60 protein-coding genes (2 of these 60 running past the window's edge) are annotated in these 55,406 nt (G+C 64.1%); 16 read left to right on the top strand and 44 right to left on the bottom strand.

All coding sequences use genetic code 11. The features are described from left to right. The 7 genes from panB to ACTIGC_RS09260 form a co-directional block, all read right to left on the bottom strand. On the bottom strand, positions 1-65 hold the beginning of the coding sequence (gene panB / locus ACTIGC_RS09290) for a 3-methyl-2-oxobutanoate hydroxymethyltransferase (protein WP_439634129.1). 763 nt of this gene lie to the left of the window's left edge; the window shows 65 of its 828 coding nt (coding positions 1-65); the start codon lies at positions 63-65; its stop codon lies beyond the left edge, outside the window. A gap of 67 nt (positions 66-132) precedes the next feature. Beyond that, positions 133-471 (bottom strand): hypothetical protein, encoded by a 339-nt coding sequence (locus ACTIGC_RS09285; protein WP_439634128.1) that lies wholly within the window; start codon positions 469-471, stop codon positions 133-135. Beyond that, positions 468-1,010, bottom strand: a complete 543-nt coding sequence (locus ACTIGC_RS09280) for an RNA polymerase sigma factor (protein ID WP_439634127.1) — start codon at positions 1,008-1,010, stop codon at positions 468-470. Before ACTIGC_RS09280 ends, ACTIGC_RS09285 begins: the two co-directional genes overlap by 4 nt. Before the next feature lie 27 nt (positions 1,011-1,037). Next, a complete protein-coding gene (locus tag ACTIGC_RS09275; RefSeq protein ID WP_439634126.1) occupies positions 1,038-1,442 on the bottom strand; it encodes a DUF6249 domain-containing protein in 405 nt (134 codons plus the stop codon). A gap of 44 nt (positions 1,443-1,486) precedes the next feature. Further along, positions 1,487-2,071 carry an NnrU family protein gene (locus ACTIGC_RS09270; RefSeq protein ID WP_439634125.1) on the bottom strand — a complete coding sequence of 195 codons (585 nt, stop codon included), beginning with the start codon at positions 2,069-2,071 and terminating at the stop codon, positions 1,487-1,489. Between the two features lie 70 nt (positions 2,072-2,141). Further along, positions 2,142-2,699, bottom strand: coding sequence for an HAAS signaling domain-containing protein (locus ACTIGC_RS09265; protein ID WP_439634124.1), 558 nt, complete (start codon positions 2,697-2,699; stop codon positions 2,142-2,144). After that, positions 2,696-3,025: a PadR family transcriptional regulator gene (locus ACTIGC_RS09260; RefSeq protein ID WP_127565730.1), complete on the bottom strand. Its 330-nt coding sequence runs from the start codon at positions 3,023-3,025 to the stop codon at positions 2,696-2,698. The genes ACTIGC_RS09265 and ACTIGC_RS09260 overlap by 4 nt, the downstream gene beginning before the upstream one ends. Before the next feature lie 199 nt (positions 3,026-3,224). Here ACTIGC_RS09260 and ACTIGC_RS09255 point away from each other — a divergent pair, with 199 nt between their 5' ends. The 4 genes from ACTIGC_RS09255 to ACTIGC_RS09240 all read left to right on the top strand — a co-directional run bounded on the left by ACTIGC_RS09255 (position 3,225) and on the right by ACTIGC_RS09240 (position 5,436). Further along, on the top strand, positions 3,225-3,653 hold the full coding sequence (locus ACTIGC_RS09255) for a hypothetical protein (RefSeq protein WP_439634123.1): 429 nt from the start codon (positions 3,225-3,227) through the stop codon (positions 3,651-3,653). Then, positions 3,646-3,858 (top strand): helix-turn-helix transcriptional regulator, encoded by a 213-nt coding sequence (locus ACTIGC_RS09250; protein WP_127565728.1) that lies wholly within the window; start codon positions 3,646-3,648, stop codon positions 3,856-3,858. Before ACTIGC_RS09255 ends, ACTIGC_RS09250 begins: the two co-directional genes overlap by 8 nt. A 280-nt stretch (positions 3,859-4,138) precedes the next feature. Further along, on the top strand, positions 4,139-4,456 hold the full coding sequence (locus ACTIGC_RS09245) for a metalloregulator ArsR/SmtB family transcription factor (protein WP_439634122.1): 318 nt from the start codon (positions 4,139-4,141) through the stop codon (positions 4,454-4,456). After that, entirely contained in the window at positions 4,453-5,436 is a 984-nt protein-coding gene (locus tag ACTIGC_RS09240) for an acyl-CoA desaturase (protein WP_439634121.1), read from the top strand. The genes ACTIGC_RS09245 and ACTIGC_RS09240 overlap by 4 nt, the downstream gene beginning before the upstream one ends. A 14-nt stretch (positions 5,437-5,450) precedes the next feature. Here ACTIGC_RS09240 and ACTIGC_RS09235 read toward each other — a convergent pair whose 3' ends face one another. From ACTIGC_RS09235 to ACTIGC_RS09140, 20 genes are all read right to left on the bottom strand, one after another. Continuing rightward, complete coding sequence (locus tag ACTIGC_RS09235; protein ID WP_439634120.1) at positions 5,451-7,373, bottom strand: AsmA family protein; 1,923 nt, start codon at positions 7,371-7,373, stop codon at positions 5,451-5,453. An 85-nt stretch (positions 7,374-7,458) separates the two neighbouring features. Continuing rightward, positions 7,459-7,662, bottom strand: a complete 204-nt coding sequence (locus ACTIGC_RS09230) for a SlyX family protein (protein WP_439634119.1) — start codon at positions 7,660-7,662, stop codon at positions 7,459-7,461. 62 nt (positions 7,663-7,724) lie between these two features. Beyond that, complete coding sequence (gene gspN / locus ACTIGC_RS09225) at positions 7,725-8,468, bottom strand: type II secretion system protein N (protein ID WP_439634118.1); 744 nt, start codon at positions 8,466-8,468, stop codon at positions 7,725-7,727. Further along, entirely contained in the window at positions 8,465-8,956 is a 492-nt protein-coding gene (gene gspM / locus ACTIGC_RS09220) for a type II secretion system protein GspM (protein WP_439634117.1), read from the bottom strand. The genes gspN and gspM overlap by 4 nt, the downstream gene beginning before the upstream one ends. Further along, positions 8,953-10,173 (bottom strand): type II secretion system protein GspL, encoded by a 1,221-nt coding sequence (gene gspL, locus ACTIGC_RS09215; protein ID WP_439634116.1) that lies wholly within the window; start codon positions 10,171-10,173, stop codon positions 8,953-8,955. The genes gspM and gspL overlap by 4 nt, the downstream gene beginning before the upstream one ends. Next, a complete protein-coding gene (gene gspK, locus ACTIGC_RS09210) occupies positions 10,170-11,156 on the bottom strand; it encodes a type II secretion system minor pseudopilin GspK (RefSeq protein ID WP_439634115.1) in 987 nt (328 codons plus the stop codon). Before gspK ends, gspL begins: the two co-directional genes overlap by 4 nt. Further along, positions 11,153-11,794, bottom strand: a complete 642-nt coding sequence (gene gspJ / locus ACTIGC_RS09205) for a type II secretion system minor pseudopilin GspJ (RefSeq protein ID WP_439634114.1) — start codon at positions 11,792-11,794, stop codon at positions 11,153-11,155. Before gspJ ends, gspK begins: the two co-directional genes overlap by 4 nt. Next, the gene (gene gspI / locus ACTIGC_RS09200) at positions 11,791-12,159 is read right to left on the bottom strand and encodes a type II secretion system minor pseudopilin GspI (protein ID WP_439634113.1); all 369 of its coding nucleotides are present in this window, start codon (positions 12,157-12,159) and stop codon (positions 11,791-11,793) included. Before gspI ends, gspJ begins: the two co-directional genes overlap by 4 nt. Then, a complete protein-coding gene (locus tag ACTIGC_RS09195) occupies positions 12,149-12,655 on the bottom strand; it encodes a GspH/FimT family protein (protein WP_439634112.1) in 507 nt (168 codons plus the stop codon). Before ACTIGC_RS09195 ends, gspI begins: the two co-directional genes overlap by 11 nt. Then, positions 12,652-13,098: a type II secretion system major pseudopilin GspG gene (gene gspG / locus ACTIGC_RS09190; protein ID WP_439634111.1), complete on the bottom strand. Its 447-nt coding sequence runs from the start codon at positions 13,096-13,098 to the stop codon at positions 12,652-12,654. Before gspG ends, ACTIGC_RS09195 begins: the two co-directional genes overlap by 4 nt. 18 nt (positions 13,099-13,116) lie before the next feature. Continuing rightward, positions 13,117-14,349, bottom strand: coding sequence for a type II secretion system inner membrane protein GspF (gspF, locus tag ACTIGC_RS09185; protein WP_439634110.1), 1,233 nt, complete (start codon positions 14,347-14,349; stop codon positions 13,117-13,119). After that, the gene (gene gspE, locus ACTIGC_RS09180) at positions 14,336-15,811 is read right to left on the bottom strand and encodes a type II secretion system ATPase GspE (protein ID WP_439634109.1); all 1,476 of its coding nucleotides are present in this window, start codon (positions 15,809-15,811) and stop codon (positions 14,336-14,338) included. Before gspE ends, gspF begins: the two co-directional genes overlap by 14 nt. A gap of 8 nt (positions 15,812-15,819) precedes the next feature. Then, the gene (gspD, locus tag ACTIGC_RS09175) at positions 15,820-17,748 is read right to left on the bottom strand and encodes a type II secretion system secretin GspD (protein ID WP_439634108.1); all 1,929 of its coding nucleotides are present in this window, start codon (positions 17,746-17,748) and stop codon (positions 15,820-15,822) included. Further along, on the bottom strand, positions 17,745-18,566 hold the full coding sequence (locus tag ACTIGC_RS09170; protein WP_439634107.1) for a type II secretion system protein N: 822 nt from the start codon (positions 18,564-18,566) through the stop codon (positions 17,745-17,747). Before ACTIGC_RS09170 ends, gspD begins: the two co-directional genes overlap by 4 nt. A 154-nt stretch (positions 18,567-18,720) precedes the next feature. Then, complete coding sequence (locus tag ACTIGC_RS09165; RefSeq protein ID WP_439634106.1) at positions 18,721-21,303, bottom strand: TonB-dependent receptor domain-containing protein; 2,583 nt, start codon at positions 21,301-21,303, stop codon at positions 18,721-18,723. A gap of 79 nt (positions 21,304-21,382) precedes the next feature. Next, positions 21,383-24,151 (bottom strand): hypothetical protein, encoded by a 2,769-nt coding sequence (locus ACTIGC_RS09160; RefSeq protein WP_439634105.1) that lies wholly within the window; start codon positions 24,149-24,151, stop codon positions 21,383-21,385. A 208-nt stretch (positions 24,152-24,359) separates the two neighbouring features. Then, positions 24,360-24,905, bottom strand: a complete 546-nt coding sequence (locus tag ACTIGC_RS09155) for a DUF1700 domain-containing protein (protein WP_439634104.1) — start codon at positions 24,903-24,905, stop codon at positions 24,360-24,362. Further along, positions 24,868-25,299, bottom strand: coding sequence for a PadR family transcriptional regulator (locus ACTIGC_RS09150; protein ID WP_439634103.1), 432 nt, complete (start codon positions 25,297-25,299; stop codon positions 24,868-24,870). The genes ACTIGC_RS09155 and ACTIGC_RS09150 overlap by 38 nt, the downstream gene beginning before the upstream one ends. A 13-nt stretch (positions 25,300-25,312) precedes the next feature. Beyond that, positions 25,313-25,786, bottom strand: coding sequence for a prepilin peptidase (locus ACTIGC_RS09145; RefSeq protein WP_439634102.1), 474 nt, complete (start codon positions 25,784-25,786; stop codon positions 25,313-25,315). A gap of 99 nt (positions 25,787-25,885) precedes the next feature. Beyond that, entirely contained in the window at positions 25,886-27,076 is a 1,191-nt protein-coding gene (locus ACTIGC_RS09140; RefSeq protein ID WP_439634101.1) for an acyl-CoA dehydrogenase, read from the bottom strand. A 140-nt stretch (positions 27,077-27,216) separates the two neighbouring features. Here ACTIGC_RS09140 and ACTIGC_RS09135 point away from each other — a divergent pair, with 140 nt between their 5' ends. Genes ACTIGC_RS09135 through ACTIGC_RS09115 form a run of 5 tightly spaced genes read left to right on the top strand, consistent with a single transcriptional unit; the run spans position 27,217 to position 31,714 of the window. Then, a complete protein-coding gene (locus tag ACTIGC_RS09135) occupies positions 27,217-28,494 on the top strand; it encodes a 3-isopropylmalate dehydratase large subunit (protein WP_439634100.1) in 1,278 nt (425 codons plus the stop codon). Further along, positions 28,491-28,988, top strand: a complete 498-nt coding sequence (locus ACTIGC_RS09130; protein ID WP_439634099.1) for a 3-isopropylmalate dehydratase — start codon at positions 28,491-28,493, stop codon at positions 28,986-28,988. Before ACTIGC_RS09135 ends, ACTIGC_RS09130 begins: the two co-directional genes overlap by 4 nt. Then, on the top strand, positions 28,985-29,848 hold the full coding sequence (locus tag ACTIGC_RS09125) for an isocitrate lyase/PEP mutase family protein (RefSeq protein ID WP_439634098.1): 864 nt from the start codon (positions 28,985-28,987) through the stop codon (positions 29,846-29,848). Before ACTIGC_RS09130 ends, ACTIGC_RS09125 begins: the two co-directional genes overlap by 4 nt. 17 nt (positions 29,849-29,865) lie before the next feature. After that, the gene (locus ACTIGC_RS09120) at positions 29,866-30,816 is read left to right on the top strand and encodes a polysaccharide deacetylase family protein (protein WP_439634097.1); all 951 of its coding nucleotides are present in this window, start codon (positions 29,866-29,868) and stop codon (positions 30,814-30,816) included. Continuing rightward, positions 30,800-31,714, top strand: a complete 915-nt coding sequence (locus ACTIGC_RS09115) for a polysaccharide deacetylase family protein (protein ID WP_439634096.1) — start codon at positions 30,800-30,802, stop codon at positions 31,712-31,714. Before ACTIGC_RS09120 ends, ACTIGC_RS09115 begins: the two co-directional genes overlap by 17 nt. On the opposite strand, the gene ACTIGC_RS09110 is transcribed toward ACTIGC_RS09115, so the two are convergent. Then, positions 31,711-32,376, bottom strand: a complete 666-nt coding sequence (locus ACTIGC_RS09110) for an isochorismatase family protein (protein ID WP_439634182.1) — start codon at positions 32,374-32,376, stop codon at positions 31,711-31,713. The two genes, ACTIGC_RS09115 and ACTIGC_RS09110, sit on opposite strands and share 4 nt — an antisense overlap. A 224-nt stretch (positions 32,377-32,600) precedes the next feature. Between ACTIGC_RS09110 and ACTIGC_RS09105 the strand changes: the two genes are divergently transcribed. Both ACTIGC_RS09105 and ACTIGC_RS09100 read left to right on the top strand, forming a co-directional pair. Beyond that, positions 32,601-33,419 (top strand): GntR family transcriptional regulator, encoded by an 819-nt coding sequence (locus ACTIGC_RS09105; RefSeq protein ID WP_170175450.1) that lies wholly within the window; start codon positions 32,601-32,603, stop codon positions 33,417-33,419. A gap of 4 nt (positions 33,420-33,423) precedes the next feature. After that, the gene (locus ACTIGC_RS09100) at positions 33,424-34,119 is read left to right on the top strand and encodes an SDR family oxidoreductase (protein WP_439634095.1); all 696 of its coding nucleotides are present in this window, start codon (positions 33,424-33,426) and stop codon (positions 34,117-34,119) included. Between the two features lies 1 nt (position 34,120). Here the strand turns inward: ACTIGC_RS09100 and ACTIGC_RS09095 are convergent, their stop codons facing one another. Then, entirely contained in the window at positions 34,121-35,635 is a 1,515-nt protein-coding gene (locus tag ACTIGC_RS09095; protein ID WP_439634094.1) for an aldehyde dehydrogenase, read from the bottom strand. Positions 35,636-35,859: 224 nt separating this feature from the next. Between ACTIGC_RS09095 and ACTIGC_RS09090 the strand changes: the two genes are divergently transcribed. Then, a complete protein-coding gene (locus ACTIGC_RS09090; protein WP_439634093.1) occupies positions 35,860-37,059 on the top strand; it encodes an FAD-dependent oxidoreductase in 1,200 nt (399 codons plus the stop codon). Between the two features lie 7 nt (positions 37,060-37,066). Here ACTIGC_RS09090 and ACTIGC_RS09085 read toward each other — a convergent pair whose 3' ends face one another. Both ACTIGC_RS09085 and ACTIGC_RS09080 read right to left on the bottom strand, forming a co-directional pair. Beyond that, positions 37,067-37,354 carry a hypothetical protein gene (locus ACTIGC_RS09085; protein WP_127565699.1) on the bottom strand — a complete coding sequence of 96 codons (288 nt, stop codon included), beginning with the start codon at positions 37,352-37,354 and terminating at the stop codon, positions 37,067-37,069. Positions 37,355-37,393: 39 nt separating this feature from the next. Then, positions 37,394-38,131 (bottom strand): hypothetical protein, encoded by a 738-nt coding sequence (locus tag ACTIGC_RS09080; RefSeq protein ID WP_439634092.1) that lies wholly within the window; start codon positions 38,129-38,131, stop codon positions 37,394-37,396. A gap of 184 nt (positions 38,132-38,315) precedes the next feature. Between ACTIGC_RS09080 and ACTIGC_RS09075 the strand changes: the two genes are divergently transcribed. Beyond that, complete coding sequence (locus tag ACTIGC_RS09075) at positions 38,316-39,473, top strand: class I SAM-dependent methyltransferase (RefSeq protein WP_439634091.1); 1,158 nt, start codon at positions 38,316-38,318, stop codon at positions 39,471-39,473. A gap of 26 nt (positions 39,474-39,499) precedes the next feature. Continuing rightward, positions 39,500-40,861 (top strand): MFS transporter, encoded by a 1,362-nt coding sequence (locus ACTIGC_RS09070; RefSeq protein WP_439634090.1) that lies wholly within the window; start codon positions 39,500-39,502, stop codon positions 40,859-40,861. Here the strand turns inward: ACTIGC_RS09070 and ACTIGC_RS09065 are convergent. From ACTIGC_RS09065 to ACTIGC_RS09020, 10 genes are all read right to left on the bottom strand, one after another. After that, positions 40,849-42,372, bottom strand: a complete 1,524-nt coding sequence (locus ACTIGC_RS09065) for an ABC transporter substrate-binding protein (protein ID WP_439634089.1) — start codon at positions 42,370-42,372, stop codon at positions 40,849-40,851. The genes ACTIGC_RS09070 and ACTIGC_RS09065 overlap by 13 nt on opposite strands. Then, positions 42,369-43,256 (bottom strand): ABC transporter ATP-binding protein, encoded by an 888-nt coding sequence (locus tag ACTIGC_RS09060; protein WP_439634088.1) that lies wholly within the window; start codon positions 43,254-43,256, stop codon positions 42,369-42,371. Before ACTIGC_RS09060 ends, ACTIGC_RS09065 begins: the two co-directional genes overlap by 4 nt. Then, entirely contained in the window at positions 43,253-44,050 is a 798-nt protein-coding gene (locus ACTIGC_RS09055; RefSeq protein WP_439634087.1) for an ABC transporter ATP-binding protein, read from the bottom strand. The genes ACTIGC_RS09060 and ACTIGC_RS09055 overlap by 4 nt, the downstream gene beginning before the upstream one ends. Next, positions 44,047-44,859, bottom strand: a complete 813-nt coding sequence (locus ACTIGC_RS09050) for an ABC transporter permease (RefSeq protein WP_439634086.1) — start codon at positions 44,857-44,859, stop codon at positions 44,047-44,049. The genes ACTIGC_RS09055 and ACTIGC_RS09050 overlap by 4 nt, the downstream gene beginning before the upstream one ends. Beyond that, a complete protein-coding gene (locus ACTIGC_RS09045; RefSeq protein WP_439634085.1) occupies positions 44,859-45,782 on the bottom strand; it encodes an ABC transporter permease in 924 nt (307 codons plus the stop codon). The genes ACTIGC_RS09050 and ACTIGC_RS09045 overlap by 1 nt, the downstream gene beginning before the upstream one ends. A 123-nt stretch (positions 45,783-45,905) precedes the next feature. Further along, complete coding sequence (locus ACTIGC_RS09040) at positions 45,906-48,080, bottom strand: TonB-dependent receptor (protein ID WP_439634084.1); 2,175 nt, start codon at positions 48,078-48,080, stop codon at positions 45,906-45,908. 206 nt (positions 48,081-48,286) lie between these two features. Then, positions 48,287-49,069, bottom strand: a complete 783-nt coding sequence (locus tag ACTIGC_RS09035; protein WP_439634083.1) for a GntR family transcriptional regulator — start codon at positions 49,067-49,069, stop codon at positions 48,287-48,289. Between the two features lie 72 nt (positions 49,070-49,141). Next, on the bottom strand, positions 49,142-50,704 hold the full coding sequence (gene guaA, locus ACTIGC_RS09030; RefSeq protein WP_439634082.1) for a glutamine-hydrolyzing GMP synthase: 1,563 nt from the start codon (positions 50,702-50,704) through the stop codon (positions 49,142-49,144). Continuing rightward, positions 50,694-51,056 (bottom strand): DUF5615 family PIN-like protein, encoded by a 363-nt coding sequence (locus ACTIGC_RS09025; protein ID WP_439634081.1) that lies wholly within the window; start codon positions 51,054-51,056, stop codon positions 50,694-50,696. Before ACTIGC_RS09025 ends, guaA begins: the two co-directional genes overlap by 11 nt. After that, positions 51,043-51,273: a DUF433 domain-containing protein gene (locus ACTIGC_RS09020; RefSeq protein ID WP_439634080.1), complete on the bottom strand. Its 231-nt coding sequence runs from the start codon at positions 51,271-51,273 to the stop codon at positions 51,043-51,045. The genes ACTIGC_RS09025 and ACTIGC_RS09020 overlap by 14 nt, the downstream gene beginning before the upstream one ends. A 113-nt stretch (positions 51,274-51,386) precedes the next feature. Between ACTIGC_RS09020 and ACTIGC_RS09015 the strand changes: the two genes are divergently transcribed. Both ACTIGC_RS09015 and ACTIGC_RS09010 read left to right on the top strand, forming a co-directional pair. Beyond that, entirely contained in the window at positions 51,387-52,025 is a 639-nt protein-coding gene (locus tag ACTIGC_RS09015) for an SRPBCC family protein (protein WP_439634079.1), read from the top strand. Positions 52,026-52,030: 5 nt separating this feature from the next. After that, positions 52,031-52,360, top strand: a complete 330-nt coding sequence (locus ACTIGC_RS09010) for an ArsR/SmtB family transcription factor (RefSeq protein ID WP_439634078.1) — start codon at positions 52,031-52,033, stop codon at positions 52,358-52,360. A gap of 1 nt (position 52,361) precedes the next feature. Here the strand turns inward: ACTIGC_RS09010 and ACTIGC_RS09005 are convergent, their stop codons facing one another. The 3 genes from ACTIGC_RS09005 to ACTIGC_RS08995 form a co-directional block, all read right to left on the bottom strand. Next, positions 52,362-53,675 (bottom strand): RsmB/NOP family class I SAM-dependent RNA methyltransferase, encoded by a 1,314-nt coding sequence (locus ACTIGC_RS09005; protein ID WP_439634077.1) that lies wholly within the window; start codon positions 53,673-53,675, stop codon positions 52,362-52,364. Then, entirely contained in the window at positions 53,675-55,165 is a 1,491-nt protein-coding gene (guaB, locus tag ACTIGC_RS09000; RefSeq protein WP_439634076.1) for an IMP dehydrogenase, read from the bottom strand. Before guaB ends, ACTIGC_RS09005 begins: the two co-directional genes overlap by 1 nt. Before the next feature lie 78 nt (positions 55,166-55,243). Beyond that, positions 55,244-55,406, bottom strand: partial view of a DUF2254 domain-containing protein gene (locus tag ACTIGC_RS08995; RefSeq protein WP_439634075.1) — the 3' end only. It continues 1,067 nt past the right edge of the window; only the last 163 of its 1,230 coding nucleotides appear in the window; the start codon falls outside the window, past its right edge; the stop codon is at positions 55,244-55,246.

Raw genomic sequence — 55,406 nt, 5'->3', positions numbered from 1 at the left:
CCCTTGCGCGCCCGGATGTCCGGCACACCAATGCGTTTTACGGGGGCAGGGTTCTGGGCCGACATGAGCTACTCCGTGCTTGGCAGGTGCCGGCACGCTAACCCAAGTTCGCAATAGCACAAATTGGCCGCCTCACAAGGTCAGGTTCCCGCGCCGGAAAAGCACCAGCGTCGCAGCCCCCAGCCCCACCGCAACAATGCCCATGGCAAGAGCCTGTGCGCCCATCGTGTCAATAGCCGCAACGCCCAGACCCGCCGCAATCCTGTCCATCGCGAATACAAGTTCGGGCAGCTGCAAGCTGGTCACCAGCACGCCAAGCATGCCGGCCAGCACCAGAATCACCGGCCGCAGCCAGCCGGTGCGCGGCAGGGCAGCAACGACACTCGCCGTAAAGGCGTCGTCAGGCAGCGGCGACATGGCCTCGAACCGGCCAAGCAGCTCCTGCTCGAAGAGGTCATCTGATCGGGTCATGCCGCACTCTCCTGTCTGTCAAACCAGTCCTTCAGCCGGGCACGGCCCCGGCTGACATGGGATTTTACCGTCCCCAGCGGCAGGCCGGTAATAGTTGCGGCGTCCGCATGGCTCAGCCCTGCCGCGTAGCAAAGCACAACGCAGTCGCGCTCGTCATCGCCCAGCACGGCCAGTGCGCGGTCAAGATCCAGCCGGGCGCCCGGCTGCCCTGCAGATACCGATGAGGGTTCAGGCTCGCGCGCTGCTGTGTCCAGCAAACGCTGGTGCGATTTCTGCTTGCGCAGCCCCATCAGGAAACGGCTATAGGCGATCTGGCACAACCAGGACCTGAAACTGCCCTGACCGCGATAGGTGTCGATACGCCGCCATGCTTGGACGAAGGTTTCCTGGGCCAGATCATCGGCATCCGGCGCGCCCCCGGTCAGGCGGGCCAGCAATCCGCGCACCACGCTTTGATGGCGCGAGACCAGTGCGCCAAAAGCGCGCCGGTCCGAGCCTGCTACCACACGCGCGACGAGCGCTTCGTCTGTCTCAGACATGACGCCTTACCCGAGGCCCTGGGCCCCTCAATCGCCTGACCTGTCCGGCCGTCTCTTCTGAAACAGGCCGAAACCGGCCAGAACCAGACCGATAAAGCCGGGGATGGCTGCTACACCAGCGAACACGAAAGCAAGTGTTGGCTCCCCAGCCTGCGTCGGGATCGTCTGGCCAAACATATAGCCCATCACGACCAGGCCAGCTGCGACCGCGATGAGGATCATGCCAGATTTGAGGTCGTTGCCCTCACCCTGCTTTTTCGGCGCGCCCAGCGCCTTGATGGCATCCGAGTCGAGCGTTTTGCCCTGACGCAGCGCCTCTCGCACGGTCTCATGCAGATTAAAGCGATTGATGACCGCAGCACCCACCGCGATCAGCACAACCATCACACCTGCCATAAAAAATGCGATGGGTATCAGGATATCTTCGTCCATCTTCGTCTCCTGTTGGCGCCCGGCTGCCGGGCACTGAATGAAGACTAGATGCCTGGCGCGTAGGGATCGGATGCAAACTCGACGACAGCGACGCCAAATAAATCCATGTGGAACCAGGCCAGCAGGCCCGAGGCGATGAGGCCGATCACAATGGCCACCGCATCAGCAGCCCATTTGCCCTCGGTGGCAAAGCTGCCACCGAGGGCATAGGCGCTGATGAGGGTCAGTAGCGCCCAGACCGCAAAACTGCCGAACAGGATGAAGCTGGCGATCTCACCATTGGCAACAAGGTGCGCCACGGCCCAGAACAGTACGCCCAGTGTCATCGGGTGGCGCAGCGCCGAGCGAATATGGCCGGGAAGATAAGCCGACACGATCAGGATAATGCTGACCGGCACCAGAACCAGAGCGAGGGTGCGGGTCCATTCGGGCGGCGCCCAGACTGCCGTCGACGGGTGGGCAAGTATGTGGCCGTACACGATGAGGGCGAGGCCAATGGCACTGACCAGCGAGTAGACAATCGAATACGCGCCCTGGCCCATTGCCGCGATCATCGGCCCGCGCAACCCTACGAGGCGGACGGAGTGAATTCCCAGAAACAGTGCCAGTCCGACAATCAGGAATTCCATCAGCCCGCTCCCAGCGACGTGAATCGTCTCGGTGCAACCCTAAGGCAAAGCGCGCGGAACCGGCAGAGGCTTATCGTGTACCGGAAACAGGTGAAGTCCGGGATGAGGCTTTCATGTAACGGCCCGCCTCGCGGAGAGCCGCCCGGGCGGACACATAGCTGAGCAGAGCTGTTGCCAGGGCCGCCGCGAGAGATGCCAGGGACAGCCAGGCGCCTGCAAGCTCCTGCGCCCTCGACGTCATGCCGGCAAGGCCGAAATAGACCGCGCCAGAGGCCGGGTTGACCCAGATTCCGAAGGCCGGCACCAGAATGTCGATGATGGCCACCGCCACAAAGAGAACGGCAAGCAGGCCCATCACCACACTGCCAAGAAAACTGCCCGCTGCCGTCCACACGCTGCGCTCTTCGGCACTGGCGCCAGCGGGCTCTTCCAGAAACTGGCAGGCATAGGACTCGGGCGGCCCGAACGCCGCCAGCGTCGCTTCCAGGCGTCCTGCCTGCGCGCTTGCTTCGAGATGGGTGCAGGCCTCCTGAACGATATCGCTCCGGTCGTCCTCCGGCATTGATTTCAGCGCGGCGCGCAATGCGGCTGCGTAGGCTGTTATATCTTGCTGCTGGTTGCCCATCATGCCCTCACGATCAGATTAAGCTGCGTCTGGAATTCGCTCCAGAACCCGGCCATGCCATCAACCGCCTCCCGGCCCGCCTTGGTCAGCGAATAATATTTGCGCGGAGGCGCGTTGTCATTGACTTCCCACCGGGCCTGCAGACGCCCGTCTGACTGAAGCCTGCGCAGCAGCGGATAAACCGTGCCCTCCGACAGGCCGACGCTGTCTGCCCCGGTCAGGCGCGCGACAAGCTCCACGCCATACAGTTCCCCGTCACGCAGGGCGGACAATACAGCAAATTCCGCCGCTCCCTTGCGCATCTGGGATTTCCAGGAATCGAGATTCATCGTTTGCCGTGCTGGTTTCCGGAGCGCCCTGCCTGTCCGTATCTAGCTGGCAATTCCACGTAATTGCAACGTTCACGCACAAGCCAGCCCTGCGCAAAGCCCACGCCCGATTGAAGGCAGTAATTTTTCACTTGATGTTCTATATTTTTAACATCATGTTCGCGACGGATTACATATTTGGCCGCTTTGGAGGTTGAAAATGAGCGAGCGCGAACAGTTTTCATGGGTATGGTTGGGGGCTTTGACCCTGTTTTACGGCGGCTATTTCGTCGTGATCACGGTTCTCGAAGCGGCGGGGGAGGTAGGCCTGTTCACCCGCCTCGGCCTTTTGACAGCGGCGGCGGCAGCATCCGGACTGGCGCTTGGTATCAACGCCCTGGTGGCACGCAGCCGGCGTGAGCCCGGCGAAGAGACAAGGCCGGACGAGCGCGACCGCGCGATCCGCAGCCATGCCCGCTCTGTGGCCTATGGCGTGCTGCTGACGGGAATGATCCTCGTCGGGTGTGTGATGCCATTCGGCGCGACGGAATGGGAAATTGTCCAAGCCACGATATTCGTGATCGTCATTGCAGAGATCGTCAGCTGCAGCGTGGTGGTGGCCAGCTATCGGAGGGGCTGGCGTGTCTGAGCCAAAGCTGACCAATCAGGTGAAGACGCTACGCTTCCTCGCCGGGGAGATGACGCAGTCGGACCTCGGCAAGCGCGTCGGCGTCACCCGCCAGACCATCGCAGCCATCGAGGCAGGCAAGTACTCGCCAACGCTGGAGACCGCCTACCGGATTGCCGACGTGTTCGGCAAATCCATTGAAGACGTATTCCCCTGGGAGCGGTAGCGCCGCGCTAATCAGGCCGTCCGAACGCGGCTCGATCTGGGAGCCTGTCTTCACGAACTCCTTGTCGTCGCGGGCAAGGGTGGGCGGCAGCCAGTCGGTAAAGGCGGGCTGCGTTCACGCGGGGCGCGCCTCCGGGCATTTTCCACATCGCCGCAGCCTAGCGCCGGGCCCTGCCCCCGCAGGCCTCAGATTTGTGACGGGTGGCCCGGGGGTCGTCACAGCGATCACGACCCACGATTTCTTCTTGCACTTTCATACTTTCCTATTTAGGAAATTACGCATGGAAAAGGCATTCAAGGCACTCGCGTCCAATCCGCGCCGACGGATTCTCAACCATCTTGCCGGTGGCCCGATGACGGTCGGCGAGATCGCCGCCAAGTTCGACATGACGCTGCCCTCGATCTCCAAGCATATTTCGGTGCTCCATGATGCGGGGCTCCTGCACCGCCAGAAACGCGGGCAGGAGGTCATCTATTCGATCGCGGCCGATAGCCTTGCCAACAATCTTTATGCCTTCCTCACCCCCTTTTGCCCTGAAGCGCGGGCGCTGGCTGCGGAACGCAAGCTCACCCCACCCGACGAGGAGGAAGTGCAATGAGCGTTGTTCAGGGAGAAGCCGCCAGCGGGGCCTTCAAGGTCAATTCCCTGTCCGGCCTTGAAGAGGCAGATGCCGGGAGCGGACGGCTGGTATGGGACTGGCCCCGCTCGATCTGGAATATGTCCTTCATCGCGGGCGCGCTTATCCTTGGCCCGCTCTTCTTCACGTGGAGCGGATTTGCGGTCTTCCTGATCCTCTCCGGTTTCACCCTGTGTGTCGGTCATTCGGTCGGCTTTCACCGCCGTCTCATCCACCACACTTTCGACTGCCCCAAATGGCTCGAACGCGTGATGGTCTATGTAGGCGTTCTGGTTGGCATGGGCGGTCCCCTGTGGACAGTCGGCCTGCACGACATTCGCGACTGGGCGCAGCGTCAGGAGAACTGCCACTGGTTCCTGCGCCACGGGAAACCCGCTCTGCTGGACGGGTTCTACTATCTCAACTTCCGGCTGGTCTTTGACAAGCCGCCGAAATTCGACGCCGGGCCCGGCATCAGCGACGACCCCTTCTACGTGTTCCTTGAGAAGACATGGATGCTCCACCAGATCCCGGTTGCGCTGATCCTGTTCGCGCTTGGCGGCTGGTCATGGGTGGTGTGGGGCGTAATCGTGCGGGTGGCGGTCTGCTTCACCATGCACTGGTATATCGCCCATGTTGCCCATCGCCGCGGCCATCAGGACTGGCATGTCGAAGATGCCGCCGTGCAGGGTTACAACATTGCGTGGCTGGCGATCCCGACCATGGGCGAAAGCTGGCACTGCAACCACCATGCCTTCCCGGCCTCGGCCCGGCACGGTCTTTATCCGGGGCAGATCGACTGGGGCTATGACTTCATTCGTGTGCTGGCATGGCTGGGTCTGGCGAAGAACATCCAGCTGCCCGCCAACCTGCCGCCCCGCTCTGCCATCACGCCACTCACAGACCGGGCGTTAAGCATCGCTGCACCCGGACAGGCTGAGCTTTCCGGCAAGAAGGGTTGATCACGGCTCCGCTCTCACTCACCCTCCGCCGCCTCCGTTTGCCCCAGCAGGCGTTCGCACACGCCGCCATCCACCGTGTCGATCTGGACCGTGCCCAGCACAGCGGCGAGCGGGGTGAGGAAAATACCAAGAGCGACCGTGGCTGCGCCGCGCAGATAGGTCTCGTCGTCGGGCGCAATTTCCGGATCGCGGAAGCGGCCGCCAATATTGATCGGCCCGCCCAGCGAGCCGATATTCGGGCTGGTATCGCGGGCCTGCACCCTCAGATCAAAGCGCTCGCGCCGGAAATCGAACCGGCCTTCGCCATGGATCTGGCTGTCGGGGGTGGCCACGAGCAGCGTTTCGGCCTCGCCTATGCCGTCGGTGACAGCGATGTCGGCCACGCCGCAAGAGGTCGCCACCGTCTCGTCGCTGGCAAAGATGTAGTTGAGCAGGTCGAGCCCGATCAGCTCCAGCGTGCGCCGCGAGATGGAGCCCTCGTCCAGTAATGCCCGGATGCGGCCATTTGAGGTGGCCATGGCGCGGCGGATGCTGTCGCCGGTCCCGACGAGGCTTATATCACCGGAGAACGTGCCCTCAATCCGGTCATTGGGGATGAAGTCTTCCAGACGGATGCCCGAGAATGTGCCATCGGCGGAGGTTATGGTGTCTTCCCCGCGCGCATTGACCTCCACCCGCGTGACAAGGCGGCCGCCGCGGAAACCGAACTCCAGCGGCTCGAAGAGCAGCACCCTGTCGTCAAGCGTGATGATTGTGGAGACTTCCGTCAGGGCCTGGCCTGCGCCGGTCACCTCGCGCCCCTCAAACACCAGCCGCCCGTCCACGCCGGAAATCCGCTCCACAGCCAGCGGCGCGCGTGGAAAGATGCGGCCTTCATCGCGCAGGGCACGCGCCTGCGCTCTCGCCAATTCGCTTTCGCTCATATCGTCGGGATCAATGGCCGGCGCGCCGATAAGCATGCCGATATCGTTGAAATCCAGCGAATCCGAGCTCAGTTCGGCGTCTACAAAGGGCCGATCCCTGCCGGTGTCGTAGTCAAGCTGGCCGGAGAGATCGCTATCGCCCACCACGCCCTCGATATTACGCGCCTGCCAGACATCATCCACGCGGGCCAGATCGAGGCTGAGATCATAGGGCGAGGTGTCGGGCGCCGGGATGCCGGTGAAGTCATAAATCTCGCGCAAATTCTGCCCGCGCAGTACCAGCGCGCCCGCAACCTCGCGGAAGCTGCCGCGCGCGCCCAGCCGTCCGTCAAATAGAAAGCGGGTCTCGCCGCCTTCGATATCGAGGCGGAAGGCAAAGCTCTGATCGGGATCGCGCAGGCGCATCACCCCGTCACCCTCGCCGGTGAAACTCAGCGGACGGCCCCGCATTTCGCCTTCGCCGGAGATCGCGGTGCGGTCTGCGCCTTCCTGGTCCTCGGCGACAACCGAGTCGAGATTCGCGGTAAAGGACACCTCTCGCGCCGCGTTGCGGTAGACCACCTGGCTTTCAACGAGATGCAGTGCGCCGACGATGGGGATGCGGCCCTGCCCGTCCTCGCGGCCAAAACCCCAGTTATTGTGGCCCTCCTCGTCCACGCTGAGGCGCAATTCCATGCCCCTGATCCACGCTTCACGCAAATTCACCCGGCCGCGCAAGAGATCAAGTACCGCCACGTCCGCGACTGCACGCTCCAGCGTGATGAAATACTCATCACCGGTCCAGTCCTCGTTGGAAACGGTAACACTGTCGAAGCGGACGCGGGGCACGAAGTTCCACCGCCAGCTGACCGCCAGTGGCTCGTTGATCGTCACCTGCCGGTCGAGCGCGCGCGACACGCGGGTCTCGACCGGGCCGCGCAGCCAGTCCCACCCCGCCAGCTGGATCACAAGGACCAGCGCAAGGCACGCCGCTAAGACAAGGGCCACAAGGCCGACAAGGATGCGCACGAACATGACGGAACCGGAAAAGCGGACACGTCTAAACTAAGCGCACGAGGCGGCGCGCGGTTCCCTGCAGCGTCAGATGAAGGTGTGGTGCTCAGTAATGCGGCGGCTTTTCAGACGCGGCGGCGGGCAGGCCCGCCTCCAGCTCCGCAATCCGGCTGTCAGAGCGGTGAAGCTGGGCTTTCAGCCGTTCGATGTCCTTCTGCTGCAGCGCCAGTGCCTCGGACAGATCGTCAATGGCCTGTTGCTGCTGGGCTATGTGAATCTCAAGGGTGTCAAGGCGGGTGGTGTCGGTCATGAGGCAGCTCGCTTGTCTTCACACTGGCCGGATTTGCGGAGTGACGGGCCGTCAGCGGCAGGTCAGCGCGCATCCCAGCCGGTCTGGCCTTCGCTGCGCAAGGCGTCACCGCTGCCATCAAACCCGATAGAGCGCAAGACCATTGCCATTGTGCCGGTACGCGGCTCGGCATTCAGCGACCAGCTCGCCGCCTCTGGTCCGAACCGAACATGGCCGTCAATGCGGACATCTGCCGTTTCGCCGGCAAACCGAATGGCGGGCAGGCTGCCCGCACACTCCAGACTGCCATCGAGAACCGGCAAGCTGCCTGCGCCGCCTGTATCAAGGGACAGCAGCCCGCCAAAGCGGACGCCGCCGGAGGCCGTCTCGCAGCCACGCGGCCCGAAACGGGCCTGGACATCGGAAAACACCAGAGGTTCGCCAAGCGCCGCCCGGCCAGGCCCGGCAAGGGGAACAAGGCCAGCAGGCAAAACGCGTCCGGACAGGCCGTGCAGCTCAACGCCGCCATCGCCAAATACAACGCGCCCGTCGCCGCGCCCGCGCGGGTCTGAAATCCGCACCTGCAGGGCCGGGCGGCCTTGTAGCAGCGAGACCGCGTCCAGCGCGCCCTCCACGTGTGCCAGATGCACGGAGCGGACCTGCACCGCGTGCCATTGCCCGCTCCAGATCGTGCCGGTTATCTGGGCTGCCTGAACGCCGCGAGGCTGGAGAAGCAGCGCATGAAAGACGCTGGCAGGCATCAGGGCGATGGCCGCTGCAACAAACGCGATGACACCGGCGACGGCCAGCAGGATGGTGCGCCTCATGCGCCGCTCCTTGCGAGCAAGAGCTGGGCGCGCAGTTCGCCTCCCCGCCCCGCCTGCTCGATACCCGCGCGCACGACAATCACGCCATGATCGCGAGAGAGTGTCTCCAGCCAGCCCATCAGGCGGGGACCATCCGCACTGTCGATCCAGATATTCAACCGCCCAGCGTCGTCAGGCAGCACACGCGACAGCACTATCCCCGCGCGGCTGGCAGACCCGGCCACGACGCTGCGCACCGGCTCGCGTTCCAGAACCGTGTCTGCGCCGGAAGCTGTCAGGGCGGCGAGGCGGGCGGTGCCAGCGCCAATCTGCCGGTAATCACCGGCCGCGGCGACATAGGCCGTGCGGGCGCTCTCACGCCAGCTCAAGGCCGGTTGAAACGCGCCAAACCAGACAAGGCAGGCCATCGACAGCACCCCGGCCATAATCAGGAGGCCCTGCTCGCGGACGCTCAGGCGTTGCCAGCGCGATTTAAGAGCTTCGATCATTCGCGCCACCTCACGACAAACTCACCGCTGACCCCGTCCGCGCCCTGACGCGCTCCGGCATCGGCGACAATCAGACCTGCCGCCTCACCCGCACCGCGCAGTGCCTCGAAATCGTCGAAGCTGCGGTATCGGGCTGATACGGAGAGAGCTGCCTGCCCCGCCTCAAACCGCACGGCCACGACCTCGATGCCAGGCATGTCTTGCAACGCTTCAGCCAGCGCGCCCGCCAGGAGCAGGAAGCCAGCGCCGCCTGTGTCGACGGCTTCAAGCTCACGCAGGTGTTGAGCCATCTGGACACGCGGATTGACGATGCGGCGGGTATCAGGGAAGGCCTCGGCAAACGCCAAGCGGCCTGCCTCCTCATAGCGCCGGGCTTCACCGGCAAGCCACGCAGCCTCAGCGCCAATGCCCGCCAGAGCGAGAGCGGCGGCTACACCGGCAAGCCCGGCCACACGCCGCCACGGTTTCAGCAGGGCCGGCCAGTCCAGCGAGGCGGCAAGGCGCGCGCCAAAGAGCGCTGGCATGAGCTGTAATTGCGTAATACCGAGGCTGGCCGCCGCCTGCACGGGATCCAGCGGCCCGGTACGATGGAGAGGGAGTTGCCCGGGCTGTAACCCGTCATTGCCCTCCCCGCCCGCCAGAGATATGCGCGAAGGCTGATGGCGGGCGATCAGCGCCGGGATCATCATGTCTGCCAGCGCTTCGGGGATGCTGCCCGCTGCGTCCTCAGCGCCCGTACGATAGCGCCAGAGCAGGCTGGATCCGTGTGCCGCGAGCGCAAGTTCGCCCTCCGCCGGGTCAAGCAACAGGGCTTCGCTGATGGCGAAGACCGGGCGGATGGCGAGCGCCTCCAGAGCGCTCTGCCAGCGCTCGGCGAGAGAGGCATCAAGGGCGGCGACCCAGCGTGCGCCGCTCTCATCGGCTGCGCCGCAGGCGATGCGCTGCGTGTCGAGCGGGGTGGCGAGGTATTCTTCCAGCGCAAAGGGCGCTGCCTGCCGGGCGGCATTGTCGCTACGCGCAGGCATGACAAGGCGGCGCATATGGACATGGCCCGCCGGGATAATCGCGATTGTGGCCGAAACCGCAGTGCCAGCCGGCAATGTGAAAGTGCCCAGACCCTCGCCAGCAGCCAGCAAATCGCCGAAGGCACTGCATAGCGCCCAGCGAAGCGCGTCGTCTGGCTCGGCGGGCAGGTTTATGATCAGGCGCGCGCTCACAGAACAGCTCCCTGCACGGGCGTCAGGCGCGAAAACCGCCCCGCCCGGTCGATGCGCACGGTCTGGATGCGCGACAGGCGCGCTTCGCCGAGCCGCACCTCCACCTGCAACTCAAACCATTCCGAGCGCAGCGCCACCGCGCTTGCCGGGCGCTCCTCCGCGCTCAAGGGCGCGAAGGCGGGATCAGCCCAGAGTGCCTCAAGGCTTTCAAATCCGGTCGTCGGCCTGCGGAACAGGGCCTGCCCGGCGGCCTGCACGCTCACCGCGCCTTCGGTAATTGCGGTGATGAGAACGGCCTCCTCCCGGCGCAGCGTGTTGACGTTCAGCGCGGGCTGCACGCTCGTCGGCAGGGCGCACAGATACGGCGCGGCGCGCATATAAAGCGCGCGGTTCATCACCGGCAGCAGGCGCAGCTCGGACAGCTCGGCAAAGGGCTGATTGGCGGCGCGGAACGGTTCGGATCGCGCCAGATAGGTGTCGTCCTCGGCGCCGCCCGGGCGGGGCGTGCGGTCAACATCAATCCAGTCGGCGGCCTGCGCGATCAGGCTTTCGGCGTCGCCGGGCGGTACGCCCAGCGCCGCCAGAAGCGCGCGCATGCGGGCGGCCGCCAGCCGGTCTGCCTCTCCATCGCCGCCTTGCGTGTGCAGGGCGTTGATATTCAGGCAGTTATTGCGGTCGCGCACGCGGGCGGCCATCTCGCCATTATCGAGCGGGAAGATGCGGATTTCCCCGTCCCACGGCCCTGCAGGGGTGAAACGCTGGTCTGCATCCCCTGCGAAGCGCGCAATCAACACTTCGCCGTAACTCACCGCGCCGTCGAGATAAGCGGCGGCCTGCAGACGGTCCTCGATCACCCCGGTGCGCTGCAGATGGCCGCGCATCATCTCCACCAGCGACACGCTGACCGCCGCCATGAAGGCGACGACCATCAGGGCCGTGATGAGCGCTGCCCCGCGCTCTGTCTCCTCGCGCCGCGCGTTCATGAGGAACCTCCTGCGGCGACGGTAAGAGCGATATGTTCAATCTCTCGGCCCAGGGCGTCGGTATAGATCAGCCGTATGGAGTCCGGCATTGGCACCTCGCCGGAGGACCCCGGACGCACCGGAGCGTCCAGCCAGTTGCGGCCATAGCGGAAGCTGACGGAAACGTCTTCAAGGCCTTCGGCCAGCACCATGGTCTGCGGCCGCGAGGCGGGGGCCATATCGGCAGACAGCCATGTCTCGCGAAGCAGCACGCCGTTCTCAACGCGCCAGATGACACGCACCAGGCTGGAACGGTCTGCCGCCTCGCCCGGATTGGCCCTGCCCCGCCGGGTGAAGGCCGCCAGATGGCCGCCAGCCTCATCGTCCAGTGAAAAGAATGTGACGCTGCGCCCGGAGAGCGCCGCGCCGCCATAGCCGCCGTCTTCCGTGCGGTGCGGGCGCATCAGCATGTGGGCCGCATCATCACGCCAGAGCGCGCGGACCTGCTGCAGCTGCGACAGGCGTTCCATGGCCGCTTCCTGCCGCTCGCGGGCATCGATTGTGGTAACGAGAAGCCCGGTCGACATCGTGCCGATCAGCGCGAATACGCTTAAGGCCACCATGACCTCGACAAGCGTGAAACCGGCGTCGCGCGTCATCGCTCTGCCCGCTCGAAATGGGTCAGCGTGAAAGCCGAAGAGCGGGTGAAATGGCCTGCAGGCGAGAGCTCGAGGTTGACGGCAACGAGGCCCGCCTCCGGGGTCGGGCTGACCGCGATGCGCCAGGCATAGTCCCGTCCGGCAAACGCATACTGGCCGGAGGCATCGCGCGGCGGACCAGTGCGCTCCAGCCGCCATTCGGCCATCACATTTTCTGCGGCCAGCGCCGCCAGCGCCCGGTCCTCGGCGAGCGTCGCCGCGCGTGCTGACTGGGTGAGCGCTTGCACCAAAGCGAGCCCGGCTATCGCCAGCACGACGAGGGCAGCGAGCATTTCCACAAGCGAGAAGCCTGCATCAGCGCGCATCGCTCACCTCCACTGGACGCAAGGCAGAGACGGTCAGGCGATAATCCCGGCCAGCGCCTCTGAGCTCGAGCACTATCGGCGGCTCGCTGCCCAGCGGATCGAACCAGAAATCGGGAACCGGCAAAGCATTGCCTGTTGCAGCGTTAACGGTCTGCCCGCCAGCGAGGGTGAGCCGTACGCTCTCTGCCAGCCGCGCCGGGCCGAGCGTGCGGTGGCCATGGCGCACCCGCCAGCCGTCGCGATGCAGGTCCATGAAGGCATAGCCCCCGCCATCGGCGTCTACCGACACACCGATCAGGCTGCCCGTCACCAGCACGTGGTGGCGCGCCATTTCAAGGCGCAGGGCGAGCTGGCCTGTCTCTTTTTCAGCGGCGCTGCGCGGCGGCGTGATCTGCGTCACCGCCACCACCGAGACAAGCGCAATCACGGCGATGACCACCATCACCTCAATGAGCGAAAATCCGCTCTCATGGCGCTGGCGGCGGGCTTTGCTCATCGCGAAGTCCAGTTGCCTATGTCTGCGTTATTGCCGTCCCCGCCGGGCCGGGCATCGGCGCCCAGTGACCAGACATCAAACCGGCCATGTTCGCCCGGCGACATATACTGGTACTGCCCGCCCCACGGGTCCTCGGGCAGGCGATTGATATAGCCGCCTTCGGGAAAGCGCGCGGCAAGGCGCGGATCGGCGGGCGCCGTCACCAGCACCTCAAGGCCTTCATCGGTTGTGGGGTAGCGGCCCATATCGAGGCGGAACATCTCGATCGCCTGCTCGATGCGGCCAATGTCTGCGCGCGCCTTCTCGATGCGGGCGCGGTCCTGGCTTGGCAGCACGTTCAGCACCACCACCGTCGCCAGAAGGCCGATGATCACGACCACCACCATGATCTCGACCAGCGTGAAGCCGGCTTCGGTATCCTTTGAGCGTGTCGGCACGCGCATGTCAGGCCTCCTTCAGGATCAGTTGAGCGCCAGCGTGTTGAGCTGGAGGATGGGCAGGAGAATGGAGAGCACGATCAGGGCAACGACCGCGCCCATGACGATGATGATCGCAGGCTCAAGCAGGCTGAGCGCAGTGGAGCTCGCCGCTTCCAGCTCGCCTTCCAGCTGGTCGGCGGCGCGCGGCAGCATGGTCTCCAGCGCGGCGGAGCGCTCGCCTGCTGCAATCATGTGCAGGGTCAGGGCGGGCAGGAAGCGCGCGCCTTCCAGCGAGGACGAGAGCGTGCGGCCTGTCTCCACCTCAGCCGCGACCGCATCGAGCGCCGCGCCGATATGGGTGTTGGTGGCGGCCTTGCGCGCTGCCCGAAGAGCATCCGGCAGCACCGTTCCCGCCGCCAGAAGGACGCTTAACGTCCGGGCAAAGCGCGCCGCCTCCAGCTTGCGCAGGAAGCCGCCCAGAAGCGGCACGGAGAGGCTTGCCCGGTCCAGCCGGGCGCGTATGGCCGGACGGCGAAGGAGCAGCCTGACGGCCACTACAGCGAGCGCCAGCGCGATGAGCAGGAACAGCCATCCAGCCTGCAGGAATTCCGACAGGGCGATCACGGCGCGCGTGAGCGCCGGGAGTGTAATGCTCATCGTGTCGAACTGGGCGGCAAGGCGCGGCACGATGGCGACCATCAGCACGCAGATCACGGCCATCGCCGTCACAGCCAGAGCGCTGGGATAGATGAGCGCGGTCATCACCTTGCGCGACAGGGCGGCAGACTTTTCCAGATGCGTGGCCAGCCGGTCGAGCACTTGGCCCAGCGCGCCGGAGCTTTCACCGGCGGCCACCATGGCGCGGTAGACGGGTGGGAAGCTTGCCGGAAAACCGGCCATCGCCGCCGACAGGCGCTCCCCCTCCAGCACCCTTTCCCGCAAGGCAATAAGGATGCGGCGCGCCTCCGGCCTTGTTGTCTGGGCGGACACCACCTGCAGCGCTTCGGCAAGCGGCAGGCCTGCCTCCACCAGCGTCGCCAGCTGGCGCGTCATCAATAGCCGCGCGGAGGCGGGCATGGATGGCGCACGCCGGAACGCCGAGAGGCTAAACCCAGCCGGCCCGGCGCGGCGGGTGTCATCGGCGCGTTCAACGCTCAAAGGGGCCAGCTGCCTGCGGCGCAGCTCTGCGCGCGCTGCCGTGCCAGACGCCGCCGAGATGACGCCGCGCGTGCGGCGGCCGCTTGTGTCCAGCGCGCTATATTCAAAGGCGGGCATCGCGTTCGCCCTCCTCCCGGCACACCCGCAGCACTTCCGCAAGCGTCGTCACACCGGTGCGCGCCAGCTCCAGCCCCGCCTCGAAAAGCCCGCCCCCGCGGGCAAAGGCATGACGGGCGAGCCCTGCCTCGCGGGCATTATCGTGGATCAGGCCGCGCAAGGCCTCGTCGACCATGATGATCTCATAGACGCCCTGCCGCCCGGCAAAGCCGCTATGGTGGCAGGCCTCGCACCCGCGCGGCGCATAGAGCGTCAGCGGACCGGAGACGCCCGCCAGCGCCTTTTCGCGCTCGCTTGCCTCGTACGGCTCATGGCAGTGCGGGCAGAGGCGGCGGACAAGGCGCTGGGCCAGAACCGCGCTTAGCGTGCTGGCGAGCAGATAGCTCTCAATGCCCATATCGCGCAGGCGTGCAATCGCGGCAGCCGCCGAATTGGTGTGGACGGTGGAGAGGACGAGGTGGCCTGTCAGGCTGGCCTGCACGGCGATGCGGGCGGTCTCGCCATCGCGTATCTCGCCGACCATGACCACATCCGGGTCCTGGCGCAGTATGGCGCGCAATCCGGCAGCAAACGTCATCCCGACGCGGGTGTTCACCTGCGTCTGGCCGATGCCATCGACGGCATACTCCACCGGGTCCTCGATGGTGAGGATGTTACGGGTCTGGTCGTTGAGGGCGCTCAGGCCGGCATAGAGCGTGGTCGTCTTGCCGGAGCCTGTCGGGCCGGTGACGAGGATGATGCCATTGGGCTGGTCCAGCGCACGGCGATAGCCTGCTGCGACGCCCGGCGGCATGCCAAGCGCATCAATCGCCATCAGGGCGCTATTTTTCTCCAGAAGGCGCATCACCACCCGCTCGCCATGGCGCGATGGCAGGGTGGAGACGCGCACATCGACGCCGCGCCCGGCAAGGGTGAGCGTGACCCTGCCATCCTGCGGCACACGCCGCTCGGCAATGTCGAGCCGGGCCATCACCTTCAGGCGGGAGACGAGCGCCGGCGCCAGATGCGGCGGCAGGCTGACGCGTTCGTCCAGCACGCCATCAAGGCGGAAGCGGACCGATACGCGGTCCTCAAACGGCTCGACATGGATGTCGGACGCCCCTGCCCTTATGGCATCGGCCACAAGGCCGTTGATGAGGCGGATGACCGGCGCCTCGGAATCGGATGCCAACAGGTCTTCAGCCTGCGGCATGTCCTCGATCAGCCGGGAGAGGCTGTCGCCCTGCCCGGCTTCCTCGCGCGAGGCGCTAACCGCATTGGCGGCGTAGATTTCAGACAGGGCCCGGTCAAAGGCAGCATCGGTGAGCGTACGCACCGGCGCCACGATCCCCGCCGCCCTCACCGCTTCGCCAAGGGCCAGCACATTCGCGTCCTGACGCATCAGGATTCCCGGCGTCTCGCCGGGTTGGAAGGCGATGCCGTTCTCGCGTGCAAAGGCGTATGTGAGAAGGCCCGGTGCCATGCCTGCCCCTATCGACCGTCCGCCGGAGCAGACGGCGCGTCCATCATCATCCGCACCACGTCTTCAAGGCTCGATCCGCGCCCGTTCGTCGCCCGGCGCTGTTCTTCAGAGGCGTTTGCGTAGGCCTCCATGGCCAACGCGCGCATGTCGGCGGCGCTGCGGACAATCGTGGGGCGGATGAAGACGACCAGATTGGTCCGGCGGTCCGAGCGGCCCTCATTGCGGAAAGCGCGCCCCAGAACCGGCACGCGGCGCAGGCCCGGCACACCGCTATCGGCGCGCTGCTCGTCACGTTCGATCAGCCCGCCCAGGACGATGATCTCGCCATTATCGGCCAGCACCGTGGTCTCGATCGCGCGGTTATTGGTGACAAGCTCGGCAAAGGTCTGACTGACGGGCCCGGCAACGGATGACACTTCCTGACGCAGATGCAACCGGATCGTGTCGCCGTCGGAAATCTGCGGCTGGACGCGCAGCTGCACGCCCACATCCTGCCGCTCGATGGTACGGAACGGGTTGGAATTGTTCGATCCCAGCACCTCGCCGGTCGTGATCGGGATCTGCTGGCCGACAATGATGGAGGCTTCCTCATTGTCGAGCGTGAGGATGGACGGCTTAGACAGGATATTCGAGCTGGTATCGGCCTCCAGCGCATTCAGGATCGCGCCAAAGATCGCGCCGTTCGAGTTCTGCCCGCCCACCCCGATCAGCGCGCCGCTGGAGCGCAGCAGCGACTGGATCGCCGCCTCGCGCAAGCTTTCAGACGCGTCATCATCGCCGCGTGCAGCCAGCCCGCTCGCAACGGCCAGAATATCGGGCGAAGCGCCATAGCGTGTGGTCAGGAAGGGCGTGGAGCTGCCCGCATTGCCCGACAGGAGAAGCTGCAGGCCGAGATCGCGCGCGGTCTGGTCGGAAATCTCCACAATGATGGCTTCCACCAGCACTTGAGGGCGGCGTACATCAAGCTGGCGGATCACCAGTTCCAGCTCGCGCAGCTGATCAGGATCGGCGTTGACCACAATCGTGTTGGTGGGCGCGTGATGGGCGATGGAGGCGCGGCGTGCCGCCCCGCCCTCGCTGTCGGCGGGCGTGAGGCTGACCGAAACCTGTTCCAGGATCGGCAGCAGGGCCGCGCCATCGGCGTGGTTCAGCGCGATTACGCGGAAGCTCTGGTTGGAACGGCTGACCGCATCGACCCGGCGGATCAGCGCAATGATGTCCCGGACAGCGCTCATCTCGCCGCGGATCAGCAGCGTGTTGGAGGCAGGCACAGGTGCGATATTGAGCGCGAAGCGGCGATTGTCCTCCCCCTGGAAGGCAGGCTGGCGCAGGCGCTCGATAATGCGGGCCATCTCGTCAGCCGAGACGTTTTCCAGCGACACCATCTCCACGACGGTGCTGTCGCGGTCGAGCGCGCGCAGCGCCTGCTCGATGGCGGACACGTTGGAGGCATAGTCCACGATCACGACCGAATTGCCGCTTTCAAGCGCGCTGAGCGTGCCAACGGCGCTCGACATGGCCCCCAGCGTGCGCACGGCCTCGCGCGCACTGGCTGATTGCAGGCGCACAACGGAGGAACTGAACAGGCCTTCATCGCCCCCAAGCGGCGCGCCGGAACGCGCGCCTTCGCGCTCGGCGCGGATCTGGTAGACGCCCGGTGCCGTGGGCACGGCGCTGAAACCATGCACGCGCAAGGTGGCGAGGAAGACCTGGAAGGCCTCCTCGCGCGTAACCGGCCCTTGCGAGGTGATGGTGACGACGCCGCGTATCTGCGGGTCGACCACGAACGTATAGCCGGTCAGGGCGGCCATATCCTCGATGAAGGCTGTCATGTCCGCATTGCGGAAATTGAGCGTGGTGCGCTCCTCGCTCTGCGCAGCACAGACACCCGAGAACAGGACGAGGGACGCCAATATGGCGGCAATGCGGACAATCATGGGTTTGACCTTGTTTGCAGGGATAGCCGCTCGCCACCCCGTTCGAACTGCAGGCTGGCAGGCAGGGTGCCATCGGCCAGACCGGCCGAGAGCGCCGATACCCGCTCGGGACTGAGCGCTTCGCCCTCGACCGAGGCAATGATGTCGCCGGGCTGGAGCCCCAGAGCCGACAGCGCGGGCGGGATATTGTCGATGCGCAGCCCCTCACCGCCCGATTGCAGCGGGTGCGGCGACAGGCTGATACCGGCCAGCGTGACGGCTTGCAGCGGCTCGGCAGGCGCTGTGCGCCGGGTCCGCGCGCGCTCTGACAGGTAGAGCACTTCGCGGCTGCCATTGCGGCTTATGACCACCCGGTCACTATGAATCGCATCCAGCGTAACCCCGTCCTGCAGCGCACTGCCGGCGCGGTAACTGCGCTGCCCGGCGGCACCGGCCTCGATGATGGCACTGCCCTCTTGGGGCGTTGCGCCCGTGCGCACACCGAACAGCGCAAATCCGAGCCGGCTCTCGGGCAGTATCTCCACGCTGGGCGCGGCAGACCGGCCAGCCTGGCGGAAAAGCCCTGTGGCGGACGCAGAGGTCATCCGGGCGGCGCTCTGGCTGCTGCGCGCGTCGATGGCGGCTGAAGGGGCCGGCAAGGCGGTGGTGTAGCTGCCGTAGAGAAACGTCCAGACCAGCGAGGCCAGCAGCGCTGCAGCCAGAACCACAAGGGCAAGCTCGGTTGCAAACACCAGCGTGGATTCCACGCGGCGGGACAGGCCGGGCAGGCGCTGGAATCTGGCGCCATGGTCCATCTGGCTGCGCCCGGAACTGGTCATTGGCTCACGCTGTCCACCCGCTTTTGATCAAGCCGTGTAGCGCAAGTTCGTGACAGTCTTGCAAAGCCATATACTGGTTATGGCAGTATGCTGAGGATCGAAAACGCCCGGAGCCTTACGGTCCGGGCGTTTCCAATCATTTGACCTGCTTGGCCTAGAAGCTAGTCGACAGGCTCAGAGAGAAGGTGCGGCCGCGGTCATAGGTGTTGAACTCGGTCTCGCCAATCGTCTCGTTGCGCTGGTATTCACGGTGCTGCTCATCGAGCAGGTTGCGGCCCGAGAAGCCCAGCGAGAACTCCCGGCCCATCGCCTGGAAGCGGCGGCGGTACTGGAAGTCGAGCTGAATGCCCGGCTCGTCGATGACGTCGGGGAGGACGCCTGACGGCGAGTTGAAGCCACGTTGCAGGATACGCTCGTCCACCCAGTTCACCAGGATGGTGAACTGATCATTGTCACCTTCCCATCCGAGCTGCACGTTGACGATATTCTCCGGCGTGCCCTGAAGGTTCGAGCCATCAAGGTTGAAGAAGGAGGCATCACGCAAGGTGTTGCTGATCGGGTCGAGCACCTGCGTACCGGCCGGAGCGATGATCTCCGACTGGGTGTAGGTGTAGTTGACCGCAAAACGCCAGTCGCGCTCACGGAACCAGCCTATATCCAGCGGGAACTGGAAGTACTGGCGGTATTCAAGCTCGACGCCCTGCAGCTCGGCCTTGGGCGAGTTCAGGAAGGTGGTCTCGGATACGAAGGAGGCGGTCTCGAACTGGACCTCTTCGATCGGGTTGAGGATCTCCTTGTAGAACACCGCCGCGGTGATGAACTGGTCGCGGCCCAGATAGTATTCCAGACGCGCGTCGTAATTGGTCAGCTCGGAGTCCACGAGGCCGTCAAAGCCGCGGAAGCTGCGCTGGCTTTCAGGGTCGAAGAAGCCCGAATTGGCGAATTCGCGGAATTGCGGACGGGCAATCGTCTGCGAATAGCCAAGACGCAGCTGCAGGTCATTGGCGAAGTTCCAGGTCACGGTCGCCGCCGGCAGGACATAGTCATTGTCCAATGTAGCGCCGCGTCCCAGCTGGCCGAACCGGCTGAAGGTCTGCACGCTCTGCACCGCATCTTCATAACGCACGCCAACCGTTGCCCGGATGAAGCTGGTTATGTCGAAATCAGCCTGTGCGAACACCGCGTCCACATCCAGCTCACCGACATAGTTGGACTGGGTGTTCTGAACCTCGGTCAGCTGGAAGCGTGACGGGCCGATATTGTCCGGCGAGAACAGGAAGTCCGGCCGGGCGATCTGCGTGTCAGCCGGAAGCGAGTTGCCACCCGCCATGCGGAAGAACAAGGTGTTGTATTCCCGCTCGGTGCGCGTCGTGTCGCCGCCCACCGTCAGGACCAGCTCGCGCGAGCCGGGCAGGTTGAAGGTGTAGAGCAGTTCACCGCCGAAATTGATCAGATCGTCGGTAAGGTCTGTGAACTGGATTTCATAGCGGGCCGCCGAGGTGAAGGCGATATCGCCATTGGCCTGTTCCAGACGGGTCAGCTCCTGCAGGAACGGCGTCTCACGGGTCGCGCGCGCAACGGAACCGCGCCAGCGCGCTTCCAGATTGCCAAAGCTGTGATCGCCCGTGAGCTGGAACATGCCCAGCTCGCGTTCAAACCAGCCGGTGCTCTCCCGGTAGATCGGGCGGCCACCTTGCGCGTTGAAGTCTTCACCACGCGTAAGCTGCGTGTCCTTGCGCGAGGAGTGGACATAGAACAGCGTCGCGCCCAGCGCATGATCGCCACGTTCAGCCGACAGGGATACGAGCGAGTTTGTATTTGCTTCGTATGAGGTCAGGCTGGAGGTGAGGTCCGTACCAAGGACATCGCCGCGCACGCGCTGCCGCCGGGCGTTTTCAATGCTCCAGCCGGCATCAAATCCGGCCGCTCCTACGATACCCATGTCGAAACCGCCAAGCGTGAACGAATAGCCGCCATTTGCCGACACCGAATAATCCGGGTGGAGGTCCATGGACTGGACGACCAGCAGATTCGGGATCACGACGCTTTCGCTCACCGCTTCGAGTTCAGCAGGCGACAGGCTGTTGAGGGTCTGGCCGTTGCGCAGAACACTGGCGAGCGGACCTGGAATATCGCGATAGCCGCGATCATAACCCGTCCAGTCGGTGTCTGATCCGCGGTGGATAAGGCCGTTCTCGCCGGTGGTGACCGTGTTGTAACCGATGCTGCCCGAGACGTTGAAGAAGGGGTCAACCGGACGGCGGAGCGTGCGCAGGGTGATGAGACCGCCGCCGAACTCGCCGCCATAATTGGCTGAATAGGTTTTCTGGACGTCGACGCCGTCGAGCACTTCTGACGGGAAGAGATCGAGCGGAACGATCCGGCGAAGCGGTTCCGGGCTCGGCAGGGGAGAGCCGTTCAGAAGCGCGGCTGCATAACGGTCGCCGAGACCGCGCACATAGGCAAACCGGCCGCCAACAATGCTCAGACCGCTCAGGCGGGTCAGAGCGATGGCGGCGTTGGAATCGCCTGCGCGTGCGAGGTCTTCGGCAGACACAAAGCTGGCCACTTGCGCGGTACGGCGCTGGGGCTCAGGGATGAACTGGCCGCGCACCGAGATGGTCTCGACGGGTTCGGAGGCGCTTGTTGCCTCCTCGGCCTGGCGGGCAAGGGCTGACGGGGCCAGGAGGGCCGAGCTCGTCAGCAGTGCCGCGCTGAACAGGTAAAGCGGTTTCATGGGTTCGCAACCTTCATTGTATGGGATGGAGAGCAGGCAGGGACGCGCCGGGCGATGCCCGGCGCGTCTGGCTCATCGCCTAGCAGGTGCTTCCGGCTTCCAGACCGCAGGTCCAGTCAGCCCACCAGCGATCGCTCGAATTGCGAACCGCGCCGATATAGTCGACATCGTCGAAGTACGGATCGAGCGTGGTGACGTCGAACGCCTGACGGGCATTCTCGTTGGCGCCATTCACGAAGGTGTTGGTCAGCGTGCTGGCCGTGCCCGTGGTGTTGTTCGAACCACCCGAGACCGCCGCCGAAGCTGCCGCCTGATCGGAAGCAGCCGTGGACAGGCCGCCTGCGCAGTCGAACAGCACCGAGTCAAAGCTCGGATCGACGTCCACACCCTGGTAGCCAGCGACCCCGTTACCGGCTGAGGTTTCCCAGCGGAAGCACTCGGGACCGTAGCTCACGACACCGTTCACATACCGGCCAACCGTGCCTGTGTTCAGGCGGAAGGCGTTGGTGCGGTTACCCACAAAGGTGAAGTTGGAGAAAATGGCGTTGGACAGCGGGGTGACGCCCGGAGCCGAGCTGGAGGCTTCGACGATATTGTCGCCGCCACCGGCACGCTGGATGCCAAGAAGGAACTGTACGCGGCCACTCCAGCCATTGTCGGTGTCGAAGGAGTCATCATCCGCGCCCGTGACGACAAGGTATTTGCCGTTCACGGTGCCGCCGAACCACTCAATGCCGTCATCCGAACCGTTATGGACCTGGATGTATTCGAACACCGTGCCACGGCCAACGCTGCCCAGCGTGATGCCGTTGAGCTCGTTACCCGGCGCGATTTCAAAGCCGGCGAACTTGACTTGCACGAAGGTCAGCGAGCCCGAGCTGTCATCTTCCAGGATGCCGCCATAGAGCGCGTCCGGATTGGTAACGCCCTCGATGAGGTTTTCACAGTTGATGGAGCCAGGCACAGCCGCGTCGCGGCAGCGATTGGTCGGTGCCCGGCCGAGGATCACAAGACCACCCCATTCACCGATGGCCGAGGCGCGGTCACCTGTATTGGTGATGTCGTTCTCGGACGTCATGATGATCGGGTTCTGACGCGTACCGTTGGCAAAGATCTGCGAGCCGCGATTGATCAGGAGATAATCGGCGCCCGTCCGGCCATAGAGGGTCACACCGGATTCAATGGTGATGGAGGCAGCAAGCCCGTTTGCGGCATTGCCGTCCGCGCCCACGTCACGGCCGACCCGCACACCACCGACCAGCTCGTAGATATTGCCACGGGTCAGGCGGATGTCCGACGTGACAGTTCCCGTGAGGCGGCAGACATTCTGGCCGTTGCGCTGCGCGCCGGTATCCGTCGTGCCAATCGGGCACTCAGGCTCCGGGAACAGGCCGAAGGTCCAGCCAGCAGCCCAGTTATTGGTTTCGGTCTCGGTCGGGCTAAACGCGCCGATATAGTCAGCCGCCTGGAAGAAGCCGTTGATGGACGTCGCATCAAACGCGTCAACACCCTGCTCCGCCGGCCCCGGGAAGAGGCGCGACGCCAGCGAATTTTCGGCCTGGGTATTGTTGGCGTCGGCCGCAACAGCGGCAGCAGCAGCGGCAGCATCGTTGCCGGAACCACCAGACAGACCGCCTTCACAGTCAAACAGGACCGAGTTGAAGCTCGGGTCAACGCCAACGCCCTGATAGCCCGCCACGCCGTTGCCGGCAGAGCCTTCCCAGCGCATGCAGGCCTGACCGTAATCAACCACGCCGTTCACGTAGCGGCCTACCGTGCCGGTGTTCAGGCGGAAGGCATTGGTGCGGTTACCCACGAAGGTGAAGTTGGCGAACGTCGCATTCGACAGCGGGGTCACACCCGGAGCGGAGCTCGAGGCCTCGACGATATTGTCGCCGCCGCCGGCACGCTGGATCGCGATCACATACTGGTTGAAGCCGTTATAGCCATTGTCAGTGTCGAGCGAGTCGTCATCGGCGCCCGTCACGACCAGATAGCGGCCGTTTACCGTTCCGCCGAACCATTCAATGCCATCGTCCGAGCCGTTGTGAACGTGGATATATTCAAACGTCGTGCCCGAACCCACACCGGCCAGCGTAATGCCGTTCAGCTCGTTGCCCGGCGCGATTTCAAAGCCGGCGAACAGCACGCGCACATAACGCAGGATGCCGGAATTGTCCTGCGGGTTGTTGCCGCCATAGAGGGCATCAGGATTGGTCACGCCTTCGACGAGGTTTTCGCAATCCACCGTTCCCGGCGCCGCAGCGTCGCGGCAGCGATTGATGGGCGCGCGGCCGAGGACAACAATGCCGCCCCATTCGCCGATATTGTCGCCGCCAAAGTCCTGCGGATTGGCTGCGCGGCGGATCAGGTCCTCGTCAGAGGTCATGGTGATCGGCGAAGCCGCCGTACCGTTGGCCTCGATCTGCGAGCCGCGATTGATGACGAGATAGTCTGCGCCACCCTGGCCGAAAATGGTGACACCCGGCTCGATGGTGAGACGGGCCGACACGCCGCCGGAGCGGTTTCCGTCCGCGCCGACATCGGCACCGACATTCACGCGGCCATCAATGCGGTAGGCCACGCCCTCCACGAAGGGGAGGGTCAGGTTGTTGAGAATGTCGCCGGAGAGGACGCAGGTAGTCAGGCCGGCTACCGGCGTGCCGGTCGTGAAGCCGGTCGGGCAGGTGGCAGTGCCACCACCACCGCCGCCGCCGCCGCCGCCGCCACCGCCGCCCGGCGGGGTTCCGGGGTTGGTCGCACCGGGCGACGAGATGTTAGAGCCTTGACCGCATGATGCGGCAGCCAGGCCGAGCGCAAGTATGGCTGCGTATTTCTTCAACGACATGATCGTCCCCTCTGCGGACGCGCGTGGCGCGCGTCACCTGCAAATGTTTCAGCTCGCAGCGAGACAGGTATCCTCCCATCTCGACAGGGTATCCTGTTATACAAGATTCATGTCAGGCCGGTGACATGCATTGCAAGATTCTGGGATTCAGGGAGACCTTGCCCTTGCGCGGCGGCGGCCAACCATAAGGTGACGGCAACTCAGCGGGTTAAGGTGTTGCCATATTCCCGGCCGAGCGGATTTCATCCCAGGCCGCACGCATCATGCCAAGCCCGCTTGCGCCCGCCAGAACAGCGATCAGAGCGGCCAGAGGCAGGAACCACGGGCCGGCCAGATCGGTGAGCAACGAGACCATGTCGGGGTTGGCGGCGCCGACAAAAACGCTGCCCGTACTGGCGTTCAGCCAGATGCTCACCAGGGTGGGTTCTGCCAGTTCCGCCAGGAACAAGGTGAGGGATACCAGCGTGCAGACCCAGAGCAGCAAGGCGCCGACTGCCATGGTGACGGGAAGCAGCTGCGCGAAACGGTGACTGGCCGGCGGACTTGAGTGCCCGGTGGCAGCCATGTAGCTGCTTGCCAGCGCGCGCGGAGACCCCATCCGGCGGCACGCCTCGGCTTCACCGAGCGAGGCGCAGCGCTCTGCCAGATGACTTCGGGTTTCCGCCAGAATGTCTTCCTGCTCACCTGCAGGAAGCCCGCTCAGGGCCCGCGCAAGTTCACGAAGATAAATCTCGATCTGGGAAGTTGAGTTCACCGGCCTGTCCCGCAAGTCTGTCCAACTGCAAGCGAAACTCTGCCCATGCCTGGCCCATGGCCGACACGGCGAGCTTACCCTCGGCCGTGAGGCTATAATATTTGCGTGGCGGTCCTGTGACACTCGGCTGCCAGCGGGCGTGAATCCGTCCCTCCAGCTGCAATCTCTTCAATAGCGGGTAAATCGTCCCGTCAGAAATGCCCAAGCCTTCCGCGCCGGACAGAGCGTCGAGCAGCTCAATGCCATACATTTCCTTGCGGGCGAGCAGGCTCAAAACGGCAAACTCCGCCGCGCCCTTGCGCAGCTGTGCCTTCCAGCCCCCGATATCCAGTTGCCCTGCCGTCATCGCCAGATGATTACTGTGTTCGCAGCGCGTTGTCGCGCCCTGATGCACCCGGCACCTGGAGCTAAACCCACAGGCCCGCCCGCAGCACTATCCACGCCGCTGCAATGCCCGCCGCCAGGAACGGCCCGAACGGAATCGCGGTGCCGGCGCCGATCTCCCTGCCCGCCAGTTTCAGCGCCAGGACCCAGATCAGCCCGGTCATGCTGGCAAGGAGCAGGATTACGGGCAGGAGCGCCGCCCCGCACCAGGCACCGCCAACCGCCAGCAGCTTGGCGTCGCCCCGCCCAAGTCCGTCGCGCCCGCGCACGGCCCTGTAAGCCAGCTCCAGCGCGACAAGGCCTGCATATCCGATTACCGCACCCGCCAGATGCCAAAGGAGGGGGTCACCCAGCCACCAGGCCGCCAGCAGGCCGGCCGGGATTAATGGCAGGGTGAGCCAGTCCGGCAGGCGCATCGTCCGGACATCCATGACGGTCAGCGCCGTGAGGCCCGCCAGCAATACCGATCCGCAAACAATAGTCTCAACCGGCCACATGCCTCACCGCCCGGACGCCTCCGGAGCCTCGTCCGGTTCGATACGCGACCTACAGGAAATCCCTGTCAGCGGCTATACGGGCTCACCGCGCCTGCCTGGTCAGAAGGCGCTGTGTCCGGTGATCGCACGGCCCAGTATGAGGGCATGCACATCGTGCGCACCTTCATAGGTGTTGACCGTTTCCAGATTCATCACATGACGCATGACATGCATTTCGCCGGTGATCCCGGCGCCGCCATGCATGTCGCGCGCCTCACGGGCGATGGCGAGCGCCTTGCCGCAATTATTGCGCTTCATCATGGAGATGGTTTCGGGCACCCACGCGCCGCCATCGAGCTGTCTGCCCAGCGCGAGCGCGCCTTCAAGGCCGAGATAGATCTCGGTCTGCATGTCAGCCAGCTTCTTCTGGACGAGCTGACGCGAGGAAAGCGCGCGACCGAACAGCATGCGCTCGCCGGTATAATCGCGCGCCGCCTGGAAGCAGAACTCTGCCGCGCCCATCGCGCCCCAGGCAATGCCGTAGCGTGCCTTGTTGAGGCAGGAGAACGGTCCGCGCAGCCCCTTTACGCCAGGAAGGATGTTGGCCTCCGGCACGAAGACATCATCCAGCCCGATATCGCCGGTAATGGATGCGCGCAAGGACAGCTTGTCGGCGATCTTGTTGGCGGTGAAACCGGCAAAGTCGCGCTCCACTATGAAGCCGCGGATCGTGTCGTCCAGCTTCGCCCAGACGATGGCGAGATCGGATACGGGGCTGTTGGTGATCCAGTATTTCGAGCCGTTCAGCCGGTAGCCGCCTTCCACCGCCACAGCTTTTGTCTTCATCGATGCCGGGTCGGACCCGCCATCGGCTTCGGTCAGGCCAAAACAGCCCACCAGCTCCCCGGCGGCCATCTTCGGCAGGAATTTGGCTTTCTGCTCATCAGAGCCAAAGGCATAAATCGGGTACATGGCGAGCGATGACTGCACGCTCATCGCCGAGCGATAGCCTGAATCCACCGCCTCAATCTCGCGCGCGATGAGGCCATAGGCAACATGGCTGGCTTCAGCGCCGCCATAGGCTTCCGGCAGCATCGCGCCGAGAAAGCCCATCTCGCCCATTTCGCGCATGATGGCGCGGTCAAAGCTGCCCGTCTCGAAAGCCTCGACAACACGCGGCAGCAAGGCTTCGCGGGCATAGCCACGCGCGGCGTCACGCACCATGCGCTCCTCATCGGTCAGGCGCTCGTCCATGCCGAGCGGATCGTCCCAGCGGAATGTGCGCGGGGAGGAAGACGTGCCATCAGCCATATCAGAAGACCTTTTAAAGCAGGGTGGGGCTTGCGCCGCGGCGGGCGCTGCGATTTAAATGATATAAGACTATATCTTTTGAGCGGGCAAGCATGATGCTGCACGCTGGCAGATTCACGAGGCGCTCCATGGCGCAGGGCATGACCCTGGTTGAAAAGATCATCGCGCGCGCTGCGGGCCGGAGCTCGGTGCGTGCGGGCGAAATCGTGACCGTGGATATTGATCTGGCTTTTGCCCATGACAGCTCCGGCCCGCGCCGCTGGGCGCCAATGCTGGAAGAGCTGGGTGTGGGCCTGTGGGATCCTGACCGGGTCGCCATTGTGTCAGATCACTATGTCCCGGCCGTCGATGCGGAGAGTGCGTCGATCCTGAAATTCACCCGCGATTTTGCCGCCGCGCACGGCGTGAAGAACTTCTTCGACATGGTGGGTATCTGCCATCTCGTCCTGCCCGAACACGGCCTGATCCGTCCCGGCGCGGTCATTGCGGGCGGCGACAGCCACACACCCATGGCGGGCGCCTTTGGCACATATGCAGCCGGCTACGGCGCCACCGACATGGCCGCCATCGTCGCCACCGGGCGCACCTGGCTCTCGGTGCCCAAAACAATACGGATCGAGTGGCGCGGCGCGTTCGCCGATGGCGTCGCCGCCAAGGACGTCATGCTCTTCCTGTGCAGGGAGCTGGGGCTGGACAACGCTTTCAAGGCGGTCGAATACGCCGGGCCAACGGTAGAGGCGATGGGCATGGCCGAGCGCATGGTGTTGTGCAACATGGCTGCCGAGCTGGGTTGCGAAACCGGAATCGTCGCGCCCGATGGCGTAACCTTCGACTATCTGCGCGAAATTGGCGCGCCGGTCGAGGATGAGGCGGCGGCGCGCGCCTTCGCCTCGGATGCCGATGCCCGCTACGCAGCGCGCCATACGTTCGATGCCAGCGCGCTGGAGCCGCAGATCGCCGCCCCGCACAGCCCGGACCGGACCTTGCCGGTCTCCGGCCATCAGGGCGTGAAGATCGATCAAGCCTATATAGGCGCATGCGTGGGCGCGAAGATCGAGGATCTGCGCATGGCGGCGCGCGTCCTCAAAGGACGTAAAGTGGCCCCCGGCACGCGCCTGCTGATCGCGCCCGCCTCTGCACGTACCACCACAGAAGCCAGCGCTGACGGTACACTGCACGCACTGACCGAAGCCGGTGCCATCCTGCTGCCGTCGGGCTGCGGCGCGTGTGCGGGCATGGGCGCGGGTCTGCTGGCGGAGGGTGAGACCTGTATCTCGTCCACCAACCGCAACTTCAAGGGCCGCATGGGCGCGAAATCCGCGAATGTCTATCTGGGCTCGCCCTACTCGGTTGCCGCAGCGGCGGTTGCCGGTCACATCACCGATCCGCGCGCCATGCTGGAGGGGGTGGCGCCATGAGCGGCAGGGCTTTCGTATTCGGCGACAATATCGACACGGACGTCATGGCGCCGGGCTATCTGATGAAGCTGCCGCCAGAGGAGCTGGCCAGCCATTGCCTCAGCGCCATTGATCCGGATTTTGCCCGCCTGGTGCAGCCGGGAGATTTCGTTGTCGGCGGGCAAAGCTTTGGCATTGGCTCATCGCGTGAGCAGGCGGCCGTGTCGCTGAAACTGCTGGGCGTGAAAGCGGTGATCGCCCGCTCGTTTGCGCGGATTTTCTGGCGCAACGCCATCAATCTGGGCCTTGTCTGCATCACGCTGGACGAAGCACGCCATATCGCGGCGGGCGACCGTCTGTCGCTCGATCTGCAGGTCGGCACCCTGTTCAACCACACGCAGGACACGCGCTACAGCTTTGCGCCTCTGCCCGCTCACCTGACCGGCATGATCGCCGATGGCGGGCTGATACCCCATCTGAAAAAGCGCCTCGCGGCGAAGGGAGAGCATGCATGAGCCTTACCCTGAAACACAGGCTGGCGAGCGGCCCTGCCCTTCTGGCACCGGGTGTCTATGACGCGCTGTCGGCCTTGCTGGCAGAGCAGGCCGGGTTCGAGGCTGTCTACCTGTCCGGCGCATCTGTCGCCTATACCCAGCTTGGCCGGCCCGATATTGGCCTTGTCAGCCTGGATCATCTGGCCGATGTGACCCGGCGCATCACCGAGCGCGTAAACCTGCCGCTGATCGTCGATGCCGATACCGGCTTTGGCAATGCGCTGAACGTCCAGCGCACGGTGAAAATGCTGGAGCGCGCGGGCGCCTCTGCCATTCAGCTGGAAGACCAGACCTTCCCCAAGCGCTGCGGCCATCTGCGTGGCAAGGGCGTCATTCCAGCCGCCGAGATGGAGGGCAAAATCCGCGCGGCGGTTGATGCGCGGTACTCGGGCGAAACCCTCATCATTGCGCGAACCGACGCCATTGCCGTTGAAGGCTTTGACGCGGCGATGGACCGGGCCGAAGCCTTCCTCGAAGCGGGGGCGGACGTGCTCTTCATCGAGGCCCCGCGCGATCTGGACCAGATGCGTCAGGCCGCGACGCGTTTTGCCGGGCGGGCGCCGCTGCTGGCCAATATGGTGGAAGGCGGTGATACGCCGCTCAGCAGCGTCGAGGCGCTGTCAGAGCTGGGCTACCGTCTGGTGATTTCGCCCGGCGCGCTGGTACGCGCGCTGATCCCGTCGGCGGAGGCATTCTTCGCTGCACTCAAAGCTGATGGTTCGACAGGCGCAGTGCGCGGCCAGATGACCGACCTTGCCGGGGTGAATGCCCGTATCGGGCTGGACGAGATGCTGGCCACGGGCCAGCGTTACGAAGCGTAACCGGAAGGCCATCAGACATGACGACCGCCGATCCCAATCTTTATGATTACTGGCCCTATCGGGACCGCCCCAAAATCGAATGGCCCGGGGGCAAGAAGCTCGCCTTCTGGATTGCGCCCAATATCGAGTTCTACGAGTTCAATCCGCCCGTGAACCCGAAGCGTCCCGGCTGGCCGCGCCCGGCGCCGGATGTGGTGGGCTATTCCCAGCGCGACTGGGGCAATAGGGTCGGCCATTGGCGGCTGATGGAGCTGATGGACAAGTACGCCCTTCGCGGCTCCGTCTCGCTCAATATCGCCCTGTACCAGCACCACCCGGAGATCATTGAAGCCTGCGCCGCGCGAGACTGGGAGTTTTTCAGCCACGGCATCTACAACACGCGCTATTCCTACGAGATGGACGAGGCGCAGGAACGCGCCGTCATCGAGGACTCCATCCGCACCGTGCACGAGGCTACCGGCCAGCGTATTCGCGGCTATCTCGCCCCTGCCCTGACCCATACTCCGCGCACGATGGACCTGATCGCGGAGTATGATTTCTGGTACACGTGCGACCTGTTTCAGGACGATCAGCCCCAGCCGCTGAAGACACGCTCCGGCAAGCTTGTCTCCATGCCCTACTCGCTGGAGGTCAATGACGTCATCACCTATGGCGCGCTGGCGATGACGCCCACACGCTACGCCGATGTGCTCAAACGCCATTTCGACGAGCTTCTGGCCGAAGGCGCGCAGAGCGGCACGGTGATGTGCATTCCGCTGCACGCCTATCTGGTCGCCCAGGCCCATCGTATCGGCCCGTTCGAGGACGCACTTGCCCACATAACCGCGCACAAGGACGAGGTGTGGTTTGCCACCGCCGCCGAGATCGCCGGACATTTCCGCGAAAACTATTGGGAACAGAGCCTCGCCGACATCGAGGCCAGGGGCTGCAAACGCGCCGGAACGGGGTTTGATGATGCCGCTGCCTGAGGACTATCTCGAATATCAGCACCGCCGCCACGGCATGGACCAGAGCCTGTATGACTGGCGTCCGTCTGGTGAGCGCAAACCCGTCACCTGGCCGGGCGGCAAGGCGCTGGCAGCCATGATCGTGGTGCCGGTCGAGTGGCACCGTCTCAACCCGCAAGGCAAGCCGTTCCGCCATCCCGGCGCGATGATGACGCCCTGGCCGGACCTGCGCCACTACACAACCCGCGACTATGGCAACCGGGTGGGCATTTTCCGCCTTCTGGACGCGCTGGCAGCAACCGGCCTGCAAGCGACTGTCCCGGTCAATGCCGTGCTGCTGGAGCGCGCCAGGCCACTTATCGAGGCAATCAAGGACGCCGGGCACGAAATCGCCGCTTACGGTCTGGAAGCCGACCGCATCCACTGGAGCGGGCTGGAGGCAGGCGAGGAAGAGCGCTGGATCGGCGAGACGCGCGAGGCGTTCGCCCGCGCCGGCCTCAGCCCTCGCGTCTGGATGAGCCCGGCGCGGCAGCAATCCTTCGACACGCTGAAACTGATTGCAGAACACGGCTTCGATGTCTGCCTCGACTGGGAGCAGGACAGCGTGCCGGTAGCGATGCGCACGCCCTCCGGCGAGGTAAGCGCCGTACCGCTCTACAACGAGCTTGATGACCGCACCCTGCTCATCGACCGCCGCCAGAGCGAGGATGAGTGGGCAGACCAGATACTGGAAGCCGCCCGTCTGATGATTTCAGAAGCGCCGCGCGCCGGAGGTCAGGTGCTCTCCTTCTCCCTCACCCCCTATGTCAGCGGGCAGCCCTTCCGCATGCATGCGGTGCGGCGCGTGCTGGAAGCGCTGGTCGGCAATCATGATGTGTGGAGCGCTACAGCCAGCCAGATTGCCGGGGCGGCGCGCTAGCGCGCTGCCAGCCAGTCCATCACTTCCTGCGCGGACACGACATCGGCATATTTCAGCTGGAGGTCGGTGAGGTTGGCGTAGTGATAGCTCTCATGCTTGTCGGCCACACATTCTTCGGCAACGATGGTGCGGTAGCCATGGCTGAGGCTGTCCACAGCTGTCGCCCGCACACAGCCTGATGTGGAGCCGCCCGTTACCAGCACCGTGTCGACCTTGTGCCAGACCAGATAGCTCGCCAGCGGGGTCTCGAAGAAGGCAGACGGCATGCGCTTGGTGAAGACGAGATCGCGCGCCTCGTCTATCTCGCAGCGCGGATCGAATTTATGGCGCTCACTCTCATAGCGGATGTTCTGCAGGCTGTCGGGCGTATCAGTGCGCGTCCCCCAGACACCGGCATCGCCCGAATCTGGCTTGTAGGCCACATGGCTCCAGATGACCGGCATGTCCTTCTGCCTCGCGAGGGCGCTGATCCGGTTCACAAAACCAATCTGGTCGGGGTGCGTGACATAGGCCGTCTTTGGAAACAGGTCGGGCCGGGTATAGGCCTGCTGGAAGTCAACATTGACCACCGCCAGCTTCTCACCAAAGCCAAAGCGCGCCCGCGCCGGATTGGCCTTCACCGCTTCGAAAAGCTCTCGCGCCGTCTTGTCCTCGCGGACCATGGTGGGCTGGAATACGAGATCGGCCATGTGTCACATCCTCTCAAATCAGGCTGGTCTAAATGTTATAAAAGTAGGCCATTTAAGCAAGCTGCCAGCGCTGCGGCCCGGCCGCCCGCCACCAGCTTGCACGAACGGCTTGCTGATAGGACCCAACGCGGGACAGTATCAAAGAAAAAGGGTGACGCCCCTGGTGGCCGCCTGCCCTGATGCCGGAGGATGACGACTTGCCAAAATCCCAACAGGCCGACGCCGCGTCAGAGGTTGGCCGCCGCCGTCTTGGTTCGTCGCAGACCACCAGCCTGCCCGTCTACCACCAGCTCTACACGATACTGCGCCAGCAGATTCAGGACGGCATGTTCGACCGCGACCAGCCTTTGCCGCCGGAAATGACGCTGAGCAAGACCTATGATGTGTCCCGCGTCACCGTGCGGCGCGCGCTGGAGATGCTGGAACGCGAGTCGCTGATCGTGCGCCGCCACGGCGTCGGCACATTCGCGTGCCCGCCCGGCGGAGAAGGCGGCAATGAACGCCTGGCCGGACTGGTGGAAAACCTGATTACGCTGGGGCTGGACACCACCGCCAAGCTGATCGCGTTTGACGCCGCAGCGCCGGTTCCATCGGTGGCCGCCGCTGCGCTGAACCTGAAACCCGGTTCCCCTGCGCTGCGCATTGAGCGCCTGCGCTATTACAAGTCCAAGCCCTTGTCGCTGACGACCCTGTTTCTGCCAGCCGCGTTCGCGTCGCGGATTTCGGAAAAGGAGCTCGATGACCGGCCGGTCATGCGCATTCTGGAAGCAACCGGCATCAAGGCGATGCGCGCCGAGCAGACGATCAGCGCCGTGGCCGCCGATGACCGCGCGGCAAACCGTCTCTCGGTCGGGGTCGGCGCCCCTCTGATCCGCCTGCGCCGTACCGTGTTCGACGAGGCCGGACAGCCCTTCGAGCACCAGCAGGGCCTCTATAACCCTGACCAGTACGAGTACCACATGCTGCTGACGCGCGATAACAGCTCAAGCCGGCCGCAATGGCGCCATATCGGATAGACCCATGCCACGTGTACTGATCACCGGCGCCAGCCGGGGTGTCGGCCTGGCGCTGGCCGGTGTGTTCGCTGAGCAGGGTTGGGATGTCGTAGCGACCTGCCGGGAAGGCGCAGCCAACTCGTCCCTCGGCGAGCTTTCACGCCAGTATGCCGGGCAGATTCGTATCGAAACGCTGGATGTCAGCGACGCCGCTTCACTGGACGCGCTGACGGGATCACTCGACGGCCTGCCCATCGATATTCTGGTGAATAATGCAGGTATAACCCATCGCGACACGCAGCTGGGTTCGCTCGACTACGACGCCTGGCGCGCGGTTCTGGACGTGAATTTGCTGGCGCCGGTGCGGGTCACGGAGGCATTGCTGGAGAACGTTCTGGCGAGCGATCAGAAAAAGATCGTGGCCATTTCCAGCAGCCTCGGATCGATATCCCGGACCAGCAGCGGCAATTATTTCTACCGTACCAGCAAGGCCGCGCTGAACATGGCGATGCGCTCGCTGGCGCATGATCTCAAAGAACGGGGCGTGACAATCGCACTGCTCAGTCCCGGCTATGTCGACACGGATTTCACACGCGGCGTGGGCGGCCAGAAAGTCTCTACCGCCGAGAGCGCGCAAGGCCTGTTCGAGGCGATGACAGCGATGACCATCGCCGATTCGGGCCGTTTCTTCCGCTATACGGGCGAGGATCTGGACTGGTAGCTCAGCCCATTCCCAGCTTGCGCAGCGGCACATCACCAACAGGGATCGTCACCGTCTTCTCGTCAGTGAAGAAATCGCGCGAGGCTGCCGCGCCATCCCGGCCAATACCGGAATCCTTGATGCCGCCGAACGGCGCGCGCAGCTCGCGCATCAGCGGCGTATTCACCCACATCAGGCCGGTGCGCACATTGCGGCTGATCCACAGCGCCGTATCGAGATTCTGCGTCCAGGCATAACCGACAAGACCGAACTGGGATTCGTTTGCCAGCGCAGCCGCCTGCTCACGTCCGGAAAACTTCAGGAAGGCCGCGAACGGGCCGAAGATTTCCTCCTGACAGACACGGCTGGCATTGTCGGCGGCCAGCACGGCGGTCGGCTCCATGAAGTAGCCATCGCCCTCAATGGCCTTGCCGCCGGTGAGCAGCTTTGCACCCTGGCTTTGCGCGATGTCGACATAGGACAATATGTGCTCGCGGTGGCGCGCCGAGGCGATCGGGCCAAGCTCGGTATCATCGGCCATCGGATCGCCGATTTTCAGCTTGCGCGCACGCGCTACAAACGCCTCGACGAAATCATCGAAAATCGGCTCTTCCACGAGGATGCGCGAGCCTGCGAGGCATTGCTGTCCATTGTTGGAGAAAATGCCCAGCAGCGCGCCATCGAGCGCGCGCTCCAGATCGGCATCGGCGAAGATGATATTGGCCGACTTGCCGCCCAGCTCCACCGAAGCCGGCTTCAGGCGCTTGCCGGCGGCCTGCATGATGGTGCGCCCGGTGGCCGTGCCGCCGGTGAATGCAACCCGGTCGATACCGGGATGATCCACCAGCGCCACGCCCGTCACGCCCCCGCGTCCATTGACCAGATTGACCACACCGGCGGGTACACCGGCCTGATGAATGATCTCCACAAGCCGGGCCAGCGATAGCGGCGTCTGTTCTGACGGCTTGAGCACGCATGTATTGCCGAAAGCGATGGCCGCCGCGATCTTCATGGATGCCAGCGCCAGCGGTGCGTTCCAAGGCGCGATCAGCGCCGCGACGCCGGCCGGTTCGCGTGTGACGAAGGTCAGGTAGTCGCGGTTCTGCGTCCAGACCTCTCCCGGCTGCTGGCTGATCACTTCGGAGAAGAATTTGAAATTGTAGGCCGCGCGGCGGATGTGGCGCTGACGCACCTCGCGCATGACGATGCCGGTGTTCAGGCACTCCAGATAGGCGAGCTCCTCGTCATGAGCCAGGATCGCATCGTGGATGGCTTGCAGCACCGCCTGACGCTCCTCGATGGCCAGGCGCGGCCACGGACCGGAATCGAACGCGGCACGGGCGGAGCGGACAGCCTGATCCACTTCGCGCTCGTCGCTTTCGTGCAGCTGGGAGACGATCTGCCCGGTGCCGGGATAAAAAACGGGGATCACATGGCCATTGCCGCCGGGCACAAAGCCGCCATCTATGAAGGCCGTCACCAGCGTCGGGGTGGCGGCGGCAGGCTTGTCATTGGCACCAGAGGCGGATTGAGCCATGGGCAGGATCCTCGTCGAAAACGGGTTCAGCGCTGGTCCCGGCGGGACCTGCAGATGTATGACTAAAAATACGACATGAGGCGCTCCGACAAGTCAACGGACCTGCTGCATCGCCCCTCCACCTTTCATTCTATCTCTCATTCAGCGCTTTGGTCAGTCCGTGGGGGTTGCCGAACTGCTCGCACAAACGTATCAAGAAACAGACAAGTGGGGTAGAGGACTTCATGCAAAAGCTTGATACGCAGGTCATTATCGTCGGTGCAGGTCCGGTCGGTCTGGCGGCGGCGCTGCGCCTGAACGCATTTGGTATATCGTGCGTCGTTCTGGAAGCTGAACCCACATTACCAGAGGACTTGCGCGCCTCGACATTCCACCCTCCGACGCTGGACATGCTGGACGAGTATGGAATCGCCAAGCCGCTGATCGATCAGGGCCTGGTCTGCGGCTCCTGGCAGATCCGCCAGCACGAGACGCATGACCGCGCGGTCTTCGATCTTTCGCTCCTAGAAGGTGAAACCCGCCACCCTTTCCGGCTGCAATGCGAACAATTCCGCCTGTGCCATATCCTGGCAGATGCGCTCGCCAGCGCACCTTTTGCCGAGATCATGATGGGCGCGCGCGTAGAAGCGGTCACGCAGAGCGACGACGCCGTGCAGGTGCGCGCCATCAAGGATGGCGAAGAGCTCTCGATCAGAGGCCGTTACCTTATCGGTGCAGACGGCTCGCGCAGCACGGTACGTGAACAGGTTGGCCTCACACTGGAAGGGCTCACCTATCCGGAAACCACCATTCTGGCGATCACCGACTTTCCGTTTGAAGAGCACCTGCCGGGCCTCTCCAACGTGAACTATGTCTGGCGCAATGGCGGTACATTCTCGCTTTTGCGGCTGAAGGAATTCTGGCGGTGCTCGCTGTACCCGTCAGAGGGCGAATCCATCGAGGAGGCGCTCACGCCCGAAAGCATCCAGCGCAAACTCAATGCCATCGTGCCGCGCAATGAACCCTATAATGTCTTCGAGATACGCCCCTACCGGGTGCATATGCGTATCGTGTCCGACTACCGCCGCGGCCGTGTCGTGCTGGCAGGCGATGCGGCCCATGTAAACAGCCCGAGCGGGGGCATGGGCATGAATGGCGGAATACATGATGTGTTCAACCTGACCACCAAGCTGAAACGCGTCCTGGCCGGAGAATCGGAAGATCTGCTTGATCTCTATACCCGGCAACGCCGCCCGGTGGCCGAAGAGGAAATCCTCCAGCAGGCAGACCGCAACCGGCGCCGCATGCAGGAGCGCGACCCCGAAAAGCGGCGCGTGATACTCGACGGGCTGAAAGCCGTCACATCAGACCCGGTAAAGGCCAAGGCCTATATCATGCGTTCATCAATGATCGAGGGTTTGCGCCGGGCCGAAGCGACAGCGTGACGCCGCACTATTCGGGCGGCAGCGCATCCAGCTCTTCCTGAAGCACATAGAAAACTCTCTGGTTGAACGCCTCATGGCGCTCGCGCCGGGCCGCCAGTTGCTCAGGCGTTGGCTGATAGGCATCTATCGTGCCCGGCTCGATAACGGACTTGCCAGCCAGCACCGCCTCAAGGCTGTGAACCCGCTCAGACAGCACCGCGACCTCTGCAGCCAGCGCCGTGATGATCGCCGTCAGGCGATCATTGGCCGCATCTTCAAAGAATACCGGGCGGGGAGCTTTAGGGGTCGACGACATGGGATATTCCTGTTTTCGAGAGAGACGGGTAAGCGGGGTCTAATTCTGGAGAGAGGCCATAAGGGCCGGAAAACGATCCAGCAGCCGCTGGCGCCAAGGCGCTTCTCCGGCCAGCCAGTCCAGCGGTGAGGAAGGCTGTCCCAGCGCGGCATTGGCTGCCCAGGCTGTACACAGATTGGATGACAGCATCGGGATATCTGCGTCCAGCGACGCAACCGCCAGAGCGGGCAGGCTCGGCGCGCCTGTTCCCAGCGCCAGCACGACATCGCCCTCCATCCGCGCGGCCAGTTGCAAGGTGCGTAAGATTGCACGCGCATCGCGCGAATAGATGGGATGGCCAGATGCCGCAGGCGGCACTGACAAAACCTTGCGTACGTCCATACCTTGTGCCGTCCACCATTTCACCGCCGCAGCGGTAAGACTGTCCGGATAAGGGCTGACGAGAACCAGCCTGCGTGCGCCCAGCGCCGTCACCGCATCGCTCACCGCATTGGCGGCGGAGATAAGCGGCATATGTTTGCCCGTATGATCGAGAAAACGTCCCGGCGCGTTCGCTGGAGGAACAAGATAGCTGGAGCCTGTGCAGGCAAAAATCGCCGCATCCAGCGGGGCATTGCCAAAGGGCGCCATCCATCGGGCCATCTCACCGGCATAGCGCTCCAGCCGGACGTGCATGTCAGGCTCAGCAATGTGCATGCGCGTTGAAAGCAGATTGATGTCCGGCCCCAGCAGAACCGAGAGTTCCGGTTCGGCAGTCGGGTTTTCAGCCGGAGTCATCAGCGCGATGACCCCTGACCTGCCAAGGTCGGGTCTGGGCTGCGAAAGGGCTGGATGGGCGGCTCTGTCTGTCACAAACTCGATCCGTCAGCGGAAAACATCTGGCACCTTGATCTTCTAAGATGTATTTATTTAAATACAAGTTGTCCATATCGAGTGCCAGCTAGCAAAGCGAGACCGCCCGATGATCATCGACCGCACTGCCACCCATGACATTCTGGCCCGCCCCAACCATGACGAGGCAGCCCGCACCCAGTATGTCGTGCAGCTCAAGCGCCGCCTGACGCAGCTTCAGCCGGGCAATGAAAAAGTGTTCCGCGCCCGTGCAGCCAAGCGGCACGAAGCAGCGACCGGCCAAGAGCCGCATAGCCAGGCAGAGATCGGCGAGGCGATGGCTGTTGATCCTTACTACCAGCTGTGGAGCGCGCTCAGCTGCAGCGCGCAGGAGCTGATGTGGAACAGTGTCGAGGAAACCATCCAGCGCGACCTGCCGCGCATGCAGGAAGCCGCCTCGCGCTTCAGCAATGCCCCGGCTGGCGGCACGCTGTCGCTGGCCCGTGACTTTGACGCGCCCGATGATGCCTTTGCGGCCCATATTCATGGCCAGCCGGGCGGCTATATGCGCGATGCGGGCGGCAACGACATCATCGCCGGCGCGCTGTATGAGAGCGGCGGCAACGCGTTTTCTGCCGGCACCGGCATCGGCGCGAAAGACAGCAAGTCAGCGGCCGTGATCGATTTTCTCGAAGAACGCTATGGCACGATGCGGCCCTTGCGCATTCTCGACCTTGCCTGCTCGGCGGGAGGTGCGTCTGTTGGTTATGCGGCGCGCTTCCCGGACGCGGAGGTTCACGCCGTCGACGTGGCGCCAGCCATGCTGCGCTACGCCCATCTGCGCGCCGAGGCCATGGGCCTGAAAGTGCATTTCCACCAGATGGACGCAGCGCGCTTGGATTTCGAGGACGAGAGCTTCGATCTCGTCATCTCCCACAACATGATGCACGAGGTCTCGCGCCCCATGCTCGGCAAGATTTTCGCCGAGGCCCGCCGCGTTCTCAAGCCGGGCGGGGTGGTTGTTCACCAGGACGTGCCGGTGAAGGGCGCCGACTTCTCCGAGTTCGAGAAGTTCATGTTCGCCTGGCAGACCAAAAACAATAACGAGCCGTTCTGGGATGACTTCCTGAACGCAGACGTCCCCGCCGTCATGCGCGAAAATGGCTTTGCCGATGACGAGGTGGTCGAGACCACGGTAAAAATGCGCGACGGGCCTCGCTCCTGGTATCTCGTTCTGGGCGAAAAGCCGGATGCCAGCGGGCAACGCGGCACCGCCCTTACGTCCTGACACCGCCGCCAGACCCCGCCCCCGGCGTGGGCGGGGAGCCGGCTGACGGACTGCCGGCACCACGCCGGCAGCTGTCTGCGCTGGCCATCGCTGTTGCGATAGCCATGTGCGTGCTGGATGCCAGCATCGCCAATATTGCATTGCCCGCCCTCGTCAGCGCTTTTGACGCGCCGCCATCACGCATGATCTGGGCGGTCAATGCCTACCAGCTGACCATACTCGCGCTCCTGCTTCCCATGGCCGCGCTGGGCGAAAGCATAGGATTCCGCCGCGTATACGGGGCAGGACTGGCCATCTTCGTTGCGGGCGCCGGTTTATGCGCGCTGGCGCCTGATGCCAGCTTCCTGATCGCCGCCCGGGTTTTTCAGGGCATCGGCGCAGCCGCCATCATGAGCATTAATGGCGCTCTGGTGCGCCACACCTACCCTGTCTCCATGCTGGGGCGCGGCGTCGGGCTAAACGCGCTGGTAGTCGCGGCATCTGCCGCTGCCGGGCCAGCCGTGGCTGCCGGCATATTGTCGGTGGCGGACTGGCGCTGGCTGTTTGCCTTCAACGTGCCGATCGGTCTGGGCGCGCTGGCCCTCGCTGTCTGGGCCCTGCCCGGTGCGACGGCCAGCCGGGCGCGGTTCGACTGGGCGGGCGCAGCGCTCAATGCGGCGGCCTTCGTGTTGCTCTTCCTGGGTATCGACAAGGGACTGCACGGCCACCCCGCAGGCTGGGTCATGGCCCTTTCAGGGCTGACCCTTCTGGCCGCGCTGGTCTGGCGCGCCCGCGCCCACCCTGCCCCGCTCGTGCCGGTGGATCTGTTGCGTATCCGGTCTATGGCCCTTGCGGCCAGCGCAGCGGTAACGGCTTTCATGGCCCAGGCGCTGACGATGATCGCCCTGCCCTTCCTCATGCACGTCGTGTTCGGCCGCTCTCTGGTGGAAACAGGGCTGATGATGGTGGCCTGGCCGGTAGCAACCGGCATGGCCGCCAGCTTTAGCGGTTCGCTTACCGGGCGCGTGCCTGCCGGACTGTTCGGCGGCGTGGGCATGACCGTGTTTGCGGCAGCCCTTGCCGCGTGGGCTTTCATGCCCGCCTCGGCTCCGCCTGCCCTGCTGGTAGCCGCGCTGGCAGGCTGCGGTATAGGCTTTGGCCTGTTCCAGAGCCCCAATGCCCGCGACATACTGATGGCTGCGCCGCGCGGGCGCAGCGGCGGGGCCAGCGGCCTGCTGGCCTCCGGGCGGCTTGCTGGTCAAACGGCCGGCGCTGTGGTGATGGGCGGCATGTTTCACTTCGCAGGCGACAATGCGCCCCAGCTGGCACTGGGCCTTGCCGCTGTCTTCGCCATGCTAGCCGCCGCGATCAGCCTGGCAAAGCTTGGCGGCGCGGCTCAGCGGCGCTGAAGCGTGATCTCTTCATAGACCGGCACGCGGTGGCGTATCTGTACGCCCTCCACATGCGGGCCGTAGGCGAACAGGTCGCGGTGTTCCACCAGGAAGACCGACGGCGCAGCCTCCCGGTAGGCGCGCGCCAGTGCGTGATACGCCTCAAGCCGGGCATCTTCGTCATGGAGCACGCGCGCGGCCTGAAACTCTGCCGTGATCGCCTCGTCGCAGAAATACGGCACGAAACGCCCGCAGGAAAAATCATTCATCGCGCGGGTAATGTCATTGTACTGAAAGCTGTTCCAGGACAGGGCAAAGGCATCGCCGCGCCAGTTATTGGTCAGCAGCCGGTTGAGATATTCCGGCAGGGTAACAATGCGCAGCCTGGTGTTCACACCCACCTGCCGCCAGTACTCCGCTACGGCTTGTGTCATCAGATCATCGCCCGGCGCCGCATCGGTCAGCACTTCCATCGTCAGTTCAAACCCGTCCGGCCATCCTGCCTCTGCCAGCAAGGCGCGCGCGCGCTGCGGATCATAAGGGTATGGCTCAATCGAAGGGTCGTGGCCAAACACACCGCTTGGCGCTGGCTGGCCGGAGGGAACAGCGCCGCCGGGCAGGAGGGCGGAGATCGCATCCTTGTCGACGGCGTAATTGAGCGCCTGACGCACCCGCACATCGCGAATGGGCGAATTCTCACTGCTGCCCTCGACGCGGAAGGTATAGGCCTTCACCTGCATGGACGGCGTGGAGAGAATGGGAAATCCGCCGCGCTCCAGCCGATCCATCTCTTCCAGATCGATCAGGGCCAGATCAACATCGCCGGAGAGAAGCGCCTGGGTGCGGCCAGCCGAGCTCGGCAGCTCCAGAAACACGAGCCGGTCCAGAGAGGATGCGCGCCAGCTATCCAGGTTGCGCTCCAGCGTCAGGTGGCGGCGGCGCTGGTCCCAGCGGGTCATGACGAACGCGCCTGTGCCCACCGGCGCGCGGCTATAGGCGTCCAGCCCCATCTCCTGCACGGCGCGCGGCTCGACCATGTTCACCGTCACCAGACGGCGGGGCAGAACGGGATCGGGGTTTGCGGTTTCAAACTCCACAGTCAGCGCATCAATCGCGCGCACCGCCACGATGTCACGCATTTCAATGCCGATCAGATTGCGCCGCCCCTCCGGTGTCGCGAGCCACTCAAACACCTCCACCACGGCGTCGGCGTCGAAAGGCCGCCCGTTGGAGTAACGCACCCCTTCGCGCAGGGTGAAGCGCCAGACATTGGGTGACACCAGCGCCCATTCCACCGCCAGGGCAGGTTCGGGATCGCCATCGAAATCAAGCCGGGTCAGCCCGTCAAAAATGGCATGCCAGAGCAGTGAGCCGGGACGGCCATTGCCGCGATAGGGATTGCCAAGACTGGCCGGGAGAGACGCCACCCCGACGCGCAATACCTGTTCGTCATCGGCGCTGCTGCCCGCATCCGAGCAGGCGGCCAGTGCCAGGCAGGCGACGGCACAGAGAGCCAGCAGCCATCTCATCGTGCATCTCCCATCAGCGCGCCGCCCCGGATGATATCCATCACGCCTTTGAGCGCCTCCTCCGATACCGCTTCTCCGTTCTCCAGCGCCTCGGCAAGGCGCGGATCGGACAGCGCGGCGCGCGGATTGAGAGCCGCCGCGAGCAAAAGCCGCGTATAGGCCGATTTTGGATTGTAGAGGACGTCGCTCACCGCCCCCTGTTCGACCACATGGCCCTTTTCGATGACGCATACATCATCGGCCATGCGCCGCACGCTGCGCATGTCGTGCGAGACAAACAGCATGGCAAGGTTCAGATCGCGGCGCAGGTCCGACAGGAGGCGCGAGACATGGTCCTGCGTCGTGAAGTCCAGCGCCGAGAGCGCTTCGTCGGCGATCAGAAGACGCGGCTCCATGGCCAGAGCGCGGGCAATCGCCACGCGCTGCTTCTGCCCGCCCGACAATTCGCGTGGCCGGCGGCGGGCAAGGTCAGTGGAAAGCTGGGTCATCTCCATCAGCTCGGCCACGCGGACCGCACGGCGCGCCGCATCGCCATAGCCCGTGACCAACAGGGGTTCCTCGATAATGGCATGGACGCGGTGCAGCGGGTTGAGGCTGGCGCCGGGGTCCTGAAAGACCATCTGGATGATACGCCGCGTCTCTGGGGGACGCTTGCGCAAGGGTGGCAGCGCCTGCCCGTCCAGCAGCAGCTCGCCGGATGCAGGGGCCACCAGTCCGGCCACCGCTCGGACGAGCGAGGATTTTCCCGATCCGGACTCGCCCACCACCGCCATGACCTGCCCCGGTTCAAGGTCGAACGAGCAGCCATGCAGGGCCCGGAAACGGCTCTCGCCCTTTCCGTAGTCGATCACCAGATCACGTATCTGAAGCAAGGGAGTGCTCATCGGAAGCGCGCGCCTCCCGGGGCATGCGAGAGCAGCTCGCGGGTGAATGGATGAACGGGCGAGGAGAGCAGCTGATCGGTTGGCCCCTCCTCCACGATCACGCCTTCATTCATCACGGCCAGCCGGTCACAGATGGCCGATGCAGCGCCAATATCATGGGTGATGAACAGGCAGGCCGCACTTGAAGCCTGATGGCGCAGCAGGGCCAGTATCTGCAGCTGGATAGTAGGATCGAGGGCTGTCGTCGGCTCATCGGCGATAATCAGGGCTGGCTGGTTGACGAGCGCCAGCCCGATCATGGCACGTTGGCGCTGGCCGCCCGACAGCATGTGCGGATAGGCATCCACTGACGCAGTGCGTCCGGGAAGCCGCATCGTGGCCAGCGTCTCGATGGCGAGTTCGCGCGCCTGACTGGCGGACAGGCCCTGATGCCGGCAGATTGATTCAACCAGTATCGAACCCACGGTACGCAGCGGGTTGAAAGAGGATAGCGGGTCCTGAAACACCATGCCGATGCGTCCGCCGCGGACCTTGCGCATCTGCGCTTCGGACAGAAGGTCGATGCGCTCGCCTTCAAGGCTGATCTCGCCGGACTGAGTGAGCGCCTCGGGCAGCAGCCGGGCAAGGGAGAAGGCCGATATCGTCTTGCCGGAACCGGACGCGCCGACCATGCCCAATATCTCGCCCCGACCAATCGTCAGCGAGAGACCGGGCACCAGAACGGTGTCACCTGCACTGATGCGCAGGCCGTTGACGCCGAGCGAGGGCGGCGCGGATGAGGCAATCTGGCTCATCGGTTCGCATTCCTGAGATGCTGGCCCAGAGCATGCGCACAGACGATGATCGCCACCATCGCCAGAGCCGGAGAGAGCGTCAGCCAGGGCGCCGACAGCATGTAGCCCCGGCTTTCAGACAGCATCGCGCCCCAGGTCGCAGCCCCCAGCGGGGCGCCGATCCCCAGGAAGGACAGCGCACTCTCGGCCACGATCATGTCAGCGAAGTGAAACACCACGAGAACTGACAGGCTCGGGATAAGGCCGGGCAGGACATGGCGCACGAAGAGGCGGATGGCGGGCATCCCCGTCATTTCGGCGGCCAGCACATGCTCGCGCTCGAACAGGCTGCGCGCCTCGGCGTAGACCACGCGGGAAAAAACCGGCCATGTCACCAGCCCCAGCGTCAGCACTATGGAGAAGAAGCCGGCATCGCCCATGACCGCGATCACGGTCACCGCCAGCACGAAGGGCGGGAAGGCTTGTGTAAACGTAGTCAGCAGGCGCATGACGCCGCCCAGCGCCGACTGTCCGCGGGCCGCCACCAGCCCGAACGTAGTACCGATGACAAAGGCGATCAAAGTGGCGCTGAGCGCGGTAGCAACCGACCAGCGCAAGCCCGTAAGCAGGCGGGCCAGCACATCGCGCCCCAGCTCGTCCGTACCCAGCAGATGCCCGCCGGTCAGCGGCGGAGCCAGACGCAAATCCAGATTCATCTCACGGTGGTCATGGCCGGACAGCGCGTCGCCAAACACCATGATTACGAGGCATACCAGCGCCGCAAACGCCAGAAGGATGCTTAAGGCCGGAACGCGCTTCAGAGAGCCCATCACCCCGCCCCCCTGGCATTGCCAATGCGCGGATCCAGCGTGGCCTGAAGCTGCTCTGCCAGAGCGTTGGTGGCAAACACACCAAGCACCATCAGGAAGACAACGGCCTGAACCACCGGAAAGTCGAGGCTGAGTGTGGACTGGACCAGCAGCCAACCAATGCCCGGCCAGGCGAAGATGGTTTCAATCACCACCAGGCCGGTCAGCATGAAGGCGAACTCCGCCCCCACCAGCGCGATAGCGCCCAGAAGCGCATTGGGCGCCACATGCCGCCACAGGATCACATTGTCTGGCGCGCCGCTCGCCTTGGCTGTGCGCACATAGTTGGAGGTCAGCGCCGCATAGGTATTGGCCTCGACCACCCGGATCAGCTTGGGCGCCAGGAAGGACACCACCGACAGGGTGGGCAGTATCCAGGTCGCCGGCCCGCCAAAGCCGACCGTCGGCAGCCATTCCAGCGCGACGGCGAAAATATTGATCATCAACAACGCGATGACGAAGCCGGGAAAGCCCTGCATCACGGTGATGAGCCCCCTCACGCCACGCCGCGCTACGCCCTTGCGGGCCTGTCCCAGCCAGAGCCCGGTCGGCAGGGAGATCATCAGATTCACCCCCAGCGCCATGAAGGCGAGAAACAGGGTGGCAGGAAAGGAGATGAGCGCCTTTTCGAGCGCCGGTGTGCCATCAGCCAGCGACACCCCGAAATCCAGGGTCAGCAGCTTGCCGGCATAAATGAAATACTGGATCAGGATCGGCTCATCGAAGCCATATTCGGCGCGGATCGCCTCTACCTGCGCAGGCGAGGCCCCCTCGCCCGCCAGCACGATCGCCGGATCGCCCGTCAGGCGCAGCAGAAAGAACAGCACCGTCATCGTCGCGAACAGGACGAAGGCCAGATCACGCAGTCCTCTAAGGGCAGACACGGGGTTGAACTCTTCCTTACGGCTACGCAACAACAGACGGGCGCCGGGAGCATTCGGGCGCTCCCGGCTATCCACCGGAAGCGCCCTCAATGCGAACGCGAGACGGATCTCGATGCTAACCTATCAGAACGTCATCTCGTAGGTGATGCCGAACTGACGTCCACGCGGCAACGTGCCCAGGAAGCCCCGGCGGTTTGAGTCGCCGAAATCGACATAGCGCGTGACGCCGAGCGGCTCGATATTGTCGAACAGGTTGCGCCCGAACAGGATCACGCGGTGCTGGTTTAGCTCCCAGCCCAGCTGGGCGTTGGCAACATCACGCGCATCGACCCAAGCCAAGTTGCTGACCTGAGCAAACTTGCGGCCACGATACGCATAGGTCGCATCGAAGAAGCCGCGCGAGTCGTTGAACATCGGCCACCAGATATGCGTGCCCACCGAGAACTGCGTGCGCGGTGCATTCGGCGCAGTGTTGCCGGTAATGTCACCATTGCCCGTCAGCGTGTTGTGGTCAGGGTCGAACGCATTCGTATATTCGGATTCCGCATAGGAATACGTGCCACGCAGACGCCAGTTGTCCGTGACCTGGAACTCGCCTTCGACCTCGAAGCCGCGCACTTCCAGCTCACCGACATTGCGGATGAACGGAGCCGTACCACCGACCGCCACAACCGTGCTCTGGGTCAGCTGCTGGTTGGTCCAGTCAATAAAGAACGCTGCCGCATTGAGGCGGACACGCTGGTCAAACAGATCGCTCTTGATGCCGATCTCGTAATTCCAGGCGCTTTCCTCGCCGTAGGACAGCTGGTCGGGCGCGAGGCGCACATCGGCGTTAAAGCCGCCGGGCTTGTTACCGCGGGCCGCCGATGCGTAGAGCATCGTGAAGTCATTGGCCTGATAGGCCAGTGTGAAGCGCGGATTGGTGCTGCGATAGGTGGCGCTGAGATCGAAGTTCGCCGCGCTGCCCGTCAGCGTCAGCTCTTCCTCGGCGATGCGCACCTCTGCGGTACCCGTCAGCCGGTCTGTGAAGTCGAACCGGGCGAGGGCGAAGGCAGCATAGTTGGTTACGCCCACCACGCCGTTATCCTGCAGCGCGTCCGTCGCGAAACGGTAACGCCCGTTCCAGGTGTCTCCATTGTAGTAATAGACACCGGCAAGCCAGCTGAAACGCCGGTCCACGGGTGAGGCGATACGCAATTCCTGCGAGAAGCTCTCGATATCGATCCGGTCATCGACGTGCAGCGAACCGCCCAGCGCGGCAATCGGCAGGAAGTCGAGATCGGCTTTACGGGACTCGTAGGAGTTATTGTACCCGCTGATCGAAGTCAGCGTGAAGCCGTTCTCGAAATCGTATTCCGAAATCAGGCTGATGCGGGTGGTCTCGCGCGAGACACCGCCGCCGCCGACCGCATCAAGGTTGAGCGTGATGTCTTCCGGGCCGACATTGATCGCGCCGCAGTAATAGCGGCTGGCCGTGGACAGGAAGCAGTTATTGTTCGATGCACGCTGGAGCACCATGACCTCGTGGCCGTCATCATTCTCCGCGTAGGTGGCGCGCAGGGTGAAGCTGAGATTGTCGCTCGGCGTGAAACGCAGACCGCCGGAAATACCGCGCGTCTCCTCCTGGCCAATCCTGCGGCCAAAGCTCGGATCGCCGACGGCGTTGTTCCGGTACTCACCGCCATAGGTGTAGTAGTTGAGCGCGAGCTGACCGCTCAGCACGCCATCAACAATCGGGCCGCTGATGCTGCCAAGGAAATTGTACTCGTCATGCTCGGCAGCGGTCACGCGCAGCTGCCCTTCAAAGACGTCAGACGGCTCGCGGGTGGTGTAGCTGATGGCGCCGGAGAAGGTCTGGCGGCCATAGAGCGCGGATTGCGGCCCCTTGATAACCTCGATCTGGTCGACAAAGGCGAGCTCGGTGGCAAACAGGCTGTCGGGGATGTACACACCGTCGATGAATGACGCGGCATTGGGTACACCCAGCACGTTCGACTGGCCGCGGATCACCGGACGGTCAAAGCGCCGCCCCTGGTCCTGCTCCACATTCAGGCCCGGCGTGATCGAGCTGAGATCCTGCGCGTTGCGGATGCCGCGACGCTGAATCTCGGCCGCCGTATACGCCGAAACCGCGATCGGAACCTCCTGCAGGTTCTCTTCGGTCTTGCGGGCGGTAATGGTGATTACTTCCAGCTGCGGACCGGAGCGGGCAATCCGCTCACCCTGATCCTGTGCAATTGCCGGTGCCGCCATCGCCAGAGCGATGAGGGCGGTAGTCGTGAGTGCAGTGGTGCGCATGGAGTTCCCCTTCTGCCAACTTATATGGCTTATAATACCACGTAACGCTGCACCAACCCCGCACGCTCTGTCAACGTCATCATTCCGATACGCCAAGCATATTGCACAAACCCTGTTGCACAAAGGGCGCGGCACACTTCTCAAAGGCAGGAGCCGGGAAATGGTATATTGTACGCAAAACCATACAGGCGGCTCGGGCGCCGGTCCTAGCCATCCTGCTTCCAGGCGCTGTCGGCAGAGGCCCGCTTTCTGCGGGTTTTCAGATGGTACTGAAAGCGGTCGGAGCGATAATAGGCCGTGATCAACTGGACAGGCACGCCATCGCGGTCACGCATGATCCGCTCAATGCACAAGAGCGGCGAGCCGGGCGGAACGCCCAGCGCCGACGCAACGGCTATCTGCGCGCTGGTGGCGGTGATCCATTGTTCCGCCTCGCAGACCTCCGCTCCAGCTTTCTCCAGCAATACGAGCATGGGTTCAGTGCCGAGCGCTTCGGCCGGGATCTTGCGGGCAATCGCGTCCGGCAGATAGGTGGTGAGGTGGGAGAAGGGCTCGTCCTGCAGCTTGCGCAGGCGCACGATGCGCTTCACCGGCGCGCCGGCCGGCAGGGCAAGAGACTCGGCCACGTCCTCGCTCGCGCTGACCGAGCTGTGCTCGACCAGTTCGATCTGGGTTTCCAGCCCCATCAGGCGCAGGGATTCGATGAGATTGTCGAACGAGCCTTTCACCATGGGCGAGAAGCCCGGCGCGGCAACAACTGTTCCCCGCCCGCGATGGCGACTGACGAGGCCTTCCGATGCCAGCTCGTTAAGGGCGCGCTTGATAGTGATGCGCGACACATTCATCAGGCGCGCCAGCTCCTGCTCGCCCGGTACAACATCGCCGGACGCCAGTATGCCGCAGCGTATCCTGTCACGCAGTATCAGGTAGACCTGATGGTAAAGTGGCGTGGGCAGCCGCGCATCGACCATGCCCGGTGTGAAATCCATCGTCCCGACGCGCCCCTTCAAGAATCACGGCTAAAGCTAGCCTGCCCGGCCCGCCATGTCAGGCTATGGAGATTACTCCCACTCAATCGTTCCCGGTGGTTTGCTGGTCACGTCATAAACTACGCGGTTGACGCCGCGCACTTCATTGATGATGCGCGTGGCGACGCGCCCCAGGAAGTCGTGATCGAAGGGGAAATAGTCCGCCGTCATGCCGTCAACGGATGTGACGGCGCGCAAGGCCAGCACGCTGTCATAGGTGCGCTCATCGCCCATCACGCCTACGGTGCGCACGGGCAGCAGCACCGCGAAGGCCTGCCAGATCACGTCGTAGAGACCCTCTTTCTTGATCTCCTCGATATAGATGCGGTCGGCGGCGCGCAGGATATCGGCCTTTTCCTTAGTCACGGCGCCCGGAATACGGATGCCAAGGCCCGGACCGGGGAAGGGATGACGGCCAACAAAGGCTTCAGGCAGGCCAAGCTCGCGGCCCAGCGCCCGCACCTCGTCCTTGAAGAGCTCGCGCAGCGGCTCCACCAGCTTCATGTTCATGCGCGCAGGCAGGCCGCCGACATTATGGTGCGACTTGATGGTGACGGACGGGCCGCCATCAAAGCTGACGCTCTCGATCACGTCCGGATAGAGCGTGCCCTGAGCCAGGAAATCGGCGCCGCCAGCGAGCTTTGCCTTCTCCTCGAACACATCGATGAAGAGCTTGCCGATGGTCTTGCGCTTGGCTTCCGGGTCGTCGATGCCGTCCAGCGCGGAGAGGAAGCGTTCCCCCTCATCAGCGGCGACCAGCGGGATATTGTAATGCTCGCGGAAGAGGGTGACGACCTCTTCGGCCTCGCCATGGCGCATCAGGCCGGTATCGACGAAGACGCACACCAGCTGATCGCCAATCGCCTCGTGGATCAGCACGGCGGCAACGGCGGAGTCCACCCCGCCTGAGAGCCCGCAAATCACCCGTCCGGAACCCACCTGCTCACGGATGCGGGCAATCGCCTCATCCTTGAAGGCGGCCATGGTCCAGTCGCCCTTCATACCGGCGATCTCGTGCGTGAAATTCTTCAGGAGCAGCGCGCCGCGCGGCGTGTGGACGACTTCGGGGTGGAACTGCACGCCATAAAAGCGCCGGGCCTCGTCCGCGATGGCTGCAAAGGGGGCGCCGGGGCTGGTGGCGATCACATGGAAGCCCTCGGGCGCGGCCATCACGCGGTCGCCATGGCTCATCCAGACGCGCTCGGTATCACCCACCTCGCCGAGGCCCTTCAGGAGCGGGCTTTCCGCGACGATCTGGATGTCGGCGCGGCCAAACTCGCGATGATCAGATGTCTCTACCCGCCCGCCGAGCTGCGCGCACATGGTCTGCTCGCCATAGCAGATGCCCAGAACCGGCACGCCGGCCTCGAAGAGATAGGGGTCAGCGCGCGGGCTGTCCTCCCAGCTCGTCGAATGCGGGGAGCCGGACAGGATGATGGCCCTGGGGCCGTAATCCTTCACGAAATCCGCATTGGCGCGGTTATAGGGATGGACCTCGCAATAGACGCCGCTCTCGCGCAGGCGCCGTGCGATAAGCTGTGTCACCTGACTGCCGAAATCGACAATCAGGGCGCGTTCGTGATTCTCAGTTGTCATCCGCGCTGATCTCCACAAGCTGCTCGCCTTGGTCAAGCAGATTGAGTGCAATTTCCAGCTTGGCTGACAGAATTGCCTGCAATCTGGATCGGCTTGTATTGCCAAAGGTCAACCAGATGACCCGTGGTGGTGGCCCGTGCCGCTCCAGCAGGCGCGGAAAATCAGAATCCTTCGTAACGATCACGACATCAGCCTGCCTGGCCTTGGCAAACGCCTCCTTGTCCGAGGCGAACCGCAGCCCTGCCCGGTCAAACGACTGTGCGCTAAGGTCGAAATGCTCGATCAGCCATGGAGCCAGCGCTGGTGGCAAATGGGCGTCAAGCCAAAGCTCCACCCGCCTACTCGGCGGCATGGATCACGGGATGATCAAGCCGCCGCGCCGCATAGGCAATCGCTGCGCGGATGTCGTCCCGCTCCAGATACGGCAGCTCCTCAAGCACCTCGTCAAAGCTGAGACCCGCTTCAAGCAGGTCCAGCACATCGCGCACACGCACGCGCATACCCCTTATGCAGGGTCGTCCGCCGCACTGGGCGGGATCGGTGGTTATGCGGCTCAGCAGCGTTTCCATTTCGCGATGATACCCCCTGCGCAGCGATAGCAGCAAGCCACATCCCTCGCCCCATTTGACTCTCATATAATTTCTTACTTATATAAGCGATATGGAAATCATGGGAGGCAGGCATGCAGATCGACATTGCAGCGGCCATCGGGGCCACGGCCCGCGAGGTGCGCAATCTGGAGCGGGACGGCAAACCGGCTGTCGCGATTGTGGCGAGCCGCACCTACCCCACCCGCATCGAGGATTTGTGGGAGGCGGTGACGACGCAAGAACGCCTCGCGCGCTGGTTCTCGCCCGTGTCGGGTGATTTCCGCCCCGGTGGCCGGTTCCAGATCGAGAATAATGCGGCTGGTAAAATTAGCGTCTGCGAGCCGCCGCGCACGCTGGACATCACCTGGGAATTCTCCGAACAGGTCAGCTGGGTGAGCGTGCGGCTCTATACGGCCGGGAACGGGCATGCGCGTCTGGAACTGACCCATCTCTACGTGGTCGATCCCGACTGGGAAGAAAAATACGGCCCCGGCGCGGGTGGTGTCGGCTGGGACCTCGGCCTTGCCGGGCTGTCGCTCCATGTCAGCGGCGAGGTGACCGCCCCGGTGGAAGCGAGTGGCGAATGGTTCGCCTCGCAGAATTACCGCGATCTGGTCGATGCCAGTGCCAAGGCGTGGGGCGAGGCGCATGCCGCCTCCGGCGCACCGGCAGACGAGGCCCACGCGGCAGCCGCCAGAACCGCCGCCTTCTTCAAGGGTGAGGAGCAATAGCCCCCATGCACGCCTTTGACGTATTGGGAGACCCGGTGCGCCGGCGCATACTGGAATTGCTGGCCGAAAACGAGCTGCGCTCCGGCGAGATCGTGGACGTCATCCACGCCGAGTTCGGCATCAGCCAGGCCGGTGTCTCCCAGCATCTCAAAGTGCTGCGTGATGCAGGGTTTGCCACCTCCCGCGTGGACGGGCCGCGCCGCATTTACACGCTCGAACCCGCCCCGCTGCAGCAGGTCGATGACTGGCTCTCACGCTTCAAGGGCTTCTGGACGCACAAGCTCGAAGCCCTCGCCACCGAAGTGGCACGGGGGCAGAAGGAGCGGGGGGAGTGAGCTACCCTACCCTCTCCAGTCCGCACACGTAAAATCCGTCCGTGCCGGTGCGGGCGGGGGTCAGCTGGAGGGCTCCGTGAGCGCCTGCGCACGCCGATAGCGTCAGCGCGCCCTCTTCGGTGAGCTGGCCGGAAGCGGACAGCGCCTCCATCACCGGCACGGCGCGGAAATCGGGATTGGCGGCAAGAAACGCTTCGATCCGGTCGCCGTTTTCTTCGGGCAGGACAGAGCAGGTCACATAGACCATGCGCCCGCCGGGCTTTACATATTTCGCGGCCTTGGCCAGCACCTCGTCCTGCTGGGTGATGCGGGTGGCGAGTGCCTTCTCCTTCAGGCGCCATTTGGTATCCGGCCTGCGCCGCCAGGTGCCCGAGCCTGTGCAGGGCGCGTCGATGAAGACCATGTCCATCTTGCCCGCAAGATCACCCAGCGCCTCGGCTTCCTTGCCGGTGCGCACCTGCACATTGCGCACGCCTGCCCGCTCCAGACGCGGCCAGATGGCGCGCAGGCGCCGCCAGTCATAATCCCACGCATAGAGCTGGCCGGTATTGTTCATCAGCGCAGCGAGAGAGAGCGTCTTGCCGCCCGCACCGGCGCAGAAATCGAGCACCTGCAGGCCTTCCACCGGCGCAGCGGCGAGCGCGGCGATCTGGCTGCCAATATCCTGCACCTCCACCCAGCCTTTCCCGTAAGCGGGAATGGCGTCAGCGGGCGGGGATTTGGCGCGCGGATCATGGCCGGGAATGCGGATAGCCGTGGTGAGCAATTCCGAAGGATCGGCGTTGATCTGGGCGCGCACAGCGCTAATCGCCTTTTCAGGATCAGTTTTGAGCGCATTGACACGCAAATCCACCGGCGCACGGCCCGCCATGCTGGCCCCTTCCAGCACCGCGTCCGCGCCAAACCCGCGCTCAAAGCTCGCGGCGAGCCATTCCGGGATTTCCGCGCGCGCATGCAGCGGCGCGTCATCAGAGAGAGTCGCCAGCATCCCTGCACGCTCGGCATCGGTCAGGGGTTCAGGCGCGTGCTCATCGCCTTCAAAGATGGCGGCGACGGCGTCCGGCCCCGTCTCCCATTCATGGGAGAGCGTGCCGAGCACCAGCGCGCGCGGTGTGTCAGCGCCCATCAGGTATGAGACAGAGCCCCTGCGCCGCAGACTGTCCAGCACGAGGCCGGAAATCCAGGCCCGGTCGCCAGAGCCCGCATAGCGATTGGCCTTGCCCCAGTCGCGCATGGCTTCCTTGACCGGCTGATGCCGGTTCAAAATGGTGTCCAGCACCTCGATGGCGGCGGCTATGCGCCCTGCGTCCCGCATCAGCTCGGGCTGGGATAGTTGGGCGCTTCGCGCGTGATGGTCACGTCATGCACATGGCTTTCGCGAAGCCCGGCATTGGTGATGCGCACGAAGACGGCGTTTTCCTGGAAGTCGGCAATCGTCTTGGAGCCGGTATAGCCCATCGCGGCACGAAGCCCGCCCACCATCTGGTGCAGGATCGGGCCAACCGGGCCCTTATAGGGCACCTGGCCTTCAATGCCTTCAGGCACCAGCTTCATGCGGTCGGTGACCTCTTTCTGGAAATACCGGTCGGCGGAGCCGCGCGCCATCGCGCCGACACTGCCCATGCCGCGATAGGATTTGTAGGATCGGCCCTTGTAGAGGAAGACCTCGCCGGGCGCTTCTTCCGTCCCGGCCAGCATGGAGCCCATCATCACGCAGTCCGCACCGGCCGCGATGGCCTTGGCGACGTCACCGGAATACTTGATCCCGCCATCGGCGATGACCGAGCCTTCAAAGCCTTGCGCCGCGCGGCGCGCTTCCATCACAGCCGTCAGCTGGGGCACGCCCACACCGGCGACGATGCGCGTCGTGCAGATCGAGCCGGGCCCGATGCCCACCTTCACGCAATCCGCGCCCGCATCGAACAGCGCGCGTGCGCCGTCATAGGTCGCGATATTGCCGGCAATGATCTGGGTGGTGTTGGAGGCGCGCTTGATACGGCGCACCTGCTCCAGCACAGCGGCGCTCATGCCGTGGGCGGTGTCGATCACGACCACATCCACACCCGCATCCATCAGCGCCTCGGCGCGCTCAAAGCCCGCATCGCCGGTGGTGGTGGCGGCAGCAACGCGCAGGCGGCCATGCTCGTCCTTGGCAGCGTTGGGATAGGCTTGCGCCTTCTCCATGTCCTTGACGGTCATCAGACCGACGCAGAAGCCATCCTCATCGACGACCAGCAGGCGCTCGATACGGTGCTTGTGCAGGAGGCGGCGCGCCTCTGCCTGATCGGCGCCGGGGCGCACGGTCACGAGATGATCCTTCGTCATCAGGCTGGCGACGCTCGCGCTCATATCGTCGGCAAAGCGCACATCGCGATTGGTGATGATGCCAATCAGCTTTCCGGGCCTGGCACCTGCCGCGCCGCCCTTGCCACCGCCCTCAACAACCGGAATGCCGGAGATGCGGTGATGGTCCATCAGGGCTTTAAGGTCCGCCAGGGTCGCGTCCGGCCCGATAGTGACCGGATTCACCACCATGCCGCTTTCATAGCGCTTCACGCGGCGCACTTCCTCGGCCTGCTCGAGGATTTCCAAATTGCGGTGAATGACGCCCAAGCCGCCGGCCTGTGCCATCGCGATGGCCAGCGGCGCTTCGGTGACAGTGTCCATCGCGGCAGACAGGATCGGGATATTCAGCCCGATCCGGGGCGTGACGCGCGTGCGCACATCTGCGTCTGCGGGGATAATTTCCGATGCACCGGGCTGCAAGAGCACATCATCGAAGGTGAGACCTTCAACAATCTCCATGGCGGAGACCTCCTTTTCTCTTGCGGGGCGGCTCTAACCCTGAATCCGCTTCGGCGCAAGGGGTGGTCTCATGCCCGCTCAGCCAATCGCTTCCTTAAGCCGCACAATGTCACTTTTGTGCGCCATCGCGGTGCTCGCCCGTTCAACGATCTCCGCCTTCAGGGCGCTTGTCTCCTTGCCAAGCTCAAGGCCTTCCAGTTCAGAGGCGGTTGCGCACAGCTGGCCCAGAGCGCGCATGACC

Origin of the sequence: Glycocaulis sp. (genome assembly GCF_051859565.1) — a bacterium.
In the GTDB taxonomy this organism is placed as follows: Bacteria; Pseudomonadota; Alphaproteobacteria; order Caulobacterales; family Maricaulaceae; genus Glycocaulis.
Note: the sequence above shows the minus strand (reverse complement) of the source record. Positions and strands in the feature narration are given on the sequence as shown.

Coding starts and splice junctions, on each gene's coding strand:
- ACTIGC_RS09285 (WP_439634128.1), bottom strand. CDS start 471: ATGACCCGATCAGATGACCTCTTCGAGCAGGAGCTGCTTGGCCGGTTC.
- ACTIGC_RS09280 (WP_439634127.1), bottom strand. CDS start 1,010: ATGTCTGAGACAGACGAAGCGCTCGTCGCGCGTGTGGTAGCAGGCTCG.
- ACTIGC_RS09275 (WP_439634126.1), bottom strand. CDS start 1,442: ATGGACGAAGATATCCTGATACCCATCGCATTTTTTATGGCAGGTGTG.
- ACTIGC_RS09270 (WP_439634125.1), bottom strand. CDS start 2,071: ATGGAATTCCTGATTGTCGGACTGGCACTGTTTCTGGGAATTCACTCC.
- ACTIGC_RS09265 (WP_439634124.1), bottom strand. CDS start 2,699: ATGATGGGCAACCAGCAGCAAGATATAACAGCCTACGCAGCCGCATTG.
- ACTIGC_RS09260 (WP_127565730.1), bottom strand. CDS start 3,025: ATGAATCTCGATTCCTGGAAATCCCAGATGCGCAAGGGAGCGGCGGAA.
- ACTIGC_RS09255 (WP_439634123.1), top strand. CDS start 3,225: ATGAGCGAGCGCGAACAGTTTTCATGGGTATGGTTGGGGGCTTTGACC.
- ACTIGC_RS09245 (WP_439634122.1), top strand. CDS start 4,139: ATGGAAAAGGCATTCAAGGCACTCGCGTCCAATCCGCGCCGACGGATT.
- ACTIGC_RS09240 (WP_439634121.1), top strand. CDS start 4,453: ATGAGCGTTGTTCAGGGAGAAGCCGCCAGCGGGGCCTTCAAGGTCAAT.
- ACTIGC_RS09235 (WP_439634120.1), bottom strand. CDS start 7,373: ATGTTCGTGCGCATCCTTGTCGGCCTTGTGGCCCTTGTCTTAGCGGCG.
- ACTIGC_RS09230 (WP_439634119.1), bottom strand. CDS start 7,662: ATGACCGACACCACCCGCCTTGACACCCTTGAGATTCACATAGCCCAG.
- gspN (WP_439634118.1), bottom strand. CDS start 8,468: ATGAGGCGCACCATCCTGCTGGCCGTCGCCGGTGTCATCGCGTTTGTT.
- gspM (WP_439634117.1), bottom strand. CDS start 8,956: ATGATCGAAGCTCTTAAATCGCGCTGGCAACGCCTGAGCGTCCGCGAG.
- gspK (WP_439634115.1), bottom strand. CDS start 11,156: ATGAACGCGCGGCGCGAGGAGACAGAGCGCGGGGCAGCGCTCATCACG.
- gspJ (WP_439634114.1), bottom strand. CDS start 11,794: ATGACGCGCGACGCCGGTTTCACGCTTGTCGAGGTCATGGTGGCCTTA.
- gspI (WP_439634113.1), bottom strand. CDS start 12,159: ATGCGCGCTGATGCAGGCTTCTCGCTTGTGGAAATGCTCGCTGCCCTC.
- ACTIGC_RS09195 (WP_439634112.1), bottom strand. CDS start 12,655: ATGAGCAAAGCCCGCCGCCAGCGCCATGAGAGCGGATTTTCGCTCATT.
- gspG (WP_439634111.1), bottom strand. CDS start 13,098: ATGCGCGTGCCGACACGCTCAAAGGATACCGAAGCCGGCTTCACGCTG.
- gspF (WP_439634110.1), bottom strand. CDS start 14,349: ATGCCCGCCTTTGAATATAGCGCGCTGGACACAAGCGGCCGCCGCACG.
- gspE (WP_439634109.1), bottom strand. CDS start 15,811: ATGGCACCGGGCCTTCTCACATACGCCTTTGCACGCGAGAACGGCATC.
- gspD (WP_439634108.1), bottom strand. CDS start 17,748: ATGATTGTCCGCATTGCCGCCATATTGGCGTCCCTCGTCCTGTTCTCG.
- ACTIGC_RS09170 (WP_439634107.1), bottom strand. CDS start 18,566: ATGACCAGTTCCGGGCGCAGCCAGATGGACCATGGCGCCAGATTCCAG.
- ACTIGC_RS09165 (WP_439634106.1), bottom strand. CDS start 21,303: ATGAAACCGCTTTACCTGTTCAGCGCGGCACTGCTGACGAGCTCGGCC.
- ACTIGC_RS09160 (WP_439634105.1), bottom strand. CDS start 24,151: ATGTCGTTGAAGAAATACGCAGCCATACTTGCGCTCGGCCTGGCTGCC.
- ACTIGC_RS09145 (WP_439634102.1), bottom strand. CDS start 25,786: ATGTGGCCGGTTGAGACTATTGTTTGCGGATCGGTATTGCTGGCGGGC.
- ACTIGC_RS09140 (WP_439634101.1), bottom strand. CDS start 27,076: ATGGCTGATGGCACGTCTTCCTCCCCGCGCACATTCCGCTGGGACGAT.
- ACTIGC_RS09135 (WP_439634100.1), top strand. CDS start 27,217: ATGACCCTGGTTGAAAAGATCATCGCGCGCGCTGCGGGCCGGAGCTCG.
- ACTIGC_RS09130 (WP_439634099.1), top strand. CDS start 28,491: ATGAGCGGCAGGGCTTTCGTATTCGGCGACAATATCGACACGGACGTC.
- ACTIGC_RS09125 (WP_439634098.1), top strand. CDS start 28,985: ATGAGCCTTACCCTGAAACACAGGCTGGCGAGCGGCCCTGCCCTTCTG.
- ACTIGC_RS09120 (WP_439634097.1), top strand. CDS start 29,866: ATGACGACCGCCGATCCCAATCTTTATGATTACTGGCCCTATCGGGAC.
- ACTIGC_RS09115 (WP_439634096.1), top strand. CDS start 30,800: ATGATGCCGCTGCCTGAGGACTATCTCGAATATCAGCACCGCCGCCAC.
- ACTIGC_RS09110 (WP_439634182.1), bottom strand. CDS start 32,376: ATGGTCCGCGAGGACAAGACGGCGCGAGAGCTTTTCGAAGCGGTGAAG.
- ACTIGC_RS09100 (WP_439634095.1), top strand. CDS start 33,424: ATGCCACGTGTACTGATCACCGGCGCCAGCCGGGGTGTCGGCCTGGCG.
- ACTIGC_RS09095 (WP_439634094.1), bottom strand. CDS start 35,635: ATGGCTCAATCCGCCTCTGGTGCCAATGACAAGCCTGCCGCCGCCACC.
- ACTIGC_RS09090 (WP_439634093.1), top strand. CDS start 35,860: ATGCAAAAGCTTGATACGCAGGTCATTATCGTCGGTGCAGGTCCGGTC.
- ACTIGC_RS09085 (WP_127565699.1), bottom strand. CDS start 37,354: ATGTCGTCGACCCCTAAAGCTCCCCGCCCGGTATTCTTTGAAGATGCG.
- ACTIGC_RS09080 (WP_439634092.1), bottom strand. CDS start 38,131: ATGACTCCGGCTGAAAACCCGACTGCCGAACCGGAACTCTCGGTTCTG.
- ACTIGC_RS09075 (WP_439634091.1), top strand. CDS start 38,316: ATGATCATCGACCGCACTGCCACCCATGACATTCTGGCCCGCCCCAAC.
- ACTIGC_RS09065 (WP_439634089.1), bottom strand. CDS start 42,372: ATGAGATGGCTGCTGGCTCTCTGTGCCGTCGCCTGCCTGGCACTGGCC.
- ACTIGC_RS09060 (WP_439634088.1), bottom strand. CDS start 43,256: ATGAGCACTCCCTTGCTTCAGATACGTGATCTGGTGATCGACTACGGA.
- ACTIGC_RS09055 (WP_439634087.1), bottom strand. CDS start 44,050: ATGAGCCAGATTGCCTCATCCGCGCCGCCCTCGCTCGGCGTCAACGGC.
- ACTIGC_RS09050 (WP_439634086.1), bottom strand. CDS start 44,859: ATGGGCTCTCTGAAGCGCGTTCCGGCCTTAAGCATCCTTCTGGCGTTT.
- ACTIGC_RS09040 (WP_439634084.1), bottom strand. CDS start 48,080: ATGCGCACCACTGCACTCACGACTACCGCCCTCATCGCTCTGGCGATG.
- ACTIGC_RS09035 (WP_439634083.1), bottom strand. CDS start 49,069: ATGGATTTCACACCGGGCATGGTCGATGCGCGGCTGCCCACGCCACTT.
- guaA (WP_439634082.1), bottom strand. CDS start 50,704: ATGACAACTGAGAATCACGAACGCGCCCTGATTGTCGATTTCGGCAGT.
- ACTIGC_RS09025 (WP_439634081.1), bottom strand. CDS start 51,056: ATGCCGCCGAGTAGGCGGGTGGAGCTTTGGCTTGACGCCCATTTGCCA.
- ACTIGC_RS09020 (WP_439634080.1), bottom strand. CDS start 51,273: ATGGAAACGCTGCTGAGCCGCATAACCACCGATCCCGCCCAGTGCGGC.
- ACTIGC_RS09015 (WP_439634079.1), top strand. CDS start 51,387: ATGCAGATCGACATTGCAGCGGCCATCGGGGCCACGGCCCGCGAGGTG.
- ACTIGC_RS09010 (WP_439634078.1), top strand. CDS start 52,031: ATGCACGCCTTTGACGTATTGGGAGACCCGGTGCGCCGGCGCATACTG.
- ACTIGC_RS09005 (WP_439634077.1), bottom strand. CDS start 53,675: ATGCGGGACGCAGGGCGCATAGCCGCCGCCATCGAGGTGCTGGACACC.
- guaB (WP_439634076.1), bottom strand. CDS start 55,165: ATGGAGATTGTTGAAGGTCTCACCTTCGATGATGTGCTCTTGCAGCCC.